Source organism: Sphingomonas sp. Leaf22 (assembly GCF_001421715.1).
GTDB lineage: Bacteria > Pseudomonadota > Alphaproteobacteria > Sphingomonadales > Sphingomonadaceae > Sphingomonas.
On record NZ_LMKP01000004.1, the window covers coordinates 57,237 to 114,279 of the forward strand.

The window sequence follows — 57,043 nt, forward strand, 5'->3', positions numbered from 1 at the left end:
GGTACGCGCCGGCCACGGACCGTTCGCGGGTACGAGGCTGCTGTCATAGCCCTGCCATTTCGCCAGATCGCCCGGCATGGCGATCATCCGGCTGGTCGCGACGATCCGTTCGACGGGCTGGACCGGCAGGTCCGCCGCACCCGGCGACAAGATCGACGGCGTATCGATGCTGAACTGGTCGCAGATCGCATCCAGTCCCTCGTCGTCGCCGACGATCACCGGCCATCCCTTGCCCTCGGCACGGATGCGCTCCCATGCGGCCAGCGCCTGCGCGCCCGAAACGGTGGTGACCGGGTAGGGAAAGGCGGCGCGCAGCTTCGCTCGTACCGCCTGCATCGGTTGGTCCATCGACGGTTCCCGCTCGACCGCAGGCGAAACCTGCGCCGCGGTCCGACCCGTCGCGAGCAGACCCATCAATCCGGCAATCCAGTTGCGTCGCGTCATCGTCGCCCCTTCCCCACAGCCAACGGGAACCGACTATCCCGCCAAACCGTCCCTCCCTATAACCTATCGCGACCATCGGTGGAGAGCGACCCCATGAAGACCGTTTCGACCGCCCGCGCCCACGGCGGCACGCAGGGTGTCTATTCCCACGAATCGACCGCGACGGGCACCACGATGACCTTTTCGGTGTTCGTCCCGCCGCTGGAACCCGGGCAGCGGGCACCGGTGCTGTGGTATCTGTCGGGGCTGACCTGCACCCATGCCAATGTCACCGACAAGGGCGAGTTTCGGGCGGCCTGCGCCGAACAGGGCATCGCCTTCATCGCGCCCGACACCTCGCCGCGGGGTGAAGACGTGCCCGACGATCCGGAGGGGGCGTGGGATTTCGGCCTCGGCGCGGGCTTTTATGTCGATGCGACGCAAGACCCGTGGGCGAAGCAGTACCGGATGCGCTCCTATGTCGAGGACGAACTGCCCGCGCTGATCGCCGGCCAATTTCCGATGCTGGATTGCGGTCGCCAGTCGATCACCGGCCATTCGATGGGCGGGCATGGTGCGCTGACCATCGCGCTTCGCAATCCCGACCGCTTCCGCTCGGTCTCCGCCTTCGCGCCGATCGTCGCGCCGTCGCAGGTGCCGTGGGGGGAGAAGGCGCTGGGCGGCTATCTCGGCAACGACCGCTCGGCATGGCGCGCGGCGGATGCGGTCGCGATGATCGAGGATGGCGCGCGGGTCCCGGCGATTCTGGTCGATCAGGGGGATGCCGACGCGTTCCTCGCCGAACAGCTGCGGCCGGAATTGCTGGCGAAGGCGTGTGCCGATGCCGGTATCGACTGCACGCTCAGGATGCAGCCGGGATACGACCACAGCTACCACTTCATCTCGACGTTCATGGCCGATCATGTGCGCTGGCATGGCGAGCGGTTGCGGTAAGGAAAACTACCCGACCGTCCGAAAATCGTCACCCCGGACCTGATCCGGGGTCCCGCTTCTTCTCGGCCGGTGGAAAGAAAGCGGGACCCCGGGTCAAGCCCGGGGTGACGGGGAAGAGCGCCATCGCGTCTACCCCTCCCCCCGATCCTCGATCAGGTCGAGGACGTCGCCGATCAGCGCGCGCATCGCCGCGCGGGCCGCGACCGGATCATGTGCGGCGATCGCTTCGGCCACCGCCGCATGTTGTTCGACGCTGGCCGATCGACCGACGATGGTGTTGGTGAAGCGGATCGAGGTGTTGAGCGCGGTCGCCACCGTCTCGCGGAACTGCGCGTAGAAGGGGTTTTTCGTCGCGAGCAGGATCGCGACGTGGAAGTCGATGTCGGAGTCGAGCGGATCGTCCTCGCCCCGTTCCGCCGCCGCCATCCGGGCGAGACCCTCGGCGATCCGTGCCTGATCCTCCGCATCCGCCGCCACCGCCGCCAGCGCCGCCGCCTCCGGCTCGATCGCGACGCGCAGCTGGTTGAACTGGCGCAGCAGGTCGACCGAGAATTTGCGGTCGAGCAGCCAGTGCAGCACATCGGGATCGAACAGGTTCCACGCCGCCGCCGGGCGCACCACCGTCCCCTGACGCGGGCGGGCGCTGACCAGCCCCTTGGCGGTCAGCATCTTCACCGCCTCGCGCGTTACCGACCGACTGATGCCGTGCGTCTTGCCGATTTCCGCCTCGGTCGGGAACGGGCGTTCGTCATATTCGCCGGTGACGATGGCGCGGCCGAGCGTGTCGAGCGTCGCGCGGGTCAAATTGCCGCCGGGCATTCCCGTCATCCGCGCCGCCATCCCGTCTCCTTTCGGTTCGTCCCGGCCGCTTGGCACTGGACACAGTGCATTCATCGTATAATTGTCCGACATCAAAAGCTAGGCCGGGGAGGAAACCATGCGTCTGTCGACGATCGATCTGATCGTCGTGATCATCTATGCGATCGGCATCTTCGGCCTGGCGCAATGGGTGAGCCGCGACAAGGGGGGGCATCAAAAGGATAGCTCCGATTACTTCCTCGCGTCCAAGTCGCTGCCATGGTGGGCGATCGGCGCGTCGCTGATCGCGGCGAATATTTCCGCGGAGCAGATCGTCGGCATGGCCGGGTCGGGCTATGCGATCGGCCTCGCCATCGCGTCGTACGAATGGATGGCGGCGCTGACGCTGCTGATCGTCGGCAAATTCTTCCTGCCGATCTTTTTGCGCAACGAAATCTATACGATGCCGCAGTTCCTCGAACAGCGGTACGGCCCGTCGATCCGCACCTTGATGGCGGTGTTCTGGCTGGCGCTGTACGTGTTCGTGAATCTCACCAGCATCATCTGGCTGGGGTCGATCGCGGTGACGCAGGTCGCGGGCGTCGACCAGACGGTGGCGCTGATCGGGCTCGGGCTGTTCGCGCTGCTGTACCAGTTGCGCGGGGGTTTGAAGGCGGTGGCGCTGACCGATATCGTGCAGGTCACACTGCTGGTGTTCGGCGGCCTCACCATCTCCTACCTGACGCTGTCGCAGATCGGCGGCGATGCCGGGGTGATGGGCGGGTTCGCCGAACTGACGCGCCGCGTGCCCGAGAAATTCGACATGATCCTGACCGCGGACAATCCTTTCTACAAGGATTTGCCGGGCCTGTCGGTGCTGATCGGCGGCATGTGGATCGCGAACCTGAGCTATTGGGGGTTCAACCAGTATATCATCCAGCGCGCGCTGGCCGCCAAGTCGCTGCCCGAAGCGCAGAAGGGCATCGTCTTTGCCGCCTATCTCAAGCTGCTGATGCCGCTGGTGATCGTCGTGCCGGGCATCGCCGCGGTGGTGCTCGCGCCCGATCTCGCCAAGCCGGACGAAGCCTATCCCACGATGATGCGGCTGCTGCCCTCGGGGCTGCTCGGCCTCGTCTTCGCCGCGCTGATCGCCGCGATCATCGCGTCGACCGCGTCGAAGATCAATTCGATCGCGACGATCTTCACCCTCGATCTCTACGCCAAGCGCACCAGCCAGAGCGGGACGATGGACGCGGTGATGGAGCGCAAGCTGGTCCGCATCGGCCGCATCGCCGCCACCGTCGCCATCCTGATCGCGATCGTCGCTGCCAAGCCGCTGCTGGGTGGCGCGGATCAGGCGTTCCAGTTCATCCAGGAATTTTCGGGCTTCTTCACGCCGGGGATCACCGTGATCTTCCTGCTCGGCCTGTTCTGGAAGCGCGCGACCGAAGCCGGCGCGATCGGCGCGGCGGTGGCGTCGGTGGTGCTGTCCTATCTGTTCCGCACCTTCGCGCCGGGCATTCCGTTCATGGACCGGATGGGGCTGGTGTTCCTGCTCAGCCTTGCGCTGGCGGTCGTGCTGTCGCTGGCGATCAAGGGACGCGGCGACGCCAACCGCATCACGATGCAGGGCGTGTCGTTCGGCACCTCGACCGGCTTCAACATCGCCGGGTTGGGTGTGATCCTGATCCTGATCGCATTGTACGCGACATGGTGGTGAGCCCGTTCATCGCCCTCGACTGGGGCACGACCAACCGGCGCGCCTACCGGCTGGAGGACGGGCGCATCGCCGCCGTGGTCAGGTCGCCCAAGGGCGTATCGGCCATGACGGCCGACGAATATCCGCAGGAACTGGCGGCGATCCGGGCCGAACTAGGCGACCTGCCGGTGCTGATGGCGGGGATGGTCGGGTCGACGATCGGCTGGCGGGTCGCACCCTATGTCACGGTCCCGGCCGAGATCGCCGACATCGCCGGACAGCTGACATGGATCGACGATCGGACCGCGATCGTGCCCGGCCTGTCTTTCACCGACGGCAGTCACGGCGACGTGATGCGCGGCGAGGAGGTACAATTGCTCGGCGCGGCGCTCGCCGGACAGGTACCGCCCGACGCGCTGCTGTGTCAGCCGGGCACCCATTGCAAATGGGTCGAGCTGACCGGTGGCAAGGTCACCGCCTTCACCACCGCGATGACCGGCGAACTGTTCGCGCTGCTGAAGGGCGGCGGCGTGCTGGCGCCGCAGCTGACTGCACCGGTGACCGCCGGCGAAGCGTTCCGCGACGGCGTTCGGGAAGGCGCGAAGCGTGACCTCGCCGCCAGCCTGTTCGGCATCCGCGCGTCGCACGTGCTGGGCCTGCGCGACCCATCGCACGCCGCTTCCTGTGCCAGCGGCGTGCTGATCGGCAGCGACGTGGCGGCGCGTATCGGCGATGGCCGCGACGTCCATCTGGTCGCCGACGGCGATCTCGCCACCCTGTACGCCACCGCGATCGAGACGCTGGGCAGCCGCGCCATTGTCAGCGGGTGCGAAGATGCCTTTATCGCCGGTATCACCCACATCCGAAAGTTGTCCGCATGCGCCACCTGACCGCCTTCGACACCGCCTTTGCCCGCTGCCCGCTGGTTGCGATCCTGCGCGGCGTCCAGCCGCACGAGGTGGAGGCGATCGGCGACGCGCTGATCGATGCCGGCTTCGCCATCGTCGAAGTGCCGCTCAACTCGCCCGACCCGTATGAAAGCATCACCCGCCTGTCGAAGAAGCTGGACGGCTATGCCGCGGTCGGCGCGGGCACGGTGCTGAGCGTCGAGCAGGTCGACCGGGTCGAGGCGGCGGGCGGCACGCTGATCATCTCGCCCAACGCCAATCCCGCGGTGATTTCGGCGGCGGCAGAGCGCGGGCTGGTGGCTATGCCCGGCATCGCGACCCCGACCGAAGCCTTTGCGGCATTGGAAGCCGGTGCCGCCGCGCTGAAACTGTTCCCCGCCGAAGCCGCCAGCCCGGCGGTGATGAAGGCGATGCGCGCCGTCCTGCCGCGCGACGTGCGAATGCTGCCGGTCGGCGGCATCGTCCCGTCGGTGCTGGCCGATTGGCACAAGGCGGGTGCGGCCGGCTACGGCCTCGGTTCGGCGCTGTATGTGCCGGGCATGGATGCCGAAACCGTCGGCGAGCGCGCGCGGGCGTTCGTGGCGGCATGGAACGCGCTGGAGAAGTAAGCGACTATCCGGCGCGGACCGGTCGCCGTTCGATCAACTGCCCCATCGTTACCCCGGACTTGTCGAGACCTCTGCGAAAGTATCGATTCCTGCCCCCTAGCGTACCCCCGCGCAGGCGGGGGTCCAGGGTTCCAAGCACAAGCCGTTGTTCTGCCTGGCTCTGGACCCCCGCCTGCGCGGGGGTACGGTCCCGTGTAGTCGAGGGCGCGACGTTCGCAGAAGCCTCGACGGATGACGGGGTGGCGGGGAGGAGAACGCTACCGCACCGTTCCGCCCGGACGCGGAAACCCCTGCCCCGTCAACCGTTTGCCTCGCTCCCCCATGCCGGAGCACCGCCCATGTCGCATCCCCGTCCCGTCCTCGGCCTGTTCGCCGGGATCGCCGCCGGCCTGATCGCCGCCGCCGCGATGGCCGCGTTCCAGTCGGTCGCCGCCGGGCCGATGGGACAGGACCAGAGCGACGACGATCCCGCAACGGTGAAAGCCGCCGACAAGGTCGCGATCGCCACCACCGGCGACCGCGTCCCCGACGCCTACCGCCCGCAGGCGGGACAGGCGGTGCATTACCTGACCGGCGCGGCGCTGGGCGGGCTGTACGGCGTGCTCACCGAATATCGTCCGGGTGCGGCGCGCGGTTTCGGGAGCCTGTACGGTATCGCGACCTCGGCGCTGCTCGACGAAACGGCGGTGCCGGCGACAGGGCTGGGGTCGGCGCCATGGGAGACGCCGGCCGCGACCCACGCCTATGGCGCGCTGGCGCATCTGGTGTTCGGGGTATCGCTGGAAGGGGCGAGGTCGCTGCTGGGTGGGCGACAGGGGTAGGCTTCCCTCCCCTCCCTCAGTCATACCCGTTCGGTTCGAGCAGCTTCGAGCGAAGTCGAGAAGCGAACGGATGGGGCAGGGTGGAGGTAGGATAAGGCAGGAATAGCCTACCGCCTGACCAACTCCACCGCCCCGACCTCGATCACCGGCACTTCCCATGGATGCATCGCGACGATCGCCGCCAACGCCGCCGCGATATCCGCGCCCTGCGCCGCATAGGTCTTCACCACCACGGTCGGCACCACCTCGGCCTCGCCGGCCCGTCCGGTCGTCGGCAGCGCGTCCGTGCCGGGCACGAAACTTTCCAGCCCGAAGCCCAGTTCGAACACGCCGCGATACGGGCCGATCGTGCCCAGCACGCCGCTGGCCCGGATCACGCCGACCACGCCGGCGAGTACCGGATCGTCGGCCAGCGCCGCCGCCTCGCCCGCCTGCAACCGCGCCAGCACATTGGCCGATACCGGGCAATGCACCCGCACCACCTGCATCGGCGTCAGCGTCACAACAACAGCCAGTCGTTGCGGCTGCGCGGCTTGATCTCTCCCCCACCCTGCCGCCGCGCCACTTCGGTCTCGGCAGTGTAGCGGACATCCTCGTCGCGATCGGTCAGGAAGCCGTCGAGCGAATCGTCGTCGATCTCGGTCCATGCCCGCCCGCGATCGGGACCATAGCGCACGCGCGGCAACAGGCCGGGCAGCCGCGACCATTCGAGCAGCTGCGCGATCGACGCCTCGTTCAGCATGTCGCGCAGGTGGAAGGCGGTGACATAGGCATCGGGAAACGCCCGGTGCGCGGGCAGTCCGCGCTCATGCGCGATGCCATAAGGCTTGCGCCAATAGCGCAGCATCTGGTTCGAAAAGCCGGGACTGTCGGGCCAGAGCCGCAGCGCGCACTTCCACGTGCAGATCCAGTCGGCACCGTGCGTCAGCTGCGCGGTACAGAATTTCTGTTCGAAATCCGCGCGATGCGCCGCCAGCGCCACGCGGCGCGGATACGGATCGAGCACGCGGCGCGCGATATCCTGCCACCACGGCGCATCGGCGACCTGTTCGTCGAGGATATGGTGCACCGCCTGCGTCACCGGCGGGATCGGGCGGCCGGGATTGACGAAATGCGCACCGCCCTCGCCATGAATTTCCCAGCGGCCGTCCTCACCCAGCGCCACGTCCTGCCAGCCGACCTCGCACACGCCATGCGCGGGGGGAGCTTGCCCGGTGGTTTCGAGGTCGACGACACGGATGATCTGCGGTTGCGCCATTGGCGACAGATGGCGCTTCGGGGGCGGAAAAGCCACCCCGGGGGCGGCGAGGGTCCAGTTTGGGACGAGCAAGGATGGTTCGCGCAAAGGCGCAAAGGACGCGAAGGGGTTGCGTTGGGGTCGGCCACGTTTCTCTCCTCCCTGACAAGGGAGGGGTCAGGGGTGGGTAGGCCCGTGGTATAGCGTAGCATTCCCTCGCAGGCCGACCCACCCCCGGCCCCTCCCTTGTCAGGGAGGGGAGAGGAAAGGCTGCCCCGAACGCAACCCCTTCGCGCCCTTCGCGCCTCCGCGCGAACCGACCAGCTACCCCCTCGCCACCCCCGACGCCGCCAACTGTGCGTCAACCTCCGCCAGCAACCGCGCCAACCCGTCCTCATTCCGAGCCTCCGCCCGCGCGGTCAGCACGTCCTGCGTGTTCGACGCGCGCAGCAGCCACCATCCGTCCGCCGTGGTGACCCGCGCGCCGTCGGTCGTGTTCACGTCCGCGCCCGCCGCCGCCAGCCGTGCCAGCACCTCGTCGACCACCGCGAACTTGCGCGTCTCGTCGACCTTGAAGCGCAATTCGGGCGTGGTCGCCATTTCCGGCATCGCATCGCGCAGCTCGGTCAGCGACCGGCCGCTCAGATGAATCGCGCGGATCAGCCGCACCGCCGCATAGGGCGCGTCGTCGAACCCGAAATCGTCGCCGCCGAAGAATACATGTCCCGACATTTCGGCGGCCAGCGGCGCGCCGGTTTCCAGCAGCTTGGTCTTCATCGGGCTGTGCCCGGTCTTCCACATCAGCGGCGTGCCGCCCAGTTCGGCGATGCGATCGAACAACAGCTGGCTGGCCTTCACGTCCGCAATGATCGTCGCCCCCGGCGTTTCGCGGAGTTGCGGTTCCGCGAGCAGCATCAGCAACTGATCGCCCCACAGCGTCCGCCCCCGGCCGTCGACCGCGCCGATCCGGTCGCCATCGCCATCGAACGCCAGCCCGAAATCGAGGCCCTTGTCGGCGACCAGCCGTTTCAGGTCGACCAGATTGGCTTCCTCGGTCGGGTCGGGGTGATGGTGCGGGAAGCGGCCATCGACTTCGGTGAACAACAGATGATGTTCGCCGGGTAACAGCGCGACCAGCCGCTCGATCACCGGCCCCGCCGCGCCGCTGCCCGTGTCCCAGCCGATGCGATAGCTGCCGCCGGCATAGCCCGCCATCAGCCGCCCGACATAGGCGTCGACATGGTCGTGGTCGGTGACGGTGCCCGTGCCATCGTCCCAATCGCCCGCCGCCGCCATCGCGCCCAGCCGCTGGATATCGTCGCCGAAGAACGGGCGATGCTGCAACACCATCTTGAAGCCGTTGTAATCGGACGGATTATGGCTGCCGGTAATCTGGATACCGCCATCGACCTCCAGCATCGCTTCGGCATGGTAGAGCATCGGCGTGGGGCCCAGGCCGATGCGGACCACGTCGACCCCGCTCGCGGTCAGCCCGGCGACCAGCGCCGCCTCCAGCGCCGGCGACGACAATCGCCCGTCGCGCCCGACCACGACGCGGGTGCCGCCGGCGCGGCGCACCAGCGTCGCGAACCCGCGCCCGATCGCATGCGCGTCGGCGGTGCCCAGCGTCCGCCCGACGACCCCGCGAATGTCGTATTCGCGCAGCGAACTGGGGTGGAAGTCATGCGCCATGCCGGAATCCTCGCCGTTACAAGGCGGACGAGTTTAGGTCGAAGCAGGGACGGAGAGTAGAGAAAAGAAGAGGTTCGCGCAGAGGCGCAGAGGCGCAGAGGAGTTGCGCCTGCCGCGAACCACCCGCGACCGGGAGACCGTACGCAACGGTTCAACCGGTCGGAAGGCCCGCTGGCGCGGGTGCCGTCGCGCTGCACGCAACCCCTCCGCGCCTCTGCGCCTCTGCGCGAAAACTACCTTCTTCTTGTCTTCCGACCGAATCTCAATGCCGCAGCCGCCCCAGCAGCACATCCCGCGCCGCATTGATCCGCCGCGCCAGATCGGCCGATCCGCCGCGATCGGGATGCACCGCCTGCATCAGTCGCCGGTGCGCGGCGCGGATTTCGCCTACCTTCGCATCCTTGCCGACGCCGAGGATCGCCCGCGCTTCCGCTTCGCCGCCGACCTTCTTCGGTTTGGCGCGCAGCCACAGCCAGAAAGCGAGGATGACCGCGACGATCAGGACGAGCTTGAGCATCGTTCCTGCCGTGTCAGATCGCGGTCGGCGCGCCGAGCGGTTCGGGCAGTTGCAGCCCGCCCATCATCTCGCGCAACTCCTGCCGAGCGGCGACATGCGCCAGCCCCATCTCCCCGAATTCGTTGCGGTCGAGCATGGTCAGCCCTGACGGGAACAGCTCGCGATACACGACGCGTTCGGACAGGCCGGGCGTCACGCGAAAGCCGACACGCTTCGACAGCGAATTGATCGCCTCCGACACGCGACGCATGTTGCGCGCCTCGATATGCTGCAATCTGTTGCGCAGCACGACCCAGTCGATCGTCGATCCGTCGATCTTCGCGCGGTGCTTGCGCGTTTCCCAGATCAGTTCGGAATAGAAGCTTGGACGCGTCACCTTGAACGTGTCCGGATCGACCTGTCCGATCAGGTCGAAATCGACGAAGCTGTCGTTCATCGGCGTGACCAGCGTGTCGGCATTGGTCACCGCGATCCGGGCGAAGCGATCGTCGCGCCCCGGCGTATCGATCACCAGATATTCGGCGTTTTCACCCAGCCGGCCGAGCGCGTCGTTGAAGCGCGTCATGCTCTCGCCGTCATGCGTGTCATAGACCGGCATCGGCAGGTTGCGGCCGGTGCGCTTCATCGTCTCCGCCCGGTTGTCGAGATAGCGGCCCAGCGTCCGCTGGCGATGGTCGAGGTCGAAGCACGCGACCCGCGCGCCTTTTGCCGCCAGGGCGATGGCGACATGCACTGCCGTCGTCGACTTGCCGGTGCCGCCCTTTTCATTGGCGAACACGATGACGTGCAACCGATCCGAACCTTCGTTCAAGCGCGCAACCCAACCTTGTTGATCCCGAGCGGCCTGATCCAGTAAAGCCGCCTCCCCCACCCATATCGAAGGGCCATCGGCCGTGCAAATTATACGTCGGTTGGAGGTGCTTCGCGAAGCGCTCGGCCAGTTTACCCAGGCCGGGGAGAGCGTCGCGCTGGTTCCAACCATGGGCGCGCTCCATGCCGGGCACATGGCGCTGGTCGATGCCGCCCGCCGCCGCGCGCCGCGGGTCGTCGTGTCGATCTTCGTCAATCCGAAACAGTTCGGTCCGAACGAGGATCTGGCGCGCTATCCAAGGCGGGAGGCGGCCGATGCGCAGATGCTGTCCGAGGCCGGCGTCGACATATTATGGGCGCCCGAGGTCGAGGAAATGTACCCGGCGGGCTTTGCGACCAATGTCAGCGTGGCGGGGGTCAGCGACGTGCTCGACGGGGCACACCGCCCCGGCCATTTCGACGGGGTCGCGACCGTCGTCGGCAAATTGTTCGGACAGGTCGGCCCGGCGGTCGCGCTGTTCGGCGAAAAGGATTTCCAGCAACTGGTGGTCATCCGGCGCATGACCGCCGACCTGAACCTGGCCGTAGAGATCGTCGGCGTGCCGACCCAGCGCGAGGATGACGGACTCGCGCTGTCGTCACGCAACATCTATCTCGACGAAACCGAACGCGCCCGCGCCGTCGCCCTGCCCCGCGCACTGGGCGAGGCGAAGCGCGGCATCGAACGCGGCGACGATCCCGCGACCGCGCTGGCAGCGGCGGTGGCGATGCTGACCCGGGCGGGGTTCGACACCGATTATGTCACGCTGGTCGACGCCGAAACGCTGACCGCCCCCATCCGCGGCCGCCCCGCCCGGCTGCTGGCGGCGGCGCGGATCGGCACGACCCGGCTGATCGACAACATCGCGGTGACGTTCGACTGACGCGCAGCCGGGGGCTTGCGTCCGCCATCGCCCGCCTTCGCAAGGGTAAGGCAGATAATCGGGCCATCCGGATCTACGTCCGGCCTGACCCGCCCTTCACAACGGGACAGCGGTGTCGGTCGAAAGGCCGAGTGGATGGTGCGAGGCGATCGCGAAGCGGGCCTGCATCACGTCGCGGACCAGCACATCGTCGGCCTGCAGGAACCGGGTCGGGGTCACGCCGATGAAGCGTTTGAAGTTGCGGTTGAAATGCGCCTGATCGGCAAACTCCTCGGTCCAGACCGCGCGGCGGTTGTCCATGCCGATGGCGAGGGCGGCGGCCATGCGCATGATCTTCTGCTTGTTGGCGAGCACGCTTGGCGGCAGGCCGCAGGCCGCGGTCGTGATCCTATCGAGATGACGCCGGGAAACCTGCAACGACGCCGCCAGCGCATCGATGTCGTGATCCTTGCCATTGGCCCATGCGGTAATCGTGGCGATGCGCGGATCGACCGGCAACGCGTCGCGCAACCGCTTGCGCAACAGGGCGTCGATCCGTCCGGCAAGCGTCGCATCGTCGTCCGCCGCGCTACCCGCGAGCGGCAGGTCGGCGTCGTCGCCCCAGACATCGTGCAGCGCGGCGACGCGGTCGACCATCGTCCCGGCGGCCATCGGCAGCAGCGCCGCCCAGCCCTCCGGAAACAGCCCCAGCCCGATCACGACCATCGGCCCATGGGTTTCGAGCTGCATCGCCGCCGATGCGGGGCCGAGGATGGCGGCACGACCGATCGGCTGCGCGTCGCCGCCGCGCGCGCGCCAGGCGAACGCCCCCTGTATCTGCCAAGTCAGTTGCGGCAACAGCGCGCCGGCCCAGCGCTGCCGAAAAGGTTGATCGCATCGATATACATATATTGCATCGACCAGCCCCTGTAACGACGGGTGCTGCGGCAAGTAGGTCATGCGCGTCGTCATCGTTCGCCCCCACGATCGATTGATGTGCCCGTGTCGCGCCGATGTCCGATTCATTCAATACTTTGTCTGGGTCGATCGGCGATATTGGGTTTGCAAGCAGGGGGTTGGGGGCGCGACGGTCCGCGATGGACCGCAAGGGACAATCGGATCGATGCCGTCGCGACCACCATGGTCGCGGTGCACACCCCCGCTTGCCCGATCGCCATACTCCGCCCCGGACAGGGGAGTGATTGGCATGGCGTTGAAGGACGAAGTCAAAACCGCGATCGACGATTTCTTTGCGCAGATCGATGCGAATCTGGTGGCACAGATCGACAAGGTGTCGCTGCCGTTCGTCGGTGCGCTGAAGAATGCGCCGGGCGTTGCCGATGCCCTCGCCTTCTACACGTCGATCCACACCAAATTGCTGGCGGTCGTACAGGCCGTACCCGACGAGCCGACCGAACAGGATGCCGCCGACGCGCTGGCCAAGGCGATCACCGATCAGCTGAAGGACGAGGGCGTAACCGCCGTCGCGACCACGGCTGCGGGCGTCACTTTGACCTTTGCCCGGACCGAAGCATTCTCGCCGACCGGCAAGGATGCGGCGCAGGTCGGCGAAAGTCTCGGCAGCTTCCTGAAACTGGAAGCAGCGGTCGGGCTGAAGCTTGCCGCGGTGCTGGCCGCCGAGTTGACCGTCGCCAAGGACGGCAAGATGACGCTGGCCGACAATGTCGAGCCGGAGGTCAGGATCGGGCTGACCGGCGACCTGTCGATCACCAAGGGCGAGGCGGGGCTGGGGTTCATCGGCGTGACGTTCAAGGACGCGGTGCCGGTCGATCCGGCCAACCCCGACGATCCTGCCGCGCATGAATTGATCGCGACGGTGGCGGTCGATGTCACGCAGACCGACGGCACGCTGGGTGCCAAGACCGATTTCAGCGCGACGGGGCAGCTCGACCTCGACTTCGCCAGCACGACGGCGGGGGCGCTCGAATTTTTGCCGACGATCGGGGGCGAACTGGTCGCGTCGATCGACGTCGACAAGGACGGGGTGTCGACGAAGTCGTTCGGCATCAAGGACGTGACCATCGATCTCGGCACCTATTTCAAGCTGGTCGAGGATGCGGCGCAATCGGTCGCCGACGTGTTCAACGCCGCGCCGTTCGGCACGTTGGTCGATGTCGCGACGTCGCCGGTGCCGGTCATCAACGGCATCAATTCGGCGATCGGTCTCGGCCTCGACACGGTCGGCGGCACCGGTGGCAAGGGCGACGGCAAGGTGACGCTGGCCGACCTCGTCGTCTATGTGCGCGAGGATCTGCGCAGCATCGTCGAGCCGTGGTACAAGGTCGTCGCGATCATCGACGTGCTGCGCACGCTGGGCGCGATCGACACCAGCCAGACCGTCACGCTGGGCAGTATCGAAACGAAGAACGGCAGCCCGACGTTCAAGGCCAGCGACGACGACATCTTCGGCATCCTGACCAAGGCGCTGAAGGACAGCGGCAAGGTCGACGGCGCCACCCTCGCCTATCTGACCAATGTCGACACCGGCGCGATGAGCAAACAGGCGGCGCTGTCGGCGGCGAAGGTGGGCGAGAGCAAGGGTTTCAGCTTCGGCCTGCTCGAAAACCCGGCGCTGATCGCCGACCTGCTGCTGGGCACCGGCGAACCGGTCAGCTTCGTCGAATATGACGTGCCGCCGCTGACCTTCGAACAGCATTTTTCGAAATTCTTTCCGATCATCGGCCCGCTGGGCGCGGAAATCAGCGGCGCGATCCGCGCCTCGCTCGACTTCGATCTGGGCTATGACAGCTATGGATTCGACAAGGGCAATCCGTTTCTCGGCTTCTATCTGTCGACGCCCGAATATGACGCCAGCACGCGACCGCAGCAGGGCGAAGGAGCACCCCCGCCGTTCAACGACGAACAGTTCGAACCGATCGGCGCGCTCGACGTCGAGTTGCGCGGCGGGGCCGGGATCGGCTTTGGTGGCGGCAGTTTCACTGTCGGGGTGTCGTTCCTGTTCGGCCTGTATGCGTTCCTGAACGGCGATACCGCCGGCCGCTATCACCTGACCGCCAAGACGATCGACTGCATCTTCGATCCGATCGGCGGTGTGGCGACGGTCGAGGCCAATGCCCGGCTGGTCATCGATTTCGCCTTCTTCACCTATCGCAAGAACTTTCCGATCGCGAGCCAGACGCTGGGGTCGTTCACCGCGTTCGAATGCCCGCATCCCGATTTCGTCATCACCGAACCCAATGCGAAGGGCCTCGCGACATTGCTCGACAGCGGCGATGTCCGGCTGAACGTCGGTGCGGATGCGACAGAGCGCGCGGTTCCGGACGAGGTGGACGGGAAGACGATATTCAAGCCAATCCAGATGGCCGACGCGCCCGAACAGGAATCCTATCTGATCGCCCGCGCACGCGACGCCGGCGATGGCGGCATCGCCGGCGGCGGCGGCGGCGATCCGGTGGTGGTGCCGGACAAACTCGACATTCTCGCCTTCGGCTTCACGCAGCGGATCGCGGCGGGAAGGATCGTCGCCAGTTTCGGTGCGGGCAACGACGCGCTGATCATCCAGAGCGACGTGACGCAGGATTCGCTGGTCGATGGCGGCGACGGCGACGACAATCTGGTCGGTGGCGGGGGCAGCGACACGCTGTCCGGCGGGAGCGGCGAGGACGTGCTATCGGGCGGCGACGGCAATGATTCGCTGACCGGCGGCAGCGGTCTCGACCAGCTGTCGGGGGGCCGGGGGGCCGACACGATCGATGGCGGCGCGGACAGCGACACCGTCGATTACTCGGCGGCCAACACCGCGCAGAAGATCGGGGTCCGGATCGCCATCTCGCAGGATGGATCGGCGACCTCCAGTGGCGGCGAGGCCGATGGCGACAAACTGATCAGCATCGAGAACGTCATCGGCACCGCCTTTGCCGACCGCATCGATGCGAAGGCGATGACCGAGAACGTCTATCTGGAAGGGGGCGAGGGCAATGATTCGCTGTTCGGCGGATCGGGCAACGACATATTGATGGGCGGAATGGGTGCCGACGTGCTCAACGGCGGCAGCGGTGCAAACGGCGGAGGGGTGAACGCCACCAGCTACATCACCAGCTGGGCGGGGGTCGACGTCAACCTCAACCGCATCGTCCAATATTATGGCGAGGCGGAGGGCGACTCGCTTATCAGGATCCAGGCGATCCAGGGATCGACCTTCAACGACACGCTGGTCGGCAATGCCGAGGCGAACCAGTTCGATGCCGGCGACGGCGACGATACGATCGATGGCGGGCTGAACACGGATCTGGTGCTGGCCGGTGGTGGCGACGATCTGGTCTTTGCGCGCGGCGATGGCGACACGCTCGACGGCGGGGCCGGCGTCGACACGCTCAGCTATGCCCGCGCGACCAAGGCGGTGTCGGTCGATCTGCTGCGGTCGTTCGGTGCCGACGGCAAGCCCGATCCCGCCGCCGCGCCGGATACGATCGTCATGGCGGCGGTCCTCGGCGCACAGGATGGCGGGTTCAGCACGTTCGAAAACCTTGTCGGCTCCCGCTTCGACGACACGCTGACCGGCGACAATGGCGACAACCGGATTGAGGGCGGTACCGGCAACGACCGGATGGCCGGGGCGGGCGGCGACGACACGCTGATCGGCGGGGTGGGCGCAGACACGATGTACGGCGCAGCGGGCCGCGACCTTGCCGACTATGCCGGATCGGGCGGCGCGGTCGAGGTCGATCTGACCGCGATCGGCAAGGGGGCCGAGGCCGAGGGCGATCGCTATTCGGGCATTGAGGATCTGCGCGGTTCGGCCTATGGCGACGTGCTGCGTGGCGATGACGGCGACAATGTCATCGATCCCCATATCGCCGGGCGCAAGGTGTCCGACGCGGTGATCGGCGGCGCGGGGACCGACACGCTCAAGGTCGATTATTCGACGGTCGACGCCGATGTCGGCGGCGGCGTGTCGGGCCGCTTCGTCTATTCCACCGAAGGGCGCCTGTCGCATGCCAACGGCGATGGCGGTACGCTGGACCGGGTCGATTTCACCGAGATCGAGCGGATCGACTTCACCGGCACCCGCTTCGCCGACAGGATGATTGCCGGCAATGGCGATGACCGGATGTACGGCGGCAGCGGCGACGATTCGCTGGCCGGCGGGATCGGCAGCGACGTGATCTACGGGGCGCAGGGCAGCGATACGGTCAGCTGGGGCTTTTCGCGCTCGGGCGATTCGATCGGCGGCGGCATGATCGACGACGGGATCAGCGACGCGGGCAGCACCGCCTATCGCGGCAACAGCAACCCGGATGTCGTGTTCTTCCTGAACGGCGGCAGCGGTGTCGACACGCTGGCGATCAACCTGACCGGCATCACCGAAGACGTGACGATCCACGGCGGCGACACCCCCGGAAGCGACTATCAATACTATAACCTGCGGCTTGCGAGCGGCGCAGCGGCGACCCGGTTCGAACGCCTGTCGGTCGTGGTGACCGATCGCGGCAACGACCGCATCCGCCAGTCCGGCCGGGTCGACAATGATTTCCGCTCCGGCGACGGCAGCGACCGGATCGAAAGCGGTCTCGGCCGCGATACGATCGATGGCGGGCTGGCGGTGCGGGGCCTGTCCGACCGCTATGCCCTCGACCGCGTCGGCAGCCGCATCTACGAGATCGACAGCGTCGACGCGTTCCGCAAGGCACCGGGCGACACGCTGTTCCTCGATTATTCGATGCTGGAGGACGGACGCCGGGTCATTTCGACCGGCTTCACCCAAACCGCCTATTCGGTCGACTGCACCGCTCGCGGCGGGCGGGTGCTGCGCAGCGAGGTGCAGGGCAATACCGGCCGCTATGTGACGCTGGAGGACAGCGTCTATGGCGACACCGGCATGCCGCGCCCGATCCCCGGCGATGCGCCGGACGATGTGCAGTTCACCAATATCGAACGGCTGAACGTCATCGGCAGCAGCGGCAACGACATCATCACCGGCACCGACACCGTCATCGACACGCTGTTCCTCGACCGGATCAGCGGTGACCGGTCACAGGCGTCGGGCAGCGACGAACTCCATGGTGCCGATGGCGACGACTATCTGTACGGCCGCACCGGCAACGACACGATCGACGGCGGCGACGGCAACGACGTGCTGGTCGGGACCACCCGCATCGTCGAGGATGCCAATTCGACCACCAGCGATTACGATCGGAGTGAAATCGACGAGCTGACCGGCGGTGCAGGCGCCGATCGCTTCGTGCTCGGCGATTCCTTCGGTGCGTTCTACACCCGGCAGACGCCGGAGGGGGATGCCAATCACGGCGTCATCACCGACTATTCGGCGGCCGATGGCGACGTCATCCAGCTACATGGCACCGCGCGCAGCTATTTCCTGCGCGAAATCGATGGCGATACCCAGATCTACATGCTCGGCGGTCCGGTGCCGGAGCTGATCGGTATCGTCAAAAACGTCACCGGCATGAACCTGCTCGGCAAGGCGTTCGACTATGTCGACCCGCTGACCGGTGATCCCTCCAATCCGCCGATCGCCGGGCAGGAACGGAAGGCCGCCCTGCCCGACACGGTCGATCCGGCAGCGACGCTGCGCACCGCGTCCCTGTCGGCCGAACAGAAAGGCGGTTTCACCGTCACGCAGAATTCGTCGCCGACCGCGCTCACCGGCACGTTCGACGCGGCGAGCGGCGCGACCAAGACCAGCGTGACCCTGTCGGGCAGCGCCGAGGCGTTCGGCACCTTCAGCGGCGATCCGTTCGGGCTGGGCAAGGGGGTGATCCTGTCGACCGGGCGCGTCACCGACCTGCCCGGCGAAAATAGCCTGCAACATAGCGGGACGCTCATCACCTCGGTCCCGGTACAGTTCGAACGGATCGGGCGGGTCGGCAACACCGACATCTATCGCGCCGACCTGTCGCATCTGGGCATCGACATCAACTCGATCCGCCTGTCGGACAGCAACAGCATGCAGGGCGGCGGCACCGGCATCTATAGCGGTTTCGACGTCGGTGCGGTGGCGCTCAGCAACAAGGGCATCGACCAGCAGGCCTTTGCCGAACTGCTGGCGGCCAACAACGACTTCAGCCTCGACGATCCGTCGATCCTGCCGCGGTTGGACGTGTTCGACTTCTCGGCCGACGCCATGACGTACCAGGCGGGGAAGCTGCGCTCGACCGGCGATTTCGGCGGCACCGACGCCGATCTCAGCGGCGCGATCAATCTCAAGCTGGTCAACGAGGCGGGGGCACGGCTCGACCGGTTCGGCGAGGCCGGCGGGATCGGGACCGGGGCCGCGATCGGTGCGCTGACGCTGGGCGATGGCGGATCGATCGCGTTCGACCTGAACCAGACGGTCAGCACCGCGCAACCGCTGTATCTCTATGTCGCGGAATCGGGCGGTAGCGGCGAAACGGTGGTGCCGACCATTCGGGTTTCGGCGGATGGCGTCGAACCGTCGGGCGACCTGTCTAGCGATCTGGGCACAGAAGGATTGCCGGGCGATACGACACAGCTGACCTATCGCTTCACGCCCAAGGACGGGGACACCGGCTTCGCCTTCGACGCGGTGTTCTTTACCGAGGAATTGCCCGAATATGACGGGCCCAAGCTGTCCGACCTGTTCTCGATCAAGCTGAACGGCGTAGAGATCGGGCGGCTGTCGAACGGCACCGAATTGTCGCTCAAGAGCCTCGTCTATTCGGGCAGCGGCGACCTAATCCTCAACGCGCCGGGCAGCGGCCCGCTTGCCGACCAGATCCGCGCGGACGCCTATACCAGGATGCTGACCATCGCGGGTCAGGTGATCGGGGGCCAGGAAAACGTCCTGACGATCGAGGTGAAGGATGGCCGCGACGCGTATCTCGACAGCGGGCTGCTGATCCGGGACGGGTCGCTGCGCACCTTCGTCCGGCCCGACATCCTCGTGCGCGGTCCCGGCCCCGACAGCGATGCCCAGCCGGGCGACCGGCTGACCATTGACCTGTCGCTGCCCGACGGCGCGCGTCCGACGAAGCCGGTACAGGTGACCGCGACGCCGGGCGACGATATCGACCTCGGCAACGGACCGGGCAAGCCGGTTACGATCACCTTCGACCCGGACGGGCCGCTGACCAAGACGATCGACGCGACGATCGTCGCCGGGGCCGAACCCGGCACCATCGGCCAGATCGATTACAGCGTATCGAGCGACGATCCGAACTATGACGGCAAGCCGGTCGGATCGTCGGTCGTCGACATCGTCGAACCGGCACCGCAGAACGACCCGTTCCTGCTGTTCGAACGGTTGAGCGGCGATGTCGTCCCCGGCTTCACCAGCGGCAACGACGCCATCGACGTCACCGGCCGACCGGGACCGACCACGCTGCACGTAGCCGGAACCAGCACCGGCAAGGACAGCGTAAAGGGCTTTGGCGGGAACGACATTCTGATCGTCGACGAGCGTATCGTCGACAACAACAAGGACGGCGTCATCACGTTCGGCAGGAACGGGGTGCTCGATTTCGACGGGCCGGACAAGGGCACCGACACCGTCCGCTTCATCGGCGCCCCCAGGAGCCTGCGCTATATCGGCAACGACGATGCCGGGCATTTCGCCTATGCCGACGCATCGACCCGGCAAAAGGGGTGGAAGGAAGGGATGCTCGGCGACGACGCGCTGGCGGGCGATACCAAGGACCGCCGGGGCGACGTGTTCCTGTTCGACACCGCGCTCGACGTGAACTGGGGCAGCGACAGCATCGCATCGTTCGGGCGGAAGGATCGCGTGGTCACCACCACCGCGCTGTACGATGCCGATGGCGACGGCCGGATCGAGCTGGGGGCCGGGGGGCGGCTGGTGCTGACCGGCAACGGTACGCTCGACCCAAGCCATCTGGGCGACGTATCGGCGACCGCGCCGTTCGGGACGGTCCGCATCACCGCGACCGGCGGGGCGAGCGTCGCGGCGCTCGATCTGGTGGGCAGCTATACCCAGAACGGCCATGCCTATTACGTGTATGAACTCGCCGATGGCGACGCCGCCTTTGCCGATTGACGTGCGGCGGGGCGAGGTCCGGTCCTCCGGATTCGCGCCCTCCCGAGCGGTCGCGGGCCGATCGGCGTCGGCGACGCCGTCAGCGGGCCGGGGCGGCCGGTCGCACGACGACGTCGCCGCCCTTCATCACGAACGCGACGCGTTCGAGGGTGCGCACGTCGGTCAGCGGATCGCCGTCGACCGCGATCAGGTCGCCGTACCGCCCGACTGCGATCGCGCCGACGTCGCGCGTGCGGTCGAGCGCCTCGGCGGCGCTGCTCGTCGCGGACTGGATCGCCTGCATCGGGGTCATGCCCCACTCCACCATCTTGGCGAATTGCAACGCGTTGTTGCCGTTGGGATAGACGCCGGCATCGGTGCCGAACAGCATCTTGACCCCGGCGGCATGGGCCGCGCGGAACGTCTCGCGCTGCTTGCGGCCGATCTGGCGTTCCTTTTCGAGGCTTTCGGCAAAGACGCCGTTCTTCGCCCCTTCGGCAAGGATGTAGTCATCGTCATAAATGTCCATGTCGAACCACGCGCCGCGTTCCTTGGCGAGCTTGAACGACGTCGCATCGGCAAGGCTGGCATGTTCGATCGTGTCGACGCCCGCGCGCAGGCCGGTGTTGATCCCGTCCGCCCCATGCGCATGGATCGCGACGCGCATCCCCAGCATATGCGCTTCGTCGACGATCGCCTTGATCTCCTCGAAACTCAACTGCTGCGCGCCGACCGAGTCGGTCTTCGACAGCACGCCGCCGGTCATGCAGACCTTGATGACCTCCGCACCATATTTGCGCACGGTGCGGACGGCGGCGCGGAAGCTGTCGGGCGAGTTCGCGATCTGCGGTTGCGGCACGGTGATCGACGGCGGGAATTCGGTGGCGTCGCAGTGCCCGCCGGTGACGCCCAGCGCATAGGTGGCCGGCACGATCCGCGGCCCCGGTATCTCGCCGCGATCGACCCCCTGTTTCAGACCGACATCGGCATAGTCGCTCGACCCGACATTGCGCACGGTGGTGAAGCCGGCGTTCAGCGTCCGGCGGGCATTGGCGACGCCGACGACGGTCCAGTAGCTGTCGGTGAATTCCAGCGCCTTGTATCCGCTCAGCGTCGGATCGCTGGTCAGGTGGACGTGCATGTCGATCAGGCCGGGCAACAAGGTACGGTCGCCAAGGTCGATCCGTTCCGCATCCGCCGGCACCGCGTCGCCGCGGCGGCCGACGGTCCGGATCCGGCCGTCGACGATCGTCACCTGCGGGTTGTCGACCCGCTTGCCCGACAGGACGTCGACCATATGCGCGGCGGTGACGACGACGGTCTTCGCCTGTGCCGGCGCGGCGGTCAGGGCCAGCGCGAGGAGGACGGAAGCAATGCTACGCATGAACGATCTTTCCGAAGGGGTCAGAAGCGGGCGCCGGCGCGGATGCCGATCGTCCGTGGCGTATTGGTCACGATATAGGGTCGCTGGAAACAGCTGCCGCATTGCTGGAAGCGCGACAGCTGCGCCCGTTCGTCGAACGCATTCTGGAGATAGAGTTCGAGCGAATAGGTGCCCAGATCGGTACCGACCGCGAAATTGGCGGTCGTGAACGCGGCCAGCCGCCCCTGCAATGCCGCCGGGTTGACGATATCGCCGGTTCCGGTCTCCACGACCGCAGTGCGGATATCGGACGATGCCGAACTCTGATGCGTCACCAGCGCCTGCACATAGCTCTTGGCCGTGCTGCCGATCGGTATCGTATAGCGGGCATTGCCGCTGACCTTGAACCGCGGGGTGACGGGCAGACGGGTACCGACCGGTGCCGCGATGAAATTGTCGGTGCCGGCACAGCTATAGGTCGGATCGTCGATCGCGCACAGGTTCCGCTGGATCCTGGCATCGGTGTACGATCCCGCCGCGGTGAGCGAGAGCCCGCCGAGATTGAAGGCGACGTCGCTCTCGACACCGCGGATGCGCGCGTCCGGACCGTTATGGATTTCGGTAAAGCTGTTTGCGCCGAGGAACGAGAACTGGAAGGCGTTCCAGTTCTGCTGATAGACCGCGCCGTTCCAGCGCAACCGGCCGTCGAGCAGCGTCGTCTTCCACCCCGCCTCGTAATTGACGAGGAAATCGGGCGCATAGGGCGCGACGGTCGCGCGGCGATTGATCCCGCCGGGGCGGAAACCCTTCGACCACGTGCCGTAGAACATCAGGCCGTCGGTCGGCTTCCACGTCAGGTTGAGTCGATAGGTCGCGCCCTGCCCGTCGACGCTGCGCGGCCTGAGCGAACCGCCGACATATTGGGCAAGGTTGGTACACGGACTGCCACCGACGGCTGCGGGCAGCAGGGTGCCGCCCGGATTGTCACGGACCAGCGCGCCCGTCGTCGTGTAGCAGCCGGCGACGCCGGTGCGCGAACTGCCCGCCGCATTATAGGGCGGACCGTCGAAATCGCGACCGAAGCCGAAGAATCCGATCAGCGAGTTGTCGAAGATATAGGCGCGTCCGCCGGCCGTCAGCGTCAGTTTCGGCAAGAGGTCATAGCTGGCCTCGCCGAACACCGCATAATCCTTGTCGACGCGATATTGCTCGGTCAGCCACAGGGTACCGGGACGGCCGTTGACCGACAGATTGTCGGCGAGGTCGGCGACGCGATAATCCTGCCCGATGCGGTTGCTCTGATGCTGGTAGAAGGCACCGGCGACCAGCCGGAAGCGTTCGTCCTGCGGCGATGCGACGCGCAGTTCCTGGCTCATCTTCTTGAAATGATCGGTGCCGATGATGCGCTGGCGCGAATCGATCTGCTGCCCGGCATTGTTCTGAAAATAGAAATAGCCGGCGATGCCGCCGACCGACGCGTAGAGCGAATCATAGGCTTCGGCATAATCGGTATAGTCGGACGATTGCAGCGCGCGCCGGTCGAAATAGGCACCGGCATAGGTCAGGTCCCAATTGCCGACCTTGCCCTCGATCGTCAGCGCCGCCTGTACGAAACGGTCCCGGCGATATTCGGGGAAGAAGTGCTGAACCTCGAGGTCGCCGACCTTGGCATCGTAGCCGAAGGTGCCATGGGCGCGCTGTTCCTGGTACAATATGGTCGGCGTCACCGTCCAGTTGTCGTCGAGATCGATCTTCAGCGCGGCGCGGCCGCCCCACAGATCGGCATCGTTATAATCCTTTTCGACGAATTCGGGGTTGTCGACGGTGATGCCGCCGGTGAAGCTGCGCGTGCCCGGGACATTGTCGATGAAGCCGGCATCATGCTGATAGAAGCCGACGACCCGCAACGCCGCATTTTGCGACAGCGGGATGTTCAGCATCCCTTCCAGCCGGCCGCCCGTGCCGCCCGATTTCACGGTGTTGAGCTCGCCATCGACCCTGCCGCAAAACTCCTTCAGGTCGGGCTTGTTGGTGATGATCCGGATCGTGCCGGCCTCGGACGACGCACCGTACAGCGTCCCCTGCGGCCCGGCGAGGCTTTCGATGCGCGCCACGTCATAGATATGGATGTCGGGGGTGCCGCCGATCGTCGTCACCGGCTGTTCGTCCAGATAGACGCCGACCGATGGCAGCGAGCCGGAATGGTTGCCGTCACCACCACTGGCGACCCCGCGCATATAGACGGTGGTGACGCCCGGCTGCGAACTCTGAAACGCGACCGAGGGCAGCAGCTGCGAATAATCGGCGAAGCTCGTCACGTTCAGCTGGTCGAGCCGCCGGGTCCCGATCGCCTGAATGCTGATCGGCACGCTCTGGATATTCTCGTCCCGCTTTTGCGCGGTGACGATGATCTCGTCCTGGCTGTCGTCGGCCGGTGCCGGACCGGCTGGCGCATCGGCGGGCTGCTGGGTCGCCGACTGCGCCAATGCCGGCAGGGTCGTGAGCGCGGACGAAAGAAGCAAAGCGACGCTCAGCGTTCGGCGAACGATCGGCACCATAAAACCCCCCAGCGCAACATAATGTTACGCAAGGTTAACTAGCGCGCCCTGACCGTCAACACGCTGCGGTCCGCAGAATCATTTCGCAGGTGCAGCGTGACAGTTTTACAACGCTGCTCTTAACGATCCATCGAATGCCGGCACGGCCGGATAGGCGGTCAGCACGTCGCCAAGGCTGTCGCGCAGCGGGCCCAGCCATGGATCGAACGGCTTCCATGCCTGCGTCCCGTCGCGATAGATCGGCTGGCGAACCTGCTCGGAACTGGCGGTCCGCACCGGCCGCCGCGTTTCGTGGAAGGACAGGCAGGCGGGTTCCCAACCGAGGCCGCATGCATCCAGCAAATGACGCACCTCCGCCTCGGTATCGTCGACCATTTGTTCGTAGAACACCCGGTGCACGCGGCCCGGTGCGACCCGGTCGACATGCGCCATCAGCCTAACATAGTCGCGGTAATAGCGGCCCATATCGGTCAGGTCGTAGCTGAACGCCTGCCCCCGCGCGAAATGCTGTTTGTAGTTCGAAAAACAGCAACCGAGCGGATGGCGGCGGGCATCGATCACGCGGGCGTTCGGCAGCATCAACAGGATCAGCGGCAGATGCGCCCAGTTGTTGGGCAGCTTGTCGATGAAGAACGGCCGGTCGGTACGCCGTTGCACCGCAGCACGCCGTAGATAGTCGTCCCCCATCGCCTGCAACTGCGCACCATCGAGTGCGGCGAGCCCGGCGGGATAGTCGGCCACGGCACGGGCGAGCGCGGGCACATCTGGCAATTCCGACGTCCCCTCGACCAGCGAATGGCTCGACAGGATCTGTTCGATCAGCGTCGATCCGGACCGCGGCATGCCCAGCACGAAGATCGGATCGGATGCCGTCGATCCCAGCCGGGCGCGCGCGGCGATGAGCGCCGCGTCGAAGGTTGCGACGCTGTCATCGACGAAGCGCCGCGTCTCCTCCGCATCATAGACGATCTGCGTCCGCCGCAGCCGGTTGCCCGCATCGTAATGCGCGAACGCTTCCTGCGCCCGGCGGCGATCCTCGAACGCCTTGCCCAGCGCGAAGTCGAGGTGGAAGCGATCCTCGACGCTGACATCGTCGCGCGCCAGCGCCGCCGTCATCGTAGCAATGTCGGCGTCGTCGAACGCGACCGTCTTCAGGTTGGCGAGGCTCCACCACACCTCACCCAGCGAGGGCGTGATCGCGACGGCCCGGCGATAGGCGGCAACGCCGTCCGCCTGTCGCCCGACGGTCTTGAGCATATGACCATAGCTCATCCACACCCGCGGCTGATCGGGCGCGTCGCGCAGCACGGTTTCGTACAGCGTGATCGCTTCGTCGAATCCGCCGATCCGCCCGAGCGCCGCCGCCTTCAGATTGGCATGGCCGACATGGTCGGGCTCTTCCTCCAGCAACAGGTCAAGTTCGGCGATCGCCTCCATCGGACGGTTCAGGCGATACAGCACGATCGCCAGATTGGCGCGCGCCGCGTGGAATACCGGCGACAGCTCCAGCGCGCGGCGCAACAGCGTTTCGGCATCCTTGTAGCGCCCGATCCGCCCGGCGAGTTCGGCCAGCATGCGGATCGCACGCGCGTCGAACGGGTCGGCCTTCAGATGCTGGCGCAGCAGCGGTTCCGCCTCGCCGAGGCGATTGTCGTGCAACGCCAGTGCCGCCTCGACCAGACGGGGATGCCACCGGGCAGAGGGGGGCGATGGCGGTAACGGGGTCATGCGCCTAACAACCACCAAGCCCCATCGGGATCAAGCGTGGCCGCGGGCGACCAGCAGAACGCTTCGGACGGTCGCGTCCGGATCATGCTCCGCGCGCGGCCAGTCGGTCGGGCGTGACCACCGGATCGACGGGCGGTCTGGCCCCGGTCATTTCAGCCGCGTCAGCACCGCGCCATGTTGCGGCAGGGTCGCGACCGCCGCCGCCGTCGCGCTGCGCATCTGGCGGATCGCGGGGAGCAGGCGTTCCTCGTCGAGCGCGTCGGCCACGGGATCGTACCCGACCGGTTCGACCCCCTGCCCCAGCAGCACCGCGACCCAGCTGGGCGTCGCGAACAACTCGTCCTCGTAGCGGAAGATGCGGCCCTTTTGCCGGAACAGCTCGATCTTGCGGGTCAGGCTGTCGGGGACGTCCATGGTGCCGACATGGTTCCAGAACGGGGAGTCGTCGCGCACGGTCGCATGATAATGGAGGATGATGAAGTCGCGGATCGACCGGTAATTGTCGGCCATCTGCCGATTATATTCGTCGCGCTCGACGGGCGAAAAGCCCCGATCGGGGAACAGCGCGAACAGTTTCGATATCCCCTGCTGGATCAAGTGGATGCTGGTGGATTCGAGCGGTTCGAGGAACCCGCCCGACAGGCCGATCGCGACGACATTGCCCGCCCACATCGCATCGCGCTGCCCGGCGGTGAACGACAGGCGACGCGGGGTCGCGGTGGGCGCGGCGTCGAGGCGGCTTAGCAGCAACGCCTCCGCCGCATCGTCATCCATGTAGCGGCTGGCATAGACCACGCCGTTGCCGGTGCGATGCTGCAACGGGATACGCCATTGCCAGCCGGCGGCATGCGCAGTCGCGCGGGTATAGGGCAGCACCGGTTCGGTGCGTTCGGTGGGCACTGCGATGGCACGGTCGCACGGCAGCCAGTGCGACCAGTCCTCGAACCCGACCCCCATCGCCTCGCCCAGCAACAGGCTGCGAAAGCCCGAGCAGTCGATGAACAAGTCGCCCTCGACCCGGCGGCCATCGTCGAGGCGGACGGCGGCGACATGGCCGTTGGCGCTATGCTCGACGGCGACGATGCGCCCCTCGATCCGGGCGACGCCGTCCGCTTCGGCGCGGCGGCGCAGGAACCGGGCATAGAGGGTGGCGTCGATATGATAGGCATGGGCGATGCCCGACAGCGGCGATCGCGGGTCGGGATGCGGCGGGCCGAACGCATTGGCGCGCGCGGCGACGGTCGCCGGCGAATAATCGCCGATCGGGCCGATGCCGTCCTGCCCCTTCAGCTTTGCCCAGAGCTGGTGGAAATTGACCCCCTCGATATCGCGACCGAAGTTGCCAAAGGGGTGAAAATAGCGGCTATCGGCAGTGTGCCAGCCGGCGAATTCGATGCCGAGTTTGAAGCTGCCGCGCGTTTCGCGCAGGAATTCGACTTCGTCGATGCCGAGCAGCTTGTTGAAGTTCAGGATCGAGGGAATGGTCGCCTCGCCCACGCCGACCGTGCCGATCGCGTCGGATTCGACCAGTTTGATACGCCGCCGGCCATCGTCGAGATAGCGGCCGGCGGCGGCGGCGGTCATCCAGCCGGCGGTGCCGCCGCCGATGATGACGACGGTACGGATCGGATCGGTCATGATGGAAACTCCAGCGCGGCGAGGCGCGCGGCAAGCGTGTCGATCGCGCGGGCGGCTTCGGCAGGCGAAAGCGACAGCCCAGCCGGATCGGGTCGTTCGGGGCGTATCCCCTGCCCCAGCAGGACGGCAAGCCATGCGTCGCGGGACACGGTTTCCTCGTCGTCGGTCACGACCTGGCCGCGACGCGCGAACTGCGTGAGCAGGCGGTCGAGCGACGCCGGACGGGGATGCCGGTCAAGACGGTGCCAGAACGGCCCGGTGGTGCGGCCGCCGGCATGATAATGTGTGGCCAGGAAATCGCGCAACCGGTCGGCCCGTTCGCCGGCGCGCCGGTTGATTTCGGCGACCAGCAGCGGTTCGGGGTCGCGGGCGGGCATCAACTCGTGGATCAGCGCCAATTGGGTCAGCGCGAGGGTGAAGCCCATCCGGCCGAGCGGCCCCGGCTGGACCGCGGCATCGCCGATGGCGAGCACCTTACCATCGAACGGCGCGATCAGCCGCCCCGGTACGATCGCGATGCCGTCGCCGCCATTGCCGGCGGTCGCCGTCGCGCCCGGCCAATCGGCGGTCCAGCCGGTCGGGGTAGCGCGATACCGGTCGATCGGGCCGGGATCGGCGACCGGTGGCGATACCGTCAGGCGGGTGGCCGGCAGCGTTGCTGCCCAATCCGCGAACGATGCGGCGTGGCTCAACAGGCGCGGCGGGCCGCTGGCGTCGATGAACAGATCGGCGGTGACATGGGTACCGTCGTGCAGCGCCAGCCGGTCGCCGTCGAACGCGGCGAACGCGGCGACCGGACGCACACCGGCCTGACCGGCGATGCTGCCCAGCACCTGCGCGAACCGGCCGGGGTCGATCTGCAATGCCGGCTCGATACGCGGATCGACGATACCGGCGCTCGCGGCGACGCAGGCAGGAATCAGTTCATCGAAACGGCGAAGCCCATGCGCGCGCAGCCAGACGGCGTGCAGCCGTCCTTCGGGAAGGGTCGCAGCACTGTCGTCCCCGACCATCCACGCGCCGCCATCGCGACTCCACGCATCGAACCGGGTGGCGAGGCGCGGACGGGCGATGCCCTTTGCCAGCAACCGTTCGGGTGACAGACCGAGCGTCGCCAGCAGGTCGTGGGTGGCGGGCAGTGCGATCGGGAAGCGGTCGGCCAGTGCGTCGGGCGCGACGGGCGCGGGAACGAGGGTGATCGTGGCACTGGGAAGCGCCTGGGCAAAGGCGACCGCGGCGATCAGCGCGACCGGGCCGCCGCCGACGACCGCGACCGACCGCAGCTGCTGGCGGACGTTGCCGGTCACAGGCCGAGTGCCGCGTCATGGCCGGGCATCGCCCTGACCCGGTCGGCGATCGCCTGTGCCAACGAGCCGAGTGCCCGGTCGAGGCCGGCCGCGTCGGGCTGGTCGGCGCGCGGGTCCCAACCGGTGGGCACGACCCGCTGACCGAGATAGACCGCGACCCAGCTGGGTTCGAGAAACAGACCATGGCCATAGCGGGCGACCTGCGCACTGCCGCGCCACAAGGCCAGCTTGTCGGCCAGCGTGTCGGGGATCGTCATCGTGCGCACATGATTCCAGAAGGGCGAATCGGCGCGCTCGGTCGCATGATAGTGAAGGATCAGGAAGTCGCGGATGCGGTCATATTCGGCATCGATCGCGGCGTTGAAGCCGTCGCGATCGGCTGGCGCGACGCGGGTGTCGGGGAAATGCTCGATCAGCGACGTGATCGCCGCCTGCACCAGATAGATGCTCGTCGATTCGAGCGGTTCCAGAAAGCCCGAGGCGAGACCCACCGCAACGACATTGCCGCTCCAACTGCGGCGACGGCGTCCGGCCCTGAACCGCAACGGGCGCGGGTCGGCAAGCGGTTCGCCATCAAGGCCCGCGAGCAGCGCGGCGACGGCTTCGTCGTCGCTGCAGTGGGCGCTGGCATAGACATAGCCATTGCCGACCCGGTGGCGCAGCGGAATGCGCCAGCGCCATCCGGCCGGCATGGCCGTTGCCCGCGTATAGGGTTCGATCGGGCCGGACGGGCTGGCGCAGGGGACGGCGACCGCACGGTCGCAGGGCAACCAGTGCGACCAGTCCTCCCACGGCTCCGCGAGCGTTTCGCCGAGCAGCAGCGAGCGAAAGCCCGAACAGTCGACGAACAAGTCCCCCTCGATCCGGCGACCGTCGTCCAGCTCGACCGCCGCGACGCTGTCGCCCTGGCGGTCGGCACCGACGATCCGGCCCTCGATCCGGGTCACCCCGCGCGCCTCGGCCCAGTCGCGCAGGAACGGGGCGAAGCGGGTCGCATCGAACTGATAGGCATAGCCGAACGACGTCGTCGGATCGCCCGGATCGTTGCCGGGGCGTTCGAAGCGGCGGCGTTCGGCGGCGACCACCCCGGCGGAAAAGGCACCGATCGGCTGGACCGCGCCGGCCCGGTCGCGCCGCAACCAGTAATGGTGAAAGGCGACCCCGGCGAGCGGACGGCCATAGGTGCCGAACGGATGGATATAACGGTCGCCGATCCGGCCGAAATCGCGAAACTCGATGCCGAGCTTATAGGTCGCGTCGGTCGCGGCCATGAACGCACGCTCGTCGATGCCGAGCCGTTCGAGGTAGAGGCGCAGATGCGGCAAAGTCGCCTCGCCGACCCCGACAATGCCGATCGCTTCCGATTCGACCAGCGTCACGTCGCACGCCGCCGGCAGCAGGCCGACGAGTCCGGCAGCGGTCATCCATCCGGCGGTGCCACCACCGACGACGACGACCCGGACCTTGCGCCCCTCTCCCTGTTTCATGCCGCTCCGTCTCACAAGTGTCGCCGTAGTGCCACAGTGGATTGGCGATCATCCTTAATTAAAGCAACTTGCAATATTTCTGTTGTGTTGCCGAATTGAGGTAACTAGCGAGAGAAATCGTTCGTCGTCATCGAGCGTACAAGGTTGAGTCCCGCCAATGGGACGTCCGGGGAGAGGAAGCGTGATGGGGAAGCAATTCGCCATGAATGGTTTGAATACGCGCAAGCGGCTGGGCACGACGGCGTCGTTGCTGGCGCTGACGGTCGCGGTGCAGCTGGCAGCGACGGGCGCGATGGCGCAGACGACGGTTGCGCCGGCATCGCGCGACGACCAGTCGACACCGCAGACGGATACGTCGCAAACCGACAATTCGGTTCCGGCCGGTGCCGGCGCGGGCAAGCGTCCGGTTTCGGGCAGCATGTCGATCGACAACCAGTCCGCTCCCGAGCAGTCGAACGTCACGGTAGCGGACGTCCAGACCCCGGCAGCCGATCAGGCGAGCGGCGATGACATCGTTGTCACCGGCCTGCGCCAGTCGCTGGCGAACGCGCAGTCGATCAAGCGCAATGCTGACACCGTTGTCGACGCGATTACCGCCGAGGATATCGGCGCGCTTCCCGACCGGTCGGTCAACGAAGCGCTGCAGCGCGTACCGGGCGTCGCGATCACCCGCTTTGCCGCTGCGACCGACACCGCACACTTTTCGGTCGAAGGGTCGGGCGTTACCATCCGAGGCCTTTCCTATGTCCGTGGCGAATTCAACGGCCGCGACAGCTTCGGCGTCAGCGGCGGTCGCGAGATCGGCTTCAACGACGTGCCGACCGAACTGGTCGGATCGGTCGAGGTGTACAAGAACCTGACCGCCGACATGATCGAAGGCGGCATTTCGGGTTCGGTCAACATCAACACCCGCAAGCCGTTCGATACCAAGGAAACGCTGATCTACCTGTCGGGTAGCGTCAACTATGGCGACTATAACGGCCGCAGCGAGCCGGCGGTGGTCGGCCTGTTCTCGAAGCAGTGGGACATCCCGAGTGGCGGCCGATTCGGCATCATGGCCAGCGGCAGCTACAACCGGCAGCGCAGCCGGTCGGACTCGGTATTCTATTCGTCGTTCCTGCCGCGCTTCAACGACGACACCAACCAGAACGGCCAGCAGGATGGCAGCGAAGGCCGCATCCTGAACCCGGGTACGCCGTACCAGTCGACGCTGTGGGACCGCTATCCGGTGCCGGCGGGTCGCGACTCCGTGTACGTGCCGCTGGGCGCGGGCATGCGCATGCAGGAATTCGACCGCAAGCGCGTCGGCTATTCGGGCGCAGCGCAGTATGAGAACGCGTCGCGCAGCCTGTTGGTCACCGCACAGTTCCTGCGCGCCGAATCGTCGCAGAGCTGGCTCGACCGTACCGTCGAACCCAACGTCTATTACGGCGATGCGAACCAGATCTTCCCGCAAGGCTATAACTCGTTCGCGCCGGTTGCCGGACAGACCTTCAGCCAGCCGACCTATAACGACGACGGCCTGTTCACCAGCGGGACGCTGATCAAGCAGTTCGGCGGTCAGTACACGACGCTCGGCAACCGCTATTTCCAAACCGACGGGTTCACGCAGGACCAGTCGCTGAACGTCAAGTGGGACCCGACCGACCGCCTGCACCTGAACTTCGATGGGCAGTATGTCTATTCGAAGGCACGCGATTCGGACGACGTGGTCGAACTGGCGACCTTCAGCGGCGTCAACATCGACGGGCGCGGCGACGTGCCGCAGATCACGCTGGTCCCGCCGGGCAACCAGGCGATCGGTCCGTATTTCGCGAGCCAGACCAACACCTTCATTCGCGATGCGATGAATAACCGCACGCATAGCGACGGCGACGAATGGGCGTTCCGCGCCGATGCGCAATATGACGTGTCGGAAGACTCGTTCCTGCGCAAGGTTCGCGTCGGTGGCCGCTACACCACCCGCGACCAGACGGTGAAGGCGAACGACTACAACAACTGGGGCGCGGTGTCGGACACCTGGACCTCGGGCCTTGCAACCGTCGATCGGTATCGTGACAGCATGACGCCGGTCAACTTCGCCGACTTCTATCGCGGCGAAGCGGTCCAGCCGCCGGTAGTCTGGGGCATTCAGGACGGCGTCCTTACCAACCATGACGCGCTCACCGCGCTGTTGCGTACCGCCACCCGCCAGGGCGGCGGCGGCTATACTCCGCTGGAGGATCGCGGTGCCAACCTGATCGACGGCTTCTTCCGGCCGAGCGAGGTCTATCGCATCACTGAGAAGACCTATTCCGGCTATGCCCGTCTCGACTTCGGCGTCGACAACATTGGCGGCGGCGAGGGCAATGTGTCGGGTAACATCGGCGTGCGCTTCGTCCACACCGAGGACCAGTCGTTCGGTGGCACCACCTTCCCGAACATCGCCAATACGCTGGGCGGGTTCCCGACCGTCGCCGCGTTCTGCGCCAGCCCGAACACCAACAACCAGGTCCGCCCGATCTGTACGGTGTCCGCGGCCCAGCAGGCGGCGATCGTCGCCTTCTCGAACAGCGGCAACGCCTCCGACGTCGCAAGCCAGTCTTTCGACAAGTGGCTGCCGAGCCTGAACATCAAGTTCCAGCCCAACTCGCAGCTGCTGTTCCGCCTTGCGGCATCGAAGGCGATCTCGCGGCCGGGCTTCACCGACCTGCGCAACTTCGTCGGGCTCAACCCGTCGTCGGCGAACACGACCGGCATCTACGGCTTCAGTGCCAATTCGCGGAACCCGTTCCTGAAGCCGATCGACGCCAAGCAAGTCGACGTGACCGCCGAATGGTATTTCGCCAAGGTGGGCTCGCTGACCGCGGCGGTGTTCTACAAGCAGCTGTCGAACATCGTCCTCGACAATTTCGGGTATAGCCGCAGCTTCACGAACAACGGCCAGACCTTTGCCGCGACGATCAACGGCCCGGTCAACGTGCCCGGCAATGCCGACATCAAGGGTGCGGAGCTGTCGTACCAGCAGACCTACGACTTCCTGCCCGGCGCACTGCGCGGACTGGGGTCGCAGGCCACCTTCACCTATATCGATGCAGGCAAGATCCCGAATGCAGTGCCGGACAACCGGCCCGAGGACGGCAACCGTCCGCCGCTCGACGTTGCGGGGCTGTACGACAACCTGCCGCTGTCGCAGCTGTCGAAGTACAACTTCAACGTCTCGGCCTTCTACGATCTGGCCGGTGTCTATGCGCGTGTCGCGTATAGCTGGCGGTCGAAGTATCTGCTGACCAATCGCGACTGCTGCTTCCCGTTCCTGCCGGTCTATGCGCTGGCAACCGGGCAGATGGACGCATCGCTGTTCTACACGGTCAATCCGCAGTTCAAGATCGGCGTCCAGGTCCAGAACCTGCTCGATGCGACCACGCGGACTACGTTCGTACTGAACGACGAAGGCCAGGAAGCACCACGTTCGTACTTCAAGAGCGATCGCCAGTTCCAAGTGAGCGCCCGCCTGACGCTCTGACCTACCCTCCTCTCCTGAGAATGGGGTCGCGACTTCTGTCGCGGCCCTTTTTTTGTATGCGATGATCCGCGTTGCTACGGTGGTCGGGAGGCGTCGTGCGCCGGACATCTTGCGGTAGCGGTGGTAGCCGGGATGCTGGTCGCCTTTGACAAAGGCGCGGTCGGGGCAGTCCGTTTCGGACTCTGCGACCCGCCATACGGACGCTCCTATCACCGGTCGGATAGAGGTGCTCGGCCAGGTATCAGGTCGATGGGGCGCTGTCCGTGTAACGCGAACCGTGTCCTGCCCGGCAGCTGACATCCTGTTCGCCCGCGTTGCCGAGCTCCTTCATCGCCACACGGCAGGACCACAGCCCATCGGTTGCGATCGCTTCCGGCGTGCCATGACGCTTGCGCGTAGAGGCCGCGCTCGAACAACAGGTCGTCGACGTTCCGCAGCGACAGCGGGAAGCGCGCCTGCATCCGTACGAATAGCCAGGTCGCCTGCGACGACTGGTCAAGGAGCGAACCGGACCGGATGGCTTGCAAGTACACGGCACACCCTCGGCCTACCCTACTCGGCCGCCAGCCGGCGCATCCCATTGGGCATGGTTTTGCCAACGACCGCGCGATCGAAGCGACCGTCGATGCGCCGCCGGGGCGGTGAAGTCGGCAATGCAGGCGGCCGATGGGTACGCCTTCGACATGGGAGCAGCGCTGTCCCGCGCCGTCGCGGTCGACCGCATCAGCCAGCGTTTACAGCATGGCGTCGAACATGCCGGTCGCCGGGCAGCGTGGGTAGCGGCGGATCGCATTGTTCGACGTTCGACAGGCAAATACTGCCACGGCGTGATCCGCACACGCGTTAAAAACTGTTCCCGGCACTGCTTGGCCGCGCCGGAACGTCCGGCGCGGCCCGTTCGATCAGCCGTGTAGTCCGGCCGTCGCGTCATTCAGGACATAGACGTAATACCCGTCGTTCATCCCGACGAACTTCAACCCGGACGCCGGATCGACGCCGTCGAGCTGCACCCGGTCGCCGCGACTGGATGCGTCGAGGTTGAGCACACCGTCCTTGCCGAAGGTGATGATGCCGTCGCCATTCCCGTCGCGCAGCGCACGGTTGACCAACAGACGGTCACCCTTCGAGAAATCAGTGATGCGGTCGAAGCCCGACGTTCCCTTGTTATCGAAGAAGAAGACGTCGTTGCCGGCACCACCGGTCAGCACGTCATTGCCCTTGCCGCCATCGAGCCAATCGTTGGCCGCGCCGCCATCGAGCAGGTCGTCGCCGCCCAGGCCGAACAGCTTGTCGCTACCCCGCATGCCGTACAGCTTGTTGGCGGTGCCGTTGCCGGTCAACGCGTCGTTGCCGTCACCGGTAACGGCGTTTTCGATGACCGTACCGCGACCGATGGCGAACGCCTTCTGGTCGCCGAAGCTGGCACCTCCGCCATTACCGGCCAGGTTCAGGACGACGTCGCTCGTCACCGCAGCGGCGTTGATCCAGTCGATGCCACCGTCGCGATCGACCAGCATGGTGCGGCCGCTCTCGCCGGCAACCGCTGCCATCGTGAAGAATTCATCGGTGTAGCTGTACAGGTCGTCGTTCGTGACGGCTGCTCCGAAGAAGTTCAGTTTGATGCTGTTCATGATCGACTGAAAGTCGAGGACCGGATCGGTGAACGTGACCGTCCACTCCCCGACCGACGTTTCGCCCCGGAATCCTGCAAGCCCGATCACTTCGGTGCCGGGACCGTTTTTGCCCGGACCGAAATTGCTTGGCTCGGAGGCCATGCTCACATTGTAGCTGACGCCCGTCGGCGAGGTCACGATGATATCGAATGCCCGGGTGTAGTTCAAAAATGCTTCAGGCGTCGAATAGCTGAAGAAAACATCGAGATGCTCGATATTCACATCTTCCGTCACGTTGATCTTGAACACCGTGGGCGTCGTTTTCACGCTGCTGTTGCCGGTTTCCGGATTGAAAACGAACTCCGGCAGGACGACGGGCGTATTGAATGCGACTGACGTCGAGGAAACGACTTCATTTGCCGACGTCTTGGCGGTTCCGAACAGGCTCCACACTTCGGCCATCCTGACCGCGTTGAAGGCGTTCAGCGCGCCATAGCCATAATCGGTGCTGTAATGATGCCCGCCGCCATTGACCGAGCCGGCTTCGGCACCGGTCACCTTGAACCGGTCCTCGTTGAAGGACACGGTGAGGGGGCGACCATTGGTTTCGATCGTGGTGGAAACCGGCCCGGTATCGAACGCCACCGGAAGCGTGGCCGATGCGGCGAGAATATCCTTCACATCGCGCCAGCCCAATTGGTCGTTCGCGTCGAGCATCAGGGCGATCACACCGCTGGTGATCGGCGTGGCCGCCGACGTTCCTCCGAAATCATCGGTATAGTCCAGGTCGCCGCCCGGATCGCTGGTCAGGTTATACCCCTCATATCCCTTGGCATCGCTCGACCATATTCCGGTGCCGCCGACGTTGCGATAGTCGCTGGACGGCGCGCTGATCAGCAGTTGCGCGCCCCGCGCGCTATAGGCCGATGCGAAACCATCCGCTTCGCGATAGGCGGCCACCGAAATCCAGTGCCGGTCCGTCGACACGGATTCCCCTTCGCCGTCCACGCCATAGGGCGTCGGATCGTTGTTCAGGATGGTGCCGTAATTGCCCGCCGCCTTGACGGCGATGGTACCCAGACCACCGCGTCCGGTAGCAGCGGTGCTTTCGAGCGCATCGATCAACAACGCCGCGCGGCTGCCTTCCAACGCGCGGTTCGCGGTGGGGAAGTGCGACGGTTCGCCGCCCCAGCTATGATTCGTGATGTCGAACTTGTTGCCCTGCGCGAACGCACTGAGGAAACGGGTCTGATCCTCGACGTTGATGAAGATGCCGGGGTCGAGCTTGCCCCCCGAATAGGGATCGAAGATATTGATCCCGGTGATCTTCGCATCATACGCGATTCCGACCGTGCCTTCGCCGTCACGGGCCGCCGCGATCAACCCGGCAACGGCGGTGCCGTGGGGCCCGGCGATCGGCCGGTAGGTCCCGTTGTAGCGCACGCCATCGACGACGACTTCGTTGCTGGCATCATAGTTCGCGGCAATCTCCGCTACCCGCGTATCGATGCCGGAATCATAGACGCCGACCTTTACGCCCTTGCCGGTATATTCTTCCCACAGCTTGGCGATGCCGCCGAGCTTGCCCAGGTGCCACTGATTGGCGGCGATTGGATCGGTCAGGCCCGGTGCCGTGAAGGTGGCATCGGTCGTCGCAGCGGCCGCCTTCAGCAGGCTATCGGCACCGCTGAACGATTCTGCGTCATTTTCCTTGGACCATCCAGCGATCTTCAAGCTTGGACCGCCGCTCCATCCAACGCTGTACGTGCTCATGATATTAACCCCCCGTTCGGTTGATGATCCGTCGCCCCCCTGGCTCGGCCCCTTGGAAAAAAGGACCAACGAACGGGCGGCTACAGTATACTTTCGTTCACCGAGTATGATTAGCGATTACTACTAACCGATTGTCAACTGCAATATGGCGGGCACCGTCGCTTCATCGGGCGGGACCAAAGGCCGGGTGGACAAGCGTCATCGCCAGATCGCGCGCGGCGATCGTAGTTATACAGGCGCAGCACCTGCCCGACGCAGCCGATCTTCGCCGCAATCGATGTCATAGTCGATCAGCGTAATGGATGAGCCTGCTCGTGCTTCAGCACCGCCGGGCATCTGGCGCGAGCGAGAACCGGTTCGTGGCGTTGCTCGTCACCGCCCCCTCCCCGCCGGCCACGGGGCGTCTGACGCGCCTCTTAGAGCCTGTTTGAAAACTCGCGGTAGAGCGAGTTTTGCAGGCGGTGCCGGCCCGCTCCCCCTCCCGGCCATCCATCAGGATACCGTGTGGGTGGCCGGGAGAGGGTAGCCCAGCAAAGTATTACTTTGCTGGGACCCGAGGGGGAGCGGGCCGGCACCGCAAAAATGCGCTACGGCGCATTTTCAAACGGACTCTTAGCGCTCCTGCTCGTTCAGCAAGGACTTCAGGCCGGGCGGTGTCGACCCTTGTAACGACAGATGCCGCAACGGATCGGATACGTCGGCGCGCAATGCGACCAGCCGGATATCGGCGGCGACGGCGCTATGAAAGATGCAGCTGAGAAACACGCTATCGGTCCAGACACCGTTCAGCACCGTCGTCATGTCACGCGACAATTGCGCGACCAGATACTGGCAGCCATCGGCGATGATGATCAGTCCCAGTCCCGGCCAGCGCGAGGAGACCAGATCGGCCGCATCCCTGTTCAGCGGCATGTCCGGTCCGGCATCGCCCGGCCGGTACGCGATCCCGGCGATGGTGACCCCCCGCGCGCGAACCGCCTCGACCTCGTCGCGCAGCAGGTCGTAGATTTCCGGGAAGAAATCGATCAGCACGATCTCCCTGGCCGATTCCAGCATAGCGCGGGCACGCTCGAAGATTTGCTGCACGCCCTGCACCGAATAGACGCGTTCGTCGCTCTGGGGTTTGTATACCGCCTCCAGCTTCGCCAGCGCGGAGGCATGCCGTTCCTCGAACGACTCCTGCAGCATCTTCAGCAGGTGCTGCGGGGAAATCGGGCTGTAGGTCCGCTTGTCCTCGAGATCGTCGCTGACCAGTACCGCCCCCTTCTGGGTCAGGCTGTTCAGCGCCTGATAGACATTCGCCGCCGCCTTGCCGATACGCTGGGCGAGCCGGTATCCCGACGCCGAACCCGTGCGGAGCAATTCGCAATACAGCCGCGATTCCAGTTCGGTAAAGCCGAACGAGGTCAAGGCGAAGTCGGCCGAGCTGTCCTGATTCATCGCCTGCAGAATGCTCATCCGTTGCCGTTGCCCCGCTGACTATTCCGGACGGGGAAGACGGGTCAAGCAGGACGGACCGCCCGTACCCAACGAAACTCGCCGTTCCGATAGGTACGGAACGATGTGGATGGCCGGAACCATACGCCCGGATGACCGCCGCGGAGGCACCCCCCTGCTTTCATCCACCCGAGCGTGGCAATCGTTCCTTCGAAGGCAGGAAAGCAAGCGAAAGCACCGAGAACCGATCGTCAGCCTTCTGACGGAGGCCGAGGTGGACCAACTGCCCGACGAACACCGCCCCCGAACCGGACCGCCCGCTCCTCCCGGACGCTTTGGCAGCCCATTGGAACAATTGCACCACCTGAGGCGGTTGCGACGCTCGTAAAACGACAGGTGAGTTAGTTATGGGCATTATGTCGGCACTCGGTCTGGGCGGACGCAAGGTGCGCTATGCGATCGTCGGGTTGGGCGATATCGCGCAGGAAGCGCTGATGCCCGGCGTCGACCATACCGGCAATTCGGAGATGACCGCGCTGGTATCGGGCGATCCCGAAAAGCTGGGGGCACTCGGCGAGCGGTACGGCGTGGCCGCCCGCTATTCGTACGAACAGTTTCCCGAGTTGCTTCAGTCGGGCACGATCGACGCGCTCTATCTGGCGACCCCGAACTGGCGGCATGCCGAATTCGCGGTGCCCGCGCTGGAGGCGGGCATCCATGTCTTGTGCGAGAAGCCGATCGAGGTTTCGGCGGACCAGGCGCGCGCGATGATCGCGGCGGCGGAGCGTGGCGGTGCCAAGTTGATGACCGCCTATCGCCTGCATTTCGAACCGGCGACGCTGGATGCTATCCGCCGCATCCGCGCGGGCGAACTGGGCGATCTGGTCGCCTTCACCGCCTGTTTCATCCAGATGGTCGATCCCGCCAATCACCGCGCGACCAACGGAATCGAGGCGGGGCCGCTGTTCGACATGGGGGCCTATCCGATCAACGCGATTCGCTATCTGTTCGGCGACGAACCGGTCGAGGTCGTGTCGGCCGTGGGGGTGCGCCATGCGGAAGCGGGACTGGGCGATCTCGACGATACGATCGCGGTAACGCTGCGCCTGCCCGGCGACCGGCTCGCGCAATTCACCGTCGGCTATTATGGCAACAGCGTCGACAGCTTCACCATCGCCGGGACCAAGGGGTCGATCGAGATGAACCCCGCCTTCGGTTTCGGGCAGGGGCTGGAGCAGTATCGCCAGATCAGCGAGGAGCAGTCGCACAAGACCTATAAGGAAACCGACCAGTTCGGCGGCGAATTGCGCTATTTCTCCGACTGCATCCTGAACGATCGTACCCCCGAGCCCGATGGCGAGGAAGGGCTGGCCGACCTGCTGGTGATCGAGGCGATCGTGGAGGCGCTGCGGTCCGGCGGCCCGGTACCGATCGAGCCTCTGGCGCGCACGCGGCGCATCGACCCCGATGCGCAGGAACAGACGCTGCGCCCGGTATCGGCACCCAAACCGGTCAACGCTGCCTCGCCGACCGGCGCCTGACGCGCCGCCCGGCATTACAGGAGAGCCGCATGTCTCATTCCGCCGCGCTGCACGCCGATCCAGTCGCGATCGGCGCGGCGGAAGCCATGCGCCCTCGCAACGGGCGCGATCATGGTTGAGCCGCTGCGCGCGATCGGCGACCATGGCATCGTCGGCGATCTGGAAACGGCGGCACTGGTCGCGCGAGATGCGACGATCGACTATCTGTGCTGGCCGTCGCTCGACAGCCCGACGATCTTCGCCGAACTGCTCGACGCCGAAGACGGCGGGTCGTTCACGCTGGTGCCGATGCTCGATCGGCCACAGCACCTGCAACTCTATGTGCCCGATACCAATGTGCTGCTGACGCGGTGGATGGCGGAGGATGGCAGCGCCGAGGTCAGCGACCTCATGCCGCTGTCCGACGCGCGCGTGCATCCCGATTGCAACGCCCGGTGCCTGATCCGCCGGGTGACGGTGACGCGCGGGTCGATCCGGTTCCGGGTCCGGTGTGCGCCGCGGTTCGACTATGCCCGCGAGATCCCCGGCGTGGCGGCGGTCGATGGCGGCATTCGCTTCGCCGGTCGCGACCTTGCGTTGCGGCTGTTCGCGTCGGTGCCGCTGACCGTCGAAGCCGATGCGGCCAGCGCCGACTTCACGCTGGAGCGCGGGCAGAGCGCGTGGTTCCTGCTCGGCGAGGATCGACTGTCGCGGCCGAGCGACGATCTGGTCGATGCCGATATCGCGGCGACCACCGATGCGTGGCGGCGCTGGGCGTCGCAATCCACCTATGACGGGCGCTGGCGTGAGACGATGACGCGGTCGGCGCTGGCGCTCAAGCTGCTGACGTCGGCGCGCCATGGCTCGATCGCGGCGGCCGCGACCTTTGGTTTGCCCGAAGCGACCGGGGCGGGCCGGAACTGGGATTATCGCGCGACGTGGATCCGCGATGCGTCGTTCACCGTCTATGCGTTTCTCCGGCTGGGCTATGTCGCCGAGGCCGAACGGTTCAACCGCTGGGCCGCCGACCGGGTCATGGCAGCGGGGCCCGACGACCCGATCCGCATCATGTACGCGATCGACGGATCGGAGGCGGCGGACGAGCAGGAATTGCCGCATCTGGCGGGCTATGCCGGCAGCCGCCCGGTCCGCATCGGCAACGCGGCGCACGCGCAAAGCCAGCTCGACATCTTCGGCGAGTTGCTCGACAGCGTCTATTTATCGAACAAATACGGGCCCGCGATCAGCCATGACGGCTGGCAGCATCTGCGCGGCATCATCGACCATGTCATCGCGCATTGGCAGGAACCGGACGCCGGTATCTGGGAGATGCGCGGGGAGCCGAGGCACTTCCTGCATTCGCGGTTGATGTGCTGGGTCGCGCTGGACCGGGCGATCCGGCTGGCCAAGAAACGCTCGTTGCCGGCACCGCTGGTCGTCTGGGCCGAATGCCGCGACGCGATCGTCGAGGATGTCTGGACGAATTTCCGGCATCCCGATCACGGCTATTTCGTGCAGGAGCGTGGCGGGCGCGAACTGGATGCGGCGTTGCTGATGATGCCGCTGGTGCGCTTCGTCTCGTCGACCGATCCGGTGTGGCTGCGCACGCTGGACGCGATCGGCGACCAGCTTCGCGACGACGGCCTCGTCTACCGCTATCGCAATGCCGATGGGCTGGAGGGTGGCGAGGGCGCGTTCACGACCTGCACTTTCTGGTATGCCGAGTGCCTGGCGCGGGCCGGTCGGATGGAGGCGGCGCAGACGACGCTTGCCAAGGGCATGGCCTATGGCAACGGGCTGGGCCTGTTTTCCGAAGAGGTCGATCGGGCTGGCCGGCCGCTCGGCAATTTTCCGCAGGCGCTGACCCATCTGGCATTCATCAGCGCGGCCTATTTCATCGATCGGCGTCTCGACCCCGCGTACCGGCCGCATTGGCAACCGTAAGATCGGCTTGCCGTGCTGATCGTCGTAACCGGATGGCGGCACCGACGGCGACGGCCTATCGCGGGCGCGCCCGTTCAGGACTTCAGGACGGGATAACAGCCGAGCCCATGCACGTCGGCAGGCATGGATGGCAGCAAACCGGCTGCGGGTGAATCGAACCGGGTCGACAACGTTACCTTCACCATTCCCGGCGTGGCGTTGCAGACCGTGTTCGATGTCACGTCGATATCGGCCGCGGTCAGCGCCTGCCCATAGCTTTGCGCGCGAGCGATGGCGAAGGCGACGCGGTGCGTCGGCGTATCGCAATCGGTGCCGACCGACGTGCAGCGCGCCGTGCTGAACGCGACTTCGGTCAGCGATTGGCGGATCCACAGAAAGCGCGACCCTTCGATGATACCGAACAGCATGGTGAGGAAAACCGGGGCGAGCAGGGCGAACTCGATGGCGGTCGCGGCCCGCCCGTCGGTCGCGAACGCGATGGTTCGGGTACGAACGGTCATTGCAGCCGCACCACGGCCGATTGCTGCAGCGTCGTGTCGCCAAAAACATCGGAGGGCACGACGGTCGGCCGGTATTGATAGGTGGCCTTCACCTTCAGATAATAGCCGGATGTGGAGACCGCACCCGTGCCGCTGCCGGTGCATGCTTCGCCGCACGTCGCCGTCGCGCGAAACCCACCGGCATCGGTCAGGCAGGCACATTGCCGCGACTGGTTCACGCATGGTGTACTGCCGTCATTGCATTCGATGGTGACCGTCACGTCCGACGCCACGGGTGCGCCGGCGACCGCCGACACCATCGCCGGCAGGCTGGCGTAGGGAACGGTCGACGCGTTCGAAAAGCCGTACACCGCGGCCGATGCGACGCCCGCGCCCAGATTGCTGCGCTGAATGAAGAACATGCCGAAATCGAGCGCAGCGAGCAGGATGGCGAAGACGAAACACGTCAGCAGCGCGAATTCGATCGTCGCCACGCCGCGCCGATCGCGTCGAATGGAGATTCGGCGCAGGATCCTCACCGGATCAGCTCGACTTTGTTGCGGCCGGAGCTGCCACCCCCGCCCCCGCCCCCGCCCCCGCCCGGCAGGCCGACACAGGTCGATCCCGACGTGCTGCCGCCCGACGCGGTGATCCGGTTGGCGATCAGCATGAAACATTGCCCGGCGGACTGGGTCGAATTGCCGCCGCTGATCGTCACATCGGAACCCGGAACGTGGACCACGCCGCTGAAGACGCTGTCCGACCCGCCGCCCCATGTGGTCGCGGTCGATGTCGCGCTGTCGATGAGCACGCTGGTGATCGTCCCCGCCGTCGTGCCATTCGGTGAGGACAGGAGCTTGCTGCGCGCGCCGCCGCTCAGGTTGAGCGTACCCGACAGGACGAAGGTCACGTTCACCCCTGCCATGTCGACATCGCTCGTCGAAACGCCGTCGAGTTGCGTGCCATACGTCTGGTTCGTCACGGCCGACGTAAAGGGCCAAGTGGTGCCGCCGGTGCCGTTCACCAGATCACCGGCAATCGTGTACCGGCCCGCGCCGAACAGCACGGCACCCTTGACGTTCAGGTCGCCGTTGATGCGGTGGTTGGCAGCCCTGCCGAACACCAGCCGGCTGCCACCCTCGCTGGCGACGCTGCCGCCCGCGCTGAACGCGCCATCGCCCATGATCATGATCGCGCTTCCGGCAAGTGCGATCGATCGGCCATTGGCGGCGCGTCCGATACGATAGGTGCCATCGCCCAACGCCAGCGTCGAACCACCGCCGATATCGATGCCGGCAACGACATCGATGTTGCCGGCACCAGCCCACATCCAGCTGCCGCCGCCGATCGAAATCGACCGGAACGCGTGCGCGCCCTTGCCGATGGTCAGCGTCGTGCCGCCCTTCAACGCCAGGTCGCCAGCAATCGAAACGCGGCCATCGCCGATGCGGTTCGCGCCCGAAAAACCCAGCGCACCGCTGCCGATCGAAAGGTTGCCGTTGCCGAAGGTAACGCCGGCACCATCGAACCCGCCATTGATGCTGACGTCGCTGTTGCCGAAGTCGACCTTCGTACCGCCGCCGATCGTGACGCCCCGCGCTACGGTGATGGTCGACTGGTTCTCGAACGTAACGGTCGTATCGCCGGTGATCCGCAATGCGCCGATCGTATATTTCCCGGCCGGCACGATGTAATTCCCGGTACCGCGGCGATAGCGCGCGATATTGGGACTGAAGTCGCTGCCGAATACCCAGTCCTCCCCTGCGGGTGTCGCTGGATCGGCGATGCTGGCGGGCGGGTCATAGGTTCCGATCAGGGCACGCGCGGCGGTAATCTCCGGATTGTCCTGCAACGGATCGGCGATCGTAGTGGCCACCTTGGTACGTTTGTCTGCGGCGGGGACGTTGCCGTTCCACGACGGACTGACGAAATCGACCGCGTACCGAACCGCATCGGCAACGATCGAGCCATAATTGTTCCGGACCGATCCCGCGCCCGAGACGATGTTCTTGGCGGCGATGCGCGAACCGCCGTTGTTGACGTCGCCCACCCCGGCGATTGCGCAGTCCGGGGCGTCGATCGTCGCCCCGCCCGACGTCGACACGGCATCCCCGCTCGACGTCAGGCCGAGGATGCACGGCGCGATACTCTCCGGCGCTTGCAGTCGCGCCGTCGCCGATGCCGCCACCGTATAGCTGCCGCCAAGGCCGATTCCCCTCGCCAGCATGATCGGCACCTGGGTCGTGACGGTCACCAGTACCGCCTTCTCGCCGCGCGTGGGGACGTCGGTCAGCAGTTCCGCCGTGATCGTCGCATCGGGCAGGCCATTGATCCCGGCGAGGTCGCGCGCGGTGGGTGCCAGAATCACGTCTTGTTTCTGAACGTTATAGGCGAGCGCGGCGGCAAGTGCCGCCAGATCCGCCACGCGTTGGTTGACGACCCGCTGCTGCAGGCCGCGGTTGATATCGACAGCAAAGGCGGCAATGCCGATAAGACAAGGCAGGGACAGTGCGCCGATGACCGCGACGGTGCCGCGGCGATCCGCTATCAGACATCTTGGACGACCCCGGAAATCCATTCATTATTTTTAGGAGGAAGAGACTTTATTTGGCGTTAATTATACGCTGCAAAGCGCGGTCCCGCGGATCAACCCCATGTCCAGCTTCATCATGTCCGGCTCCAGGCTCCGCGAGAAGGCGCAGCCCCGGGTAACCGATGCCGAAGTCGTTGATTGCAGTGGCGAAGCCACGTGCGCGACAGGATCCGATGATGCGCAGGACCTGCGGCACGTCGCACATCCGCTCGTCCCCGGTGAACTCGAACAGCAGTTTGGCGGGATCGAACTTGCAGATCATGTCCGGCCCGACGGCAGACCGCACGTCGCGCCCCGACTGCCCGTCCCGCCCCCGGACAGTGATTCACCGGCGAAGATCGAGCCGGTCCCGATGTCGACGATCGGCTGAAACGCCATCATGATGTCCATGCCCAGGGACGCGGCAGTCGGACAGCCGCGGCGGGCGTCCATGGAGACCGACCGACCCGGACCCGGCGACGTCCCTGTCGTAAGGTTCGACCATCTCACCGGATCTGCAATCTCACCTAAGGATTTCCCTCAGCATCTCGGCCAGTTCGCTGCTTCGAAACGGTTTGGTGATGCGGGGAACCGCCGGGTCGATGCCCTCCGTTTCCGCATAGCCCGAGACGATCAGCACCGGCAGCGACGGCCGAATCGCCTGTACCGCCTCGACAAGATGCGCGCCGGTCATCCCCGGCATGAGGTGATCGGTAACGAGCAGATCGGGGTTCAGCCCATCCCGAATCATCTGCAGCGCCGCCTCCCCGGACGCCGCCTCGGCCACGTCATAGCCGAATTCCGACAACATATGCGCCGTGCTCATGCGCACGAGTTCCTCGTCGTCGACCAGTAACGCGGTGCCCAGCGCATGATGATGTTCAACCGCCGGGGTCGATCGCTGCTCGACCTCGGGCAGGTTGTTGCCGACGCGCAGCCACAGCGCGATGGCCGTCCCCTTGCCGACTTCGCTGTCGATCGTCAGCGTGCCCCCGAGTTGCGCCGCCAGCCCGTGGACCATCGACAGGCCCAGTCCGGTCCCCTTGCCGATCCCCTTGGTCGAGAAAAAGGGTTCGACCGCGCGGGCGCGGGTCTGTTCGTCCATGCCGATCCCGGTGTCCCGCACGCTGATCCGGATGTAGTGGCCGCGCGACAGGCCGGGACGCGGGTCGCGGACCGATTCGTGCGTCACCCCGATCGTCAGCGTGCCGCCATCGGGCATGGCATCACGGGCATTCACCGCGAGATTGAGCAGTGCCATTTCGAGCTGGTTGGCGTCTGCCTTCGCCAGCGGCAGGCCCGGGGCCGCTTCGAGTACCAGAGTGATCGTCGGCCCCAGCGTCGACCCGATCAGGTCGAGCATCCCTTCGACCAGATTTCGGATATCGACCGCGGTCGCCTGCAGCGGCTGACGGCGGGCGAAGGCCAGCAGCCGCTGGACCAGCGTCCGGGCGCGCTCGGCCGACTGCAACGCGCCGTCGACCAGCCGCTGTTCGCGCGGCGACCCCAGTCCCTTGCGGTGCAGCAGGTCGAGCGACCCGACGATCGGGGTCAGGAGGTTGTTGAAGTCGTGGGCGACACCGCCGGTCAGGCTGCCCATCGCCTCCATCTTCTGGCTCTGCCGCAATGCTTCCTGCGCCGTCTCGAGTTCGGCTTCGCGCGCCTTGGCGTGGCTCAGGTCGCGACCCACCGCGATGAAATTGACGCCATCGGGTTCCGGCGCGACGGTCCATCCGATCCATTTCCAGTCGCCATCGCGGGTGGCGATCCGGTTCTCGAACCGCGTCGGTTGCCCGGTATGCGCCATCGCCTCGATCGCGGCGAGGGTCGATGGTTCGTCCTCGGGGTGCATGAAGGTGGCATAGCCACGCGACAACAGGTCCTCGGTCGTCCAGCCGAGCACCCAGGTCCATGCCGGACTGACCGCCGACATCATGCCGCTATAGTCCGCGCGGGCGAACATATCCTGGGACAGGTTCCACAGCCGGTCGCGCTCGGCGGAACGGGCGGCGACCTGCGCCTCCAACGTCTCGTTCAGCTCCTGCAGGCGCAGTTCCACGTTCCGACGTGCGGTAATGTCGTTGAACAGGACCGCGACGCGCCGGCTGGCGGGGTCGCCGATACGGAAGGCATGGACATCCCACCACCGCGCCAGCGCAGCGGACCCTTGTTCCAGCCGGCCGGGAACGCCGGTCGTGGCGATATTTCCGTAGAAATCGAACCAGTGCTGCTCATGGGCGGGCACGATCTCGCGAATTCGGCGGCCGTCGGGCCGGAACCCTGCCTGTTGTTCGAAGGCGGGGTTCGCCTCGACGAAGCGATAGTCGACCGGATGGCCTGCCTCGTCGAAGATCAGGTCGATGATGCAGAAGCCGACCTCGATATTCTCGAACAGGGTCCGGTAGCGCGCCTCGCTGTCCTGCAACGCGATCAGCCGTGCGCGCGCGTCATATTGGCGGCGTCGCGCCCGCACTGCCGAGCGCACGATGCTGATCAGGGTCGTCGGATGAAAGGGCCGTTCGAGAAAGGTGACGTTACCCAATATCTCGAGATGCCGGGCCGCGGCGGGGTTGCGCTCCAGCCCGCCGCCACGATTGGTCAGCAGGATGAAGGGCAGATCGGACCATTCCTCCTGCGTGCCCAGCCATGCCGACAGGGCAGACAGGTCGGCGGTCGCGATCGCTTCCTCGGTCACGACCACCAGGGCCGCGCCCTGATCGAGTTCCGTTACCAGATGCGGCAGCGAAGGGCAGATCGCGGTATCGAGATGCGCCTCTGCCAGCATCGCGCTCGCCAACGCCGCGTCGCGACCGCGCGGGGCGAGAACCAGCGCGCGTTCCGAAACGGTCGTCCGCTTCACGCCGCGTCACCCTCCATCAGATCATTGGCCCCATGCAGCGTCGGCACGCCGCGCAGCACGCCCTGGAACTTCGTCAGCGGTTCCCCGAGCGCGATGCCGTCGCCGCCGATCCGATACTCGCGGATCGTGTTCTCGTGGGGACCGGTGCGCTTCTTCACGACCGAAATGGCACGACGAACCCGGCCAAGCGCCTCGAAATAGCGCAGCAGGATGACGGTATCGGCCAGATAGGTCACGTCGACCGGAGTCTTCATGTCGCCGACCAGCCCGTGCTGCGCGACCGTCAGGAAGGTCGTTGCCCCCTGCCGGTTCAGATATTGCAGCAATTCGTGAATGTGCAGGATCAGCGCCTGTTCCTCCGGCATCGCCGCCTGATAGCCGTTGAGACTGTCGACCACGACGGTCTTGGCCCCATATTCCTCGACGCAATGGCGCACGCGCGCGGAAAACTCGCCGGGCGACAATTCAGCGGCATCGACCTGTTGCAGCAGCAGCTTGCCGTCGTCGATCATCGCCTGAAGATCGATGCCCAGCCCCAGCGAGCGTTGCAGGAGCAGTCCGATTTCCTCGTCGAACACGAACATCGCAGCCGTTTCGCCGCGCTCGACCGCCGTCTGGATGAAGGTCAGCGCGATCGAACTCTTGCCGGTGCCTGCCGGACCCAGCACCAGCACGCTCGACCCGCGTTCCAAACCGCCGCCGAGCAGCTTGTTCAATTCTGTGGAATGCGTCGTCAGCATGTCGCGCGGAAAGCTGGTGCGGTGTTCGGCCGCGACCAGCCGCGGATAGACGTGCAGACCGCCGGTCTTGATCGCGAGGTCGTGAAAGCCGCCGCGAAACTGGCGGCCGCGATATTTGATGACGCGAAGCCGCCGACGCTCGGGGCCATATTCGGGGGCAAGCTCCTCCAGCCGGATGACGCCGTGTGCCACCGAATGCACCGTCTTGTCATTGGTATCGGTGGTCAGGTCGTCGAGCATCAGCACCGTCGCCCGGCTCTTGGCGAAATAATGTTTGAGCGCGAGAATCTGCCGGCGATAGCGCAGCGAACTCTGCGCCAGCAGGCGGATTTCCGACAGGCTGTCGATGACGACCCGGTCGGGCTTCACCCGCATGAATGCCTCGAAGATGCGCTTCGTGGTTTCGCCGAGTTCGAGGTCGGACGAATAGAGCAGGCTCTGCTGCTGTTCGTCATCGAGCAGATTTTCCGGCGGGATCAGTTCATAGAGCTCGACCCCGGTCAGGTCCCAGCCATGCGCCAGCGCCGTCGCGCGCAATTCATCCTCGGTTTCCGACAGGGTCACGTACAGGCATCGCTCGCCGGCCGCCGCACCGGTCATCAAGAATTGCAGCGCGATCGTCGTCTTGCCGGTGCCGGGATTCCCTTCGAGGAGGAAGGTCCGCGCCCGCTCCAGCCCGCCCTTGAGCACATCGTCCAGACCGCGCGTCCCGGTAAGCGCATTGTTCGTCGCAGGTGAAGGCAACCCAATTCTCCCAGATGCCGTCGCCTGTCCAGCGCACGGGGTCTCGCATCCTATAGCCGCAATCCGCGGGTGTCCTTAACAGCGATCTAGCCTCGGGACTCATTGATTTATCCAGAAGATGAGCGGCGACAGCGATGGCGGCACCCTTGTAGTCGCTCCTCTGCCCCCCGCCAGCGCAAGCCGTTGCGGATCATGACGATGATGCCGCTAACGATCCGTCGGTCATCCCCGCGCGGCACGCCATGCGACAGCGGAAATTACGGCTCGACACGGTGCCTCTGCTTGTCCGTCAGCCAGAGGTCGCTCATCGGCGGCTCCTTCACCGTCGATGAGTCAATCACGGCCTAACCGCGCAAGCTATTTAACAGATCCTGCGCCAAGGTCGTTTGCATGTAGTGACGTGACCGATATCCAGACGTTCGCAGTGCAGTAGGTCCATTCAAATTCGGCTGTTCGTTCATGTTTTCTTCGAAATAGCGTCAGCTATCGGCGAGTTCCCGTTTGTATCAATTTGGCAGCTTCGGCAGCCGCACCGGTGGTTGTTGCCTCGCCTGAAATAACGTCTTCCGCCAGCAGCATCAGTTCATGCGCCGACGACGAACCGACATCGGCGACTTCACCGAGTTCGAGGCCCGACCGACGGCGGATTACCTTGTCCCATTCCGCCCGGACCGACGTCCAATAGTCCTTCGTCTTGTTCCAATAATCGTCCGCCGCCTTGATCGGGAAGTCGTTGGCCGGGACGTAGGTATTGACGACATATTCGTGAACGAACGTCGCCGACTGGCCGTCCTTCGCGCCAATCTTGGCGTTGTCCTGCTCGTGCGCCCAGCCTGCCGGAGTCAGGACGTGACGGTTGGTCCCGACATAATGATCGTAGGGTGGATTACGCGTTGCGTCCCGCCGCGCGAGGGGGCGGCGGGTCTCGTCACTGGTCCAGCGGATCGCACCGTCATCGTAGCGCCAGCGACCAATCCCGCCGTACCGCGGTGAATCGTCGGTCTGCCATACGGTCTGCGACCAGGCACCGTGCCGCGCCGCCGCCGGCACCGGCCGCAGAGTCCAACGACCCGGACCGACATAGACCAGTACCGTCGCCGGCTGCCACTGCCAGTCCTGCCGCCAATGCTTGACGACCATCGTCTTGCCGTTGCCATCGTCCACCACCAGCAGATGCTGGAGGACGACATGGTCCGGCGTGTCGACGATCGCGCGGACCACCTCGTGCCCACCGCTGATCTTGGCCGGATATGGGGTGTAGCCGGCAACCAGCGGGGTCGTTTCGCGCATGTCGAACGTTACCTTGAACGTCCCGGCCATTTTCAGGATCGCAGCATGGTCGCGCGCCTGATCGCCATATTGCGCGGTGCCGATCTGGGCCGGAGCGGCGGTCTGCGAAAGCGCCGGCGACATGGTCAGCGCGGCAAACCCCGTGGCAGCGAACAGGAAAAGCGAATGGTTCATCGGATGGGACCTCACAGGACGAGGGACAGGGAGATGCCGGCATTGCGACCCGGCTGCGAAAAGGCGTCACGGATGGTCGACGTGGACGTCAGCCCGCGCACGTCGCTCCACCAGAAATAGCGTTTGTCGGTGATATTGAAGACGCCCGCGCGGATCGTCGCGCCCTCCCGGATACGCAGCGAGGCAGTGGCGTCGAACACCCAGAAGCCGCTCGGCGTGAAACAGGACGTCCCGGGGACCGCCGGTCGGATGCCCGTGGCCGGCTGTGCGGCGACGTTGCAACTGTTGTTGGTGTCGGACAGGCTCTTGCCGGCGGAATGCGTCGCGACGAATTCGGCACGGAACGGGCCGTCGTCAGGTTGGTAGAACAGGCCAGCCACCACCTTGACCGGCTCGACGCTGTCGAGCGGCAGGGTGCCGGCGACGCCGTCGGTACGCATCCTGCCCTTTGCATAGGAAGCAGCTGCCTGCAGACCCAGACCGATCGGCAGCCGTGCCTCGCCCCGCGCTTCCAGCCCCTCGATCGTCACCCGCCCGCGATTGACGAACTGGTAGACAGCAGGATTGGCCGCAGTGAACGCCCCGGACACCTGTACCTGATCGATGAAGTTGCGGAAGCGGCTGCTGAACGCCGTGCCGCTCAACGACCAGCGCGTGCCGTTCAGACGGATGCCGCCCTCAGTGCTCCCGCTCGTCTCCGGTTCCAGATCGGGATTGGGGATCGAACGATAATTGGCGACGATATTGGCGAAACCGTTGTTGATCTGGTTCGGTTCGGGCGGCTTGAAACCCCGCCCGTAATTGGCGAACAGCCGAATGCCATCGGTCACCCGCGCCACAGCGCCCAGGCGGGGTGTGACCCGCGACCCGCTCTGCCCACGGGGTACGAAGGTCGTGAGCAACGGATCCTTCTGCGGATCGAGCCGGTAATGATCGAACCGGATTGCCGGGAACAACGTCAGCAACCCGTCGGCGATCCAGACCTCGTCTTGCGCGAACACCCCGACCAGTTCGTAATCGGTGGTTGGAAAGGCGCGCGTCGGATAGGTTTCGCCGGCCGGCGGCACGGTGCCGCCGCGCACGCCGGTCTGGCGCGTCTTCGCATAATCGGCGCCATAGGCGAACAGGTGCGTGGCCGGGCCGGTAGTCGCGCGGCTTTCCAGTTGCAGCGTGCCGCCATAAACCTCGTTGTCGAAGCGGTTGACGCGGACCCGGTCGGTGCCGACCCGGTCCTCCCATCCGGTCTGCACGGTGCCGCTCTTCTGATAATAAGCGGCGGCACGCACGCCGCTGACGAAGCCATCACCGACATAGCGATAGTCGATCGTGCCGCGGTCGCGCGCGGTGGTGTCGCGTGCCTGGAGCCCCCGCACTGCCGTCGCCGCCGGCGGCGAGCCAGTAACCCGGGTGATCGCGCTCAGCACGTTCGTACCCACCACGGCGTCGAAGCTTTCGTAGGTCAATCGCACCCGATGCGCGGCGCTCGGGCTCCAGACGAGGCGACCGAGCAGCGCGTTGGAAGCGATGTCCTGTGGGTTCGGGGTCGTGCGGTCGGTATTCGCGCTGTCGTTGCTGCCCTTATTGTCCAGTTCGTGGCCATCGCGCCGCGTATAGGCGAGCATCGCCTGAAGCTTGCCCTGCCGGCCGGCCACGACCAGCCCCTTGGTCCAGCTGTCGTCCGATGAATCATACCCGATCCGTGCGCCGCCGCCGACCTGCCGACCGTCATGCAGAAAATCCTGTGGGTCTTTGGTGATGAAGCTGACCGCACCGGCCACGCCGTCGCTGCCGTACAATGCCGACGCCGGGCCGCGGAGGATTTCGACCGACTTCAACAGGTCGAGATCGACATAATCGCCACGGCCGACCGATTGCGCACCGAAGCTGAAGGCATCGGGAACCCGCACCCCGTCGACGGTGATCAGGACCCGGTTCCCCTCCAGCCCGCGGATGTTGAAGCCGCTATCGCGGTCACGACCGGTCGAGGCGCCGGCTGCTGTGAACCGGGCCGGCGCACGGCGTACCGCCACGCCGGGTTCATAGCGGACCAGATCCTTGATGTCGGTAATCATCCGGTCATCGATCGTGGTGGCAGTGATGACCGAAACGGTCTGCGGCACGTCCTCCACCCGCTTCTCGGCGCGTGTCGCGGTCACGGTGATGTCGCCTTCGTCCGGCGCGCGCTCCCTGTCTTCGCCGCCGGTAGCTGCCGGTTGCACGACGGTCTGTGCCGAAGCCATCATGGGCAGCGCGCAGAGGTTCAAGGCCGCGACGGCAACGCCGCGCAGCAGATATGTCGATGTCATTAATGCTTCCCCTTCTCGCGTTTGCTCGTTAATGCGAGTCACTAGCGTTAGCAAGCATTCTATGCGAGGTGGGGAATGCAACATCCAATCGGGTTCATTCGGGCAGGGTCGGCGGCCGTAGTGCTTGCCCTCGTATCTACGGCAAGCGCGAGCTTGGCGCACATGCCCTACGTCCTGCCCGCCCAATTCGACGTCGGCAGTCGCACGCAGATCACGCTCGAAGCATCTTTCGCCGAGGATGCGTTCCGCCCGGAAGTTGCGATGCGCGACGCGCCGTTCGAGGTCACCGGTCCCGACGGCCGGATTACTCTGCTTGCCCCGGTGACGCTGGCCGGCGACCGCACGATCGCGGAGGCCGCGCTGCCGATCGACGGCATCTACCGGCTGTCATCGGGACAGCGCGCCGGGCGACCGGGCAAGATGTATCGGAAAGGGGGCGACTGGATCATGGTCGGCGAAGGCACCGCGCCGCTGTCAGGTGCCGCACTCGTCGACGTGCGCAGCATGACGCTCGCCGACGCCTATGTCCTGCGCGGACGTTCCGGTTCGTCGGCAGCGCTCGCACCGCGGGGCAAGGCGTTGGAAATTCAGCCTCTGGGTGATCCCACGGCGCTCGTACCGGGTAGTTCTGCCCGGTTCGCCATCCTGTATGACGGCAAGCCTCTGCCGGGCCAGACGGTGACGCTGTTCCGCGAGACGGGCTTGTATGACGGCCGCAAGCAGGCTGATACGGCGACCAGCGATCGTGCGGGGGTCGTCGCGCTGACGATGCCCGATGCAGGTCGATACCTGATGCTCGCACGCTATCGAACCGCCACGCCACACGCGCCAGACAGCTACGCCAGTTTCACGACGACGCTCGCTTTCGAGGCGGGCTGAGGAACCGATATGTCCTACATGGAACATATTGTGCAGCCCGACACCGACGGTGAATTCGTCGTCATCCGGTTGCTGCGGCATTACCGCGGCGTCCATCACCGTGATGAAGACGATGGCGCACTGGCCAGTCTCGTCGCGCTCGGTCAGAACCTGCGCCTGCCCCCGGCCGGCAGCGTGGCGTTGGCGAGCTTCTTCCAACTCACCGAGGCCGTGCTCGGAAGAAGCCTCGTCACCGAATGCTGCTGTTCGTGCAACTATAGCGCCGACGAGCGTGCCGTGATCCGCCTTCTCGGCGTCCCCCTGCCACGCATGACCGGCACCGGCACCATCGAAATGCCCCATGGCCTGCCCGGTGCATTGGCATGGGCCATTCTGAGCGTCCGGTCGCTGTGCGGCGCGATCCTGTCGCTACCCACCCGCCCGTTCCCGGTCGGCGATCCGGCCTGCCCGTTCGTCCACCCGCTCGGGGCCTGACGGCGATGGCGTCACTCTATGCCTATTTCGATCGGCGGGTCGGCAACATGGCGGATGACGATATCTTCGTCCTGTCCGCCGTCCGGACGTGGGTCTTCGCCGTCCGCAACACACGCTGTCCCCAGGCAATGCTGCGCAGCGGCTTCACCGCCCGGCACGTTGGCAATGCCTTGTTGCCGTTCCTGTGCTCGATGACGCTCATCGACCAATATGGCTATGGCACGATGCGCTTTGCCGAAGTCCGATATCCGAACGTCAGCGACGACGAGGCGCGTGTCCTGACGCTGTTCGGCGCGGCAAGGGTGAGTGATCCGGGGCTGATCCGGATCGCCACCAGTCTTGTCAGCGACGATATGGCTCTGCAACTCGCGGGTGCCGCCGGAAAGGTCGGTGCCGTGATGCTACCGGCAGAATCGTGAGCGAACTGCCGCATTCATGCCCGATGCCGGTCAGAACCGATCATTGGCGCTTACGGTGAAGGTGCGCGGGCGGCCATAGCGATACTGGCTGAACAATCCGACCTGGCTGAAGTAGGTCTTATCGAGAATGTTATCGACGTTGGCTCGCACACTTACCCGATCGTTCCCTGCCAAGCGCGCCATCAGGTTGACCAACAGGAAGCCGCCCTGTTCAAAACGGAACGGCAGGCGTCGCACCGGGCACGATGCCGTTGGAATATGCCGAACTGCGATGATTCGCGCCACCACCGAAGGTCAGACCGTCCAGAACGGTCGGGCCGGTGTAGATAGTGTAGGCCTTGAGCAAACGACGCGGCTGATCGGTATTGGCATCGTTGCCGCCCGCATCGCGTGACTTGAACTGGCTGTAGCCAACGTTCACGTTCCGGTTGGGCAGCGGACTACCGGTCGCTTCGACCTCGAAGCCTACGCGAACGACGCCATCGGTAACCCGGCAAGGCTGAAACGAAAGGCCCGTGCCCGGCCGGCGATCGGCGCATCGTCAATCTGTCCCAGATTGTCCTGTTCGATCCGGAACAGGACAACGGAGGTCCGCAACGCAAGACCGCATGGACTATCTGCAAGCTTCCTGCTGCTGCGCGACCGGAATCTTGGCATCGAGGGCACCAGACATCTGCGCGAAAAACTGAACTGCGGGAGCGCCCGTCAACGGCTATTGGAAGCCGTTTGCCGAGGAGATCCCGTCTGGCGCGTAGCGCAGCGCAACGGGAAGATCGCGTTCGCTACCGCTGGATAGCCGTGGAATGCAGTCCGGGACGCTTCCCGTGCGGCAGGGAAAACTTCCCACAAACACGTATCGATTGGTAACGGACGGGTCCTCACACTACCGAACTGAACGGGAACAGCGAGCGTTCTACCCGAATTAGCCCAACTATCAGTCACTTACGAGATCTTGGCGGAGCTGTCAGTCTAACGCGAACCGCTCTCTACACGATGCAGGTTGGTCTTTGAGGGCAGGGGGCTAGCTCGCAAGGACCTGCCACTCCGCCAGCGCGGCGGAGCGTCGTTCGCGGTAGGTCTGGCGGTCAGTGAGATGGCGTTCGAGACTGAAGTGATTGTGGACGTTGGCATGGACCGAGGCGAACTTCTGCAGGGTCTTCATTCGCCTGAACCGGAGCATCGCCCGCTCCCTTCGTCGGAACGGCAGATGACTGTTCTCGATCCGGTTGTTCGCCCAGCGGCCGACCTCCTGTTTGTCAGCGTTGCCAAGCTCTTTCATCGCCGCCCGGTAGGAGCGCAGGCCATCGGTCGTGATCGCTTCGGGTTTGCAATGACGCCTGAGCGCCTTCTTCATGAAGGTTAGTGCAGCGTCCCTGTCGCGGGTCCTGGTAATGTAGCTCTCGAGGATCTCGCCCTCGTGATCGACCGCGCGCCACAGGTAGACCATCTCGCCGTTCAGCGTACATCTCGTCAAGATGCCAGCGCCAGTGCCGACAGCCGCGCATCCGTGACACGCGCTGCCGGCGGATGTCGCCGGCGAACATGGGACCGAACCGGTTCCACCACATCCGAATCGTCTCATAACAAATGTCGATACCCCGCTCGAACAGCAGGTCCTCGACGTTGCGCAGCGACAGCGGAAACCGCACGTACATCATCACAACCAAACGGATTACCTCCGGCGACGAGTTGAACCGACGGAAGGGGCTGGGCGGCTTGGCTCGCGAACGTCGGCTCATCGCCGCTCCGTACCCCGCGCCTGATCGGTATGAGCTGCTGCCGGTCTGGTAGACACGAGGTTAAGCTACCTGCGCCTGCCGCTCGAAGTCCATGGGGCTGAGATAACCCAGGGTCGAGTGGCGTCGCGTTGGA

40 protein-coding genes and 2 pseudogenes (1 of these 42 running past the window's edge) are annotated in these 57,043 nt (G+C 65.6%); 15 read left to right on the top strand and 27 right to left on the bottom strand.

Going from position 1 to position 57,043, the window contains the following annotated elements; genetic code table 11:
- Positions 1-444: the 5' portion of a DUF4253 domain-containing protein gene (locus ASE70_RS03455; RefSeq protein WP_056501417.1), read on the bottom strand. The gene continues 387 nt to the left of window position 1, outside the view; only the first 444 of its 831 coding nucleotides appear in the window; the start codon lies at positions 442-444; its stop codon lies beyond the left edge, outside the window.
- 93 nt (positions 445-537) lie between these two features.
- Here ASE70_RS03455 and fghA point away from each other — a divergent pair, with 93 nt between their 5' ends.
- The gene (fghA, locus tag ASE70_RS03460) at positions 538-1,377 is read left to right on the top strand and encodes an S-formylglutathione hydrolase (RefSeq protein WP_056501420.1); all 840 of its coding nucleotides are present in this window, start codon (positions 538-540) and stop codon (positions 1,375-1,377) included.
- Between the two features lie 129 nt (positions 1,378-1,506).
- On the opposite strand, the gene ASE70_RS03465 is transcribed toward fghA, so the two are convergent.
- On the bottom strand, positions 1,507-2,217 hold the full coding sequence (locus ASE70_RS03465) for a FadR/GntR family transcriptional regulator (protein ID WP_056396101.1): 711 nt from the start codon (positions 2,215-2,217) through the stop codon (positions 1,507-1,509).
- A gap of 97 nt (positions 2,218-2,314) precedes the next feature.
- On the opposite strand from ASE70_RS03465, the gene ASE70_RS03470 reads away from it, so the two are divergent.
- From ASE70_RS03470 to ASE70_RS03485, 4 genes are all read left to right on the top strand, one after another.
- Positions 2,315-3,895, top strand: a complete 1,581-nt coding sequence (locus ASE70_RS03470) for a sodium/sugar symporter (protein ID WP_056501422.1) — start codon at positions 2,315-2,317, stop codon at positions 3,893-3,895.
- The gene (locus ASE70_RS03475; RefSeq protein WP_056501426.1) at positions 3,886-4,764 is read left to right on the top strand and encodes a 2-dehydro-3-deoxygalactonokinase; all 879 of its coding nucleotides are present in this window, start codon (positions 3,886-3,888) and stop codon (positions 4,762-4,764) included. The genes ASE70_RS03470 and ASE70_RS03475 overlap by 10 nt, the downstream gene beginning before the upstream one ends.
- The gene (locus tag ASE70_RS03480; protein WP_056501431.1) at positions 4,752-5,390 is read left to right on the top strand and encodes a 2-dehydro-3-deoxy-6-phosphogalactonate aldolase; all 639 of its coding nucleotides are present in this window, start codon (positions 4,752-4,754) and stop codon (positions 5,388-5,390) included. The genes ASE70_RS03475 and ASE70_RS03480 overlap by 13 nt, the downstream gene beginning before the upstream one ends.
- A gap of 338 nt (positions 5,391-5,728) precedes the next feature.
- Positions 5,729-6,211 (top strand): DUF1440 domain-containing protein, encoded by a 483-nt coding sequence (locus tag ASE70_RS03485; RefSeq protein ID WP_056396113.1) that lies wholly within the window; start codon positions 5,729-5,731, stop codon positions 6,209-6,211.
- Between the two features lie 107 nt (positions 6,212-6,318).
- Here ASE70_RS03485 and ASE70_RS03490 read toward each other — a convergent pair whose 3' ends face one another.
- The 5 genes from ASE70_RS03490 to ASE70_RS03510 all read right to left on the bottom strand — a co-directional run bounded on the left by ASE70_RS03490 (position 6,319) and on the right by ASE70_RS03510 (position 10,468).
- Positions 6,319-6,714, bottom strand: coding sequence for a hypothetical protein (locus ASE70_RS03490; RefSeq protein WP_235519546.1), 396 nt, complete (start codon positions 6,712-6,714; stop codon positions 6,319-6,321).
- Positions 6,711-7,469 (bottom strand): exonuclease domain-containing protein, encoded by a 759-nt coding sequence (locus ASE70_RS03495; protein ID WP_056396116.1) that lies wholly within the window; start codon positions 7,467-7,469, stop codon positions 6,711-6,713. Before ASE70_RS03495 ends, ASE70_RS03490 begins: the two co-directional genes overlap by 4 nt.
- A 303-nt stretch (positions 7,470-7,772) precedes the next feature.
- Entirely contained in the window at positions 7,773-9,140 is a 1,368-nt protein-coding gene (gene pgmG, locus ASE70_RS03500; RefSeq protein WP_056501434.1) for a phosphoglucomutase/phosphomannomutase PgmG, read from the bottom strand.
- Between the two features lie 262 nt (positions 9,141-9,402).
- Entirely contained in the window at positions 9,403-9,657 is a 255-nt protein-coding gene (locus tag ASE70_RS03505) for a J domain-containing protein (protein WP_056396123.1), read from the bottom strand.
- Positions 9,658-9,670: 13 nt separating this feature from the next.
- Positions 9,671-10,468 carry a division plane positioning ATPase MipZ gene (locus ASE70_RS03510; RefSeq protein WP_056000313.1) on the bottom strand — a complete coding sequence of 266 codons (798 nt, stop codon included), beginning with the start codon at positions 10,466-10,468 and terminating at the stop codon, positions 9,671-9,673.
- A gap of 82 nt (positions 10,469-10,550) precedes the next feature.
- Here ASE70_RS03510 and panC point away from each other — a divergent pair, with 82 nt between their 5' ends.
- Positions 10,551-11,390, top strand: a complete 840-nt coding sequence (gene panC, locus ASE70_RS03515) for a pantoate--beta-alanine ligase (protein ID WP_056396129.1) — start codon at positions 10,551-10,553, stop codon at positions 11,388-11,390.
- A 96-nt stretch (positions 11,391-11,486) separates the two neighbouring features.
- Here panC and ASE70_RS03520 read toward each other — a convergent pair whose 3' ends face one another.
- The gene (locus ASE70_RS03520; RefSeq protein ID WP_235519549.1) at positions 11,487-12,329 is read right to left on the bottom strand and encodes a helix-turn-helix domain-containing protein; all 843 of its coding nucleotides are present in this window, start codon (positions 12,327-12,329) and stop codon (positions 11,487-11,489) included.
- A gap of 247 nt (positions 12,330-12,576) precedes the next feature.
- On the opposite strand from ASE70_RS03520, the gene ASE70_RS20950 reads away from it, so the two are divergent.
- Positions 12,577-20,382: a choice-of-anchor L domain-containing protein gene (locus ASE70_RS20950; protein WP_056501438.1), complete on the top strand. Its 7,806-nt coding sequence runs from the start codon at positions 12,577-12,579 to the stop codon at positions 20,380-20,382.
- A 79-nt stretch (positions 20,383-20,461) separates the two neighbouring features.
- Here the strand turns inward: ASE70_RS20950 and ASE70_RS03530 are convergent, their stop codons facing one another.
- The 6 genes from ASE70_RS03530 to ASE70_RS03555 form a co-directional block, all read right to left on the bottom strand.
- The gene (locus ASE70_RS03530) at positions 20,462-21,745 is read right to left on the bottom strand and encodes a Xaa-Pro dipeptidase (protein ID WP_056501443.1); all 1,284 of its coding nucleotides are present in this window, start codon (positions 21,743-21,745) and stop codon (positions 20,462-20,464) included.
- Between the two features lie 20 nt (positions 21,746-21,765).
- Positions 21,766-24,282 (bottom strand): TonB-dependent receptor, encoded by a 2,517-nt coding sequence (locus ASE70_RS03535; RefSeq protein WP_056501445.1) that lies wholly within the window; start codon positions 24,280-24,282, stop codon positions 21,766-21,768.
- A gap of 105 nt (positions 24,283-24,387) precedes the next feature.
- A complete protein-coding gene (locus ASE70_RS03540) occupies positions 24,388-26,010 on the bottom strand; it encodes a tetratricopeptide repeat-containing sulfotransferase family protein (RefSeq protein ID WP_056501448.1) in 1,623 nt (540 codons plus the stop codon).
- 147 nt (positions 26,011-26,157) lie between these two features.
- Complete coding sequence (locus ASE70_RS03545) at positions 26,158-27,648, bottom strand: tryptophan halogenase family protein (protein WP_056501451.1); 1,491 nt, start codon at positions 27,646-27,648, stop codon at positions 26,158-26,160.
- Complete coding sequence (locus tag ASE70_RS03550) at positions 27,645-28,955, bottom strand: tryptophan 7-halogenase (protein WP_056501452.1); 1,311 nt, start codon at positions 28,953-28,955, stop codon at positions 27,645-27,647. The genes ASE70_RS03545 and ASE70_RS03550 overlap by 4 nt, the downstream gene beginning before the upstream one ends.
- The gene (locus ASE70_RS03555; RefSeq protein WP_056501455.1) at positions 28,952-30,442 is read right to left on the bottom strand and encodes a tryptophan halogenase family protein; all 1,491 of its coding nucleotides are present in this window, start codon (positions 30,440-30,442) and stop codon (positions 28,952-28,954) included. Before ASE70_RS03555 ends, ASE70_RS03550 begins: the two co-directional genes overlap by 4 nt.
- Positions 30,443-30,644: 202 nt before the next feature.
- Between ASE70_RS03555 and ASE70_RS03560 the strand changes: the two genes are divergently transcribed.
- Complete coding sequence (locus tag ASE70_RS03560; RefSeq protein WP_156347296.1) at positions 30,645-33,947, top strand: TonB-dependent receptor; 3,303 nt, start codon at positions 30,645-30,647, stop codon at positions 33,945-33,947.
- A gap of 902 nt (positions 33,948-34,849) precedes the next feature.
- Here the strand turns inward: ASE70_RS03560 and ASE70_RS20525 are convergent.
- A complete protein-coding gene (locus ASE70_RS20525) occupies positions 34,850-37,294 on the bottom strand; it encodes a S8 family serine peptidase (RefSeq protein WP_056501458.1) in 2,445 nt (814 codons plus the stop codon).
- A 651-nt stretch (positions 37,295-37,945) separates the two neighbouring features.
- The gene (locus tag ASE70_RS03570; protein WP_056501461.1) at positions 37,946-38,791 is read right to left on the bottom strand and encodes a TrmB family transcriptional regulator; all 846 of its coding nucleotides are present in this window, start codon (positions 38,789-38,791) and stop codon (positions 37,946-37,948) included.
- Between the two features lie 386 nt (positions 38,792-39,177).
- Between ASE70_RS03570 and ASE70_RS03575 the strand changes: the two genes are divergently transcribed.
- Positions 39,178-40,311, top strand: a complete 1,134-nt coding sequence (locus tag ASE70_RS03575) for a Gfo/Idh/MocA family protein (protein ID WP_056501466.1) — start codon at positions 39,178-39,180, stop codon at positions 40,309-40,311.
- Positions 40,312-40,422: 111 nt separating this feature from the next.
- Entirely contained in the window at positions 40,423-42,234 is a 1,812-nt protein-coding gene (locus tag ASE70_RS03580) for a glycoside hydrolase family 15 protein (protein WP_056501467.1), read from the top strand.
- A 74-nt stretch (positions 42,235-42,308) separates the two neighbouring features.
- On the opposite strand, the gene ASE70_RS03585 is transcribed toward ASE70_RS03580, so the two are convergent.
- Genes ASE70_RS03585 through ASE70_RS03595 form a run of 3 tightly spaced genes read right to left on the bottom strand, consistent with a single transcriptional unit; the run spans position 42,309 to position 45,204 of the window.
- Positions 42,309-42,734 carry a TadE/TadG family type IV pilus assembly protein gene (locus ASE70_RS03585; RefSeq protein WP_056396180.1) on the bottom strand — a complete coding sequence of 142 codons (426 nt, stop codon included), beginning with the start codon at positions 42,732-42,734 and terminating at the stop codon, positions 42,309-42,311.
- Positions 42,731-43,207: a TadE family protein gene (locus ASE70_RS19470; protein ID WP_056501471.1), complete on the bottom strand. Its 477-nt coding sequence runs from the start codon at positions 43,205-43,207 to the stop codon at positions 42,731-42,733. Before ASE70_RS19470 ends, ASE70_RS03585 begins: the two co-directional genes overlap by 4 nt.
- 41 nt (positions 43,208-43,248) lie before the next feature.
- The gene (locus ASE70_RS03595) at positions 43,249-45,204 is read right to left on the bottom strand and encodes a hypothetical protein (protein WP_235519561.1); all 1,956 of its coding nucleotides are present in this window, start codon (positions 45,202-45,204) and stop codon (positions 43,249-43,251) included.
- Between ASE70_RS03595 and ASE70_RS20530 the strand changes: the two genes are divergently transcribed.
- Both ASE70_RS20530 and ASE70_RS03600 read left to right on the top strand, forming a co-directional pair.
- A complete protein-coding gene (locus ASE70_RS20530; RefSeq protein ID WP_235519565.1) occupies positions 45,085-45,330 on the top strand; it encodes a hypothetical protein in 246 nt (81 codons plus the stop codon). The genes ASE70_RS03595 and ASE70_RS20530 overlap by 120 nt on opposite strands.
- 37 nt (positions 45,331-45,367) lie before the next feature.
- A complete protein-coding gene (locus tag ASE70_RS03600) occupies positions 45,368-45,676 on the top strand; it encodes a hypothetical protein (RefSeq protein ID WP_056501475.1) in 309 nt (102 codons plus the stop codon).
- Between the two features lie 132 nt (positions 45,677-45,808).
- Here the strand turns inward: ASE70_RS03600 and ASE70_RS03605 are convergent, their stop codons facing one another.
- From ASE70_RS03605 to ASE70_RS03620, 5 genes and pseudogenes are all read right to left on the bottom strand, one after another.
- Entirely contained in the window at positions 45,809-48,070 is a 2,262-nt protein-coding gene (locus tag ASE70_RS03605; protein ID WP_082450614.1) for a hybrid sensor histidine kinase/response regulator, read from the bottom strand.
- Positions 48,071-48,141: 71 nt separating this feature from the next.
- Positions 48,142-49,629 (bottom strand): ATPase domain-containing protein, encoded by a 1,488-nt coding sequence (locus tag ASE70_RS03610; RefSeq protein WP_056501480.1) that lies wholly within the window; start codon positions 49,627-49,629, stop codon positions 48,142-48,144.
- A gap of 170 nt (positions 49,630-49,799) precedes the next feature.
- Positions 49,800-49,937 (bottom strand): annotated as a pseudogene (locus ASE70_RS20535) (IS5/IS1182 family transposase); the annotation flags it as partial.
- 175 nt (positions 49,938-50,112) lie between these two features.
- The gene (locus ASE70_RS03615; protein ID WP_056501483.1) at positions 50,113-51,093 is read right to left on the bottom strand and encodes a DUF6607 family protein; all 981 of its coding nucleotides are present in this window, start codon (positions 51,091-51,093) and stop codon (positions 50,113-50,115) included.
- An 11-nt stretch (positions 51,094-51,104) separates the two neighbouring features.
- Positions 51,105-53,399 carry a TonB-dependent hemoglobin/transferrin/lactoferrin family receptor gene (locus ASE70_RS03620; RefSeq protein WP_056501486.1) on the bottom strand — a complete coding sequence of 765 codons (2,295 nt, stop codon included), beginning with the start codon at positions 53,397-53,399 and terminating at the stop codon, positions 51,105-51,107.
- Between the two features lie 162 nt (positions 53,400-53,561).
- Here ASE70_RS03620 and ASE70_RS03625 point away from each other — a divergent pair, with 162 nt between their 5' ends.
- From ASE70_RS03625 to ASE70_RS03635, 3 genes are read left to right on the top strand one after another with little or no spacing between them, the layout of a single operon-like run.
- Positions 53,562-54,278: a DUF4198 domain-containing protein gene (locus ASE70_RS03625; RefSeq protein ID WP_235519551.1), complete on the top strand. Its 717-nt coding sequence runs from the start codon at positions 53,562-53,564 to the stop codon at positions 54,276-54,278.
- Positions 54,279-54,296: 18 nt separating this feature from the next.
- The gene (locus tag ASE70_RS03630; RefSeq protein ID WP_056501490.1) at positions 54,297-54,752 is read left to right on the top strand and encodes a hypothetical protein; all 456 of its coding nucleotides are present in this window, start codon (positions 54,297-54,299) and stop codon (positions 54,750-54,752) included.
- A gap of 5 nt (positions 54,753-54,757) precedes the next feature.
- Entirely contained in the window at positions 54,758-55,171 is a 414-nt protein-coding gene (locus ASE70_RS03635) for a hypothetical protein (protein ID WP_056501493.1), read from the top strand.
- A 211-nt stretch (positions 55,172-55,382) separates the two neighbouring features.
- Here ASE70_RS03635 and ASE70_RS03645 read toward each other — a convergent pair whose 3' ends face one another.
- The 3 genes and pseudogenes from ASE70_RS03645 to ASE70_RS03650 form a co-directional block, all read right to left on the bottom strand.
- Complete coding sequence (locus ASE70_RS03645) at positions 55,383-55,592, bottom strand: hypothetical protein (RefSeq protein WP_056501500.1); 210 nt, start codon at positions 55,590-55,592, stop codon at positions 55,383-55,385.
- Between the two features lie 44 nt (positions 55,593-55,636).
- On the bottom strand, positions 55,637-55,768 hold the full coding sequence (locus tag ASE70_RS20850) for a hypothetical protein (RefSeq protein ID WP_268795537.1): 132 nt from the start codon (positions 55,766-55,768) through the stop codon (positions 55,637-55,639).
- A gap of 424 nt (positions 55,769-56,192) precedes the next feature.
- Positions 56,193-56,910: pseudogene (locus ASE70_RS03650) on the bottom strand (IS6 family transposase).
- Positions 56,911-57,043: the final 133 nt, after the last annotated feature.

Bases quoted from the DNA above. Each gene is read 5' to 3' on its own strand.
- fghA (WP_056501420.1), top strand. From the start codon at position 538: ATGAAGACCGTTTCGACCGCCCGCGCCCACGGCGGCACGCAGGGTGTC.
- ASE70_RS03465 (WP_056396101.1), bottom strand. From the start codon at position 2,217: ATGGCGGCGCGGATGACGGGAATGCCCGGCGGCAATTTGACCCGCGCG.
- ASE70_RS03470 (WP_056501422.1), top strand. From the start codon at position 2,315: ATGCGTCTGTCGACGATCGATCTGATCGTCGTGATCATCTATGCGATC.
- ASE70_RS03475 (WP_056501426.1), top strand. From the start codon at position 3,886: ATGGTGGTGAGCCCGTTCATCGCCCTCGACTGGGGCACGACCAACCGG.
- ASE70_RS03480 (WP_056501431.1), top strand. From the start codon at position 4,752: ATGCGCCACCTGACCGCCTTCGACACCGCCTTTGCCCGCTGCCCGCTG.
- ASE70_RS03485 (WP_056396113.1), top strand. From the start codon at position 5,729: ATGTCGCATCCCCGTCCCGTCCTCGGCCTGTTCGCCGGGATCGCCGCC.
- ASE70_RS03495 (WP_056396116.1), bottom strand. From the start codon at position 7,469: ATGGCGCAACCGCAGATCATCCGTGTCGTCGACCTCGAAACCACCGGG.
- pgmG (WP_056501434.1), bottom strand. From the start codon at position 9,140: ATGGCGCATGACTTCCACCCCAGTTCGCTGCGCGAATACGACATTCGC.
- ASE70_RS03505 (WP_056396123.1), bottom strand. From the start codon at position 9,657: ATGCTCAAGCTCGTCCTGATCGTCGCGGTCATCCTCGCTTTCTGGCTG.
- ASE70_RS03520 (WP_235519549.1), bottom strand. From the start codon at position 12,329: ATGACCTACTTGCCGCAGCACCCGTCGTTACAGGGGCTGGTCGATGCA.
- ASE70_RS20950 (WP_056501438.1), top strand. From the start codon at position 12,577: ATGGCGTTGAAGGACGAAGTCAAAACCGCGATCGACGATTTCTTTGCG.
- ASE70_RS03530 (WP_056501443.1), bottom strand. From the start codon at position 21,745: ATGCGTAGCATTGCTTCCGTCCTCCTCGCGCTGGCCCTGACCGCCGCG.
- ASE70_RS03535 (WP_056501445.1), bottom strand. From the start codon at position 24,282: ATGGTGCCGATCGTTCGCCGAACGCTGAGCGTCGCTTTGCTTCTTTCG.
- ASE70_RS03540 (WP_056501448.1), bottom strand. From the start codon at position 26,010: ATGACCCCGTTACCGCCATCGCCCCCCTCTGCCCGGTGGCATCCCCGT.
- ASE70_RS03545 (WP_056501451.1), bottom strand. From the start codon at position 27,648: ATGACCGATCCGATCCGTACCGTCGTCATCATCGGCGGCGGCACCGCC.
- ASE70_RS03555 (WP_056501455.1), bottom strand. From the start codon at position 30,442: ATGAAACAGGGAGAGGGGCGCAAGGTCCGGGTCGTCGTCGTCGGTGGT.
- ASE70_RS03560 (WP_156347296.1), top strand. From the start codon at position 30,645: ATGAATGGTTTGAATACGCGCAAGCGGCTGGGCACGACGGCGTCGTTG.
- ASE70_RS03570 (WP_056501461.1), bottom strand. From the start codon at position 38,791: ATGAGCATTCTGCAGGCGATGAATCAGGACAGCTCGGCCGACTTCGCC.
- ASE70_RS03575 (WP_056501466.1), top strand. From the start codon at position 39,178: ATGGGCATTATGTCGGCACTCGGTCTGGGCGGACGCAAGGTGCGCTAT.
- ASE70_RS03580 (WP_056501467.1), top strand. From the start codon at position 40,423: ATGGTTGAGCCGCTGCGCGCGATCGGCGACCATGGCATCGTCGGCGAT.
- ASE70_RS03585 (WP_056396180.1), bottom strand. From the start codon at position 42,734: ATGACCGTTCGTACCCGAACCATCGCGTTCGCGACCGACGGGCGGGCC.
- ASE70_RS03600 (WP_056501475.1), top strand. From the start codon at position 45,368: ATGTCCAGCTTCATCATGTCCGGCTCCAGGCTCCGCGAGAAGGCGCAG.
- ASE70_RS03605 (WP_082450614.1), bottom strand. From the start codon at position 48,070: ATGCTGGCAGAGGCGCATCTCGATACCGCGATCTGCCCTTCGCTGCCG.
- ASE70_RS03615 (WP_056501483.1), bottom strand. From the start codon at position 51,093: ATGAACCATTCGCTTTTCCTGTTCGCTGCCACGGGGTTTGCCGCGCTG.
- ASE70_RS03620 (WP_056501486.1), bottom strand. From the start codon at position 53,399: ATGACATCGACATATCTGCTGCGCGGCGTTGCCGTCGCGGCCTTGAAC.
- ASE70_RS03625 (WP_235519551.1), top strand. From the start codon at position 53,562: ATGCCCTACGTCCTGCCCGCCCAATTCGACGTCGGCAGTCGCACGCAG.
- ASE70_RS03630 (WP_056501490.1), top strand. From the start codon at position 54,297: ATGGAACATATTGTGCAGCCCGACACCGACGGTGAATTCGTCGTCATC.
- ASE70_RS03635 (WP_056501493.1), top strand. From the start codon at position 54,758: ATGGCGTCACTCTATGCCTATTTCGATCGGCGGGTCGGCAACATGGCG.